Origin of the sequence: Maribacter polysaccharolyticus (assembly GCF_028882255.1) — a bacterium.
Taxonomy (GTDB): Bacteria; Bacteroidota; Bacteroidia; order Flavobacteriales; family Flavobacteriaceae; genus Maribacter_A; species Maribacter_A polysaccharolyticus.
On sequence record NZ_JARBUY010000004.1, the window covers coordinates 659,701 to 711,357 of the forward strand.

Annotated in this window: 50 protein-coding genes (1 of these 50 only partly in view); 17 read left to right on the plus strand and 33 right to left on the minus strand. The window is 39.4% G+C overall.

Going from position 1 to position 51,657, the window contains the following annotated elements; translation table 11 throughout:
* Window positions 1–1,192, minus strand: partial view of a glycoside hydrolase family 97 protein gene (locus PHU20_RS15445; protein WP_420828681.1) — the 5' portion only. The gene continues 944 nt to the left of window position 1, outside the view; 1,192 of the gene's 2,136 nt are visible here — the first part of the coding sequence; it begins with the start codon at window positions 1,190–1,192; the stop codon falls past the left edge of the window.
* A gap of 246 nt (window positions 1,193–1,438) precedes the next feature.
* Here PHU20_RS15445 and PHU20_RS15450 point away from each other — a divergent pair, with 246 nt between their 5' ends.
* From PHU20_RS15450 to PHU20_RS15460, 3 genes are all read left to right on the plus strand, one after another.
* The gene (locus PHU20_RS15450) at window positions 1,439–2,476 is read left to right on the plus strand and encodes a sensor histidine kinase (RefSeq protein ID WP_274826290.1); all 1,038 of its coding nucleotides are present in this window, start codon (window positions 1,439–1,441) and stop codon (window positions 2,474–2,476) included.
* Window positions 2,473–3,162: a LytR/AlgR family response regulator transcription factor gene (locus tag PHU20_RS15455; protein ID WP_274826291.1), complete on the plus strand. Its 690-nt coding sequence runs from the start codon at window positions 2,473–2,475 to the stop codon at window positions 3,160–3,162. Before PHU20_RS15450 ends, PHU20_RS15455 begins: the two co-directional genes overlap by 4 nt.
* A 103-nt stretch (window positions 3,163–3,265) precedes the next feature.
* Window positions 3,266–4,723 carry a DUF3500 domain-containing protein gene (locus PHU20_RS15460; protein WP_274826292.1) on the plus strand — a complete coding sequence of 486 codons (1,458 nt, stop codon included), beginning with the start codon at window positions 3,266–3,268 and terminating at the stop codon, window positions 4,721–4,723.
* A gap of 58 nt (window positions 4,724–4,781) precedes the next feature.
* Here the strand turns inward: PHU20_RS15460 and PHU20_RS15465 are convergent, their stop codons facing one another.
* Window positions 4,782–4,967 carry a hypothetical protein gene (locus PHU20_RS15465; protein WP_274826293.1) on the minus strand — a complete coding sequence of 62 codons (186 nt, stop codon included), beginning with the start codon at window positions 4,965–4,967 and terminating at the stop codon, window positions 4,782–4,784.
* Between the two features lie 266 nt (window positions 4,968–5,233).
* On the opposite strand from PHU20_RS15465, the gene PHU20_RS15470 reads away from it, so the two are divergent.
* Window positions 5,234–5,986 carry a Type 1 glutamine amidotransferase-like domain-containing protein gene (locus PHU20_RS15470; RefSeq protein ID WP_274826294.1) on the plus strand — a complete coding sequence of 251 codons (753 nt, stop codon included), beginning with the start codon at window positions 5,234–5,236 and terminating at the stop codon, window positions 5,984–5,986.
* A gap of 180 nt (window positions 5,987–6,166) precedes the next feature.
* Here PHU20_RS15470 and PHU20_RS15475 read toward each other — a convergent pair whose 3' ends face one another.
* From PHU20_RS15475 to PHU20_RS15585, 23 genes are all read right to left on the minus strand, one after another.
* Window positions 6,167–8,779, minus strand: coding sequence for a M14 family zinc carboxypeptidase (locus PHU20_RS15475; protein ID WP_274826295.1), 2,613 nt, complete (start codon window positions 8,777–8,779; stop codon window positions 6,167–6,169).
* 355 nt (window positions 8,780–9,134) lie between these two features.
* A complete protein-coding gene (locus tag PHU20_RS15480; RefSeq protein WP_274826296.1) occupies window positions 9,135–11,186 on the minus strand; it encodes a hypothetical protein in 2,052 nt (683 codons plus the stop codon).
* Between the two features lie 133 nt (window positions 11,187–11,319).
* Window positions 11,320–12,066, minus strand: a complete 747-nt coding sequence (locus PHU20_RS15485; RefSeq protein ID WP_274826297.1) for an SDR family NAD(P)-dependent oxidoreductase — start codon at window positions 12,064–12,066, stop codon at window positions 11,320–11,322.
* Between the two features lie 72 nt (window positions 12,067–12,138).
* A complete protein-coding gene (locus PHU20_RS15490) occupies window positions 12,139–12,702 on the minus strand; it encodes a TetR/AcrR family transcriptional regulator (protein WP_274826298.1) in 564 nt (187 codons plus the stop codon).
* A gap of 322 nt (window positions 12,703–13,024) precedes the next feature.
* Complete coding sequence (locus PHU20_RS15495) at window positions 13,025–13,705, minus strand: hypothetical protein (RefSeq protein ID WP_274826299.1); 681 nt, start codon at window positions 13,703–13,705, stop codon at window positions 13,025–13,027.
* 116 nt (window positions 13,706–13,821) lie between these two features.
* Window positions 13,822–14,202: a VOC family protein gene (locus PHU20_RS15500; RefSeq protein WP_274826300.1), complete on the minus strand. Its 381-nt coding sequence runs from the start codon at window positions 14,200–14,202 to the stop codon at window positions 13,822–13,824.
* 243 nt (window positions 14,203–14,445) lie between these two features.
* Complete coding sequence (locus PHU20_RS15505) at window positions 14,446–14,985, minus strand: hypothetical protein (protein ID WP_274826301.1); 540 nt, start codon at window positions 14,983–14,985, stop codon at window positions 14,446–14,448.
* Window positions 14,986–15,233: 248 nt separating this feature from the next.
* Window positions 15,234–16,160, minus strand: a complete 927-nt coding sequence (locus PHU20_RS15510; protein ID WP_274826302.1) for a family 43 glycosylhydrolase — start codon at window positions 16,158–16,160, stop codon at window positions 15,234–15,236.
* Between the two features lie 211 nt (window positions 16,161–16,371).
* Complete coding sequence (locus PHU20_RS15515; RefSeq protein ID WP_274826303.1) at window positions 16,372–17,163, minus strand: GNAT family N-acetyltransferase; 792 nt, start codon at window positions 17,161–17,163, stop codon at window positions 16,372–16,374.
* Window positions 17,160–17,702: a TetR/AcrR family transcriptional regulator gene (locus PHU20_RS15520; protein ID WP_274826304.1), complete on the minus strand. Its 543-nt coding sequence runs from the start codon at window positions 17,700–17,702 to the stop codon at window positions 17,160–17,162. The genes PHU20_RS15515 and PHU20_RS15520 overlap by 4 nt, the downstream gene beginning before the upstream one ends.
* A 450-nt stretch (window positions 17,703–18,152) precedes the next feature.
* Window positions 18,153–18,923, minus strand: a complete 771-nt coding sequence (locus PHU20_RS15525) for a C-type lectin-like domain-containing protein (RefSeq protein ID WP_274826305.1) — start codon at window positions 18,921–18,923, stop codon at window positions 18,153–18,155.
* A gap of 253 nt (window positions 18,924–19,176) precedes the next feature.
* Complete coding sequence (locus PHU20_RS15530; protein ID WP_274826306.1) at window positions 19,177–19,695, minus strand: hypothetical protein; 519 nt, start codon at window positions 19,693–19,695, stop codon at window positions 19,177–19,179.
* Between the two features lie 149 nt (window positions 19,696–19,844).
* The gene (locus tag PHU20_RS15535; protein ID WP_274826307.1) at window positions 19,845–20,360 is read right to left on the minus strand and encodes a hypothetical protein; all 516 of its coding nucleotides are present in this window, start codon (window positions 20,358–20,360) and stop codon (window positions 19,845–19,847) included.
* Window positions 20,361–20,543: 183 nt separating this feature from the next.
* Complete coding sequence (locus tag PHU20_RS15540; protein ID WP_274826308.1) at window positions 20,544–20,915, minus strand: nuclear transport factor 2 family protein; 372 nt, start codon at window positions 20,913–20,915, stop codon at window positions 20,544–20,546.
* Window positions 20,916–21,132: 217 nt separating this feature from the next.
* Entirely contained in the window at window positions 21,133–22,269 is a 1,137-nt protein-coding gene (locus PHU20_RS15545; protein ID WP_274826309.1) for an amidohydrolase, read from the minus strand.
* 211 nt (window positions 22,270–22,480) lie between these two features.
* On the minus strand, window positions 22,481–23,308 hold the full coding sequence (locus PHU20_RS15550) for a hypothetical protein (protein WP_274826310.1): 828 nt from the start codon (window positions 23,306–23,308) through the stop codon (window positions 22,481–22,483).
* 171 nt (window positions 23,309–23,479) lie between these two features.
* Entirely contained in the window at window positions 23,480–23,758 is a 279-nt protein-coding gene (locus PHU20_RS15555; RefSeq protein ID WP_274826311.1) for a hypothetical protein, read from the minus strand.
* A 101-nt stretch (window positions 23,759–23,859) separates the two neighbouring features.
* Entirely contained in the window at window positions 23,860–24,849 is a 990-nt protein-coding gene (locus PHU20_RS15560) for a toll/interleukin-1 receptor domain-containing protein (protein ID WP_274826312.1), read from the minus strand.
* 214 nt (window positions 24,850–25,063) lie between these two features.
* Entirely contained in the window at window positions 25,064–25,579 is a 516-nt protein-coding gene (locus PHU20_RS15565) for a hypothetical protein (RefSeq protein ID WP_274826313.1), read from the minus strand.
* Window positions 25,580–25,770: 191 nt separating this feature from the next.
* Window positions 25,771–28,416, minus strand: a complete 2,646-nt coding sequence (locus tag PHU20_RS15570; RefSeq protein WP_274826314.1) for a tetratricopeptide repeat protein — start codon at window positions 28,414–28,416, stop codon at window positions 25,771–25,773.
* Window positions 28,417–28,840: 424 nt separating this feature from the next.
* Window positions 28,841–30,001, minus strand: a complete 1,161-nt coding sequence (locus tag PHU20_RS15575; RefSeq protein WP_274826315.1) for a PepSY-associated TM helix domain-containing protein — start codon at window positions 29,999–30,001, stop codon at window positions 28,841–28,843.
* A 6-nt stretch (window positions 30,002–30,007) separates the two neighbouring features.
* Window positions 30,008–31,066, minus strand: a complete 1,059-nt coding sequence (locus PHU20_RS15580) for an alpha/beta hydrolase (RefSeq protein ID WP_274826316.1) — start codon at window positions 31,064–31,066, stop codon at window positions 30,008–30,010.
* A gap of 79 nt (window positions 31,067–31,145) precedes the next feature.
* Window positions 31,146–33,521: a TonB-dependent receptor gene (locus PHU20_RS15585; RefSeq protein WP_274826317.1), complete on the minus strand. Its 2,376-nt coding sequence runs from the start codon at window positions 33,519–33,521 to the stop codon at window positions 31,146–31,148.
* 114 nt (window positions 33,522–33,635) lie between these two features.
* Between PHU20_RS15585 and PHU20_RS15590 the strand changes: the two genes are divergently transcribed.
* Window positions 33,636–34,622, plus strand: coding sequence for a helix-turn-helix domain-containing protein (locus tag PHU20_RS15590; RefSeq protein ID WP_274826318.1), 987 nt, complete (start codon window positions 33,636–33,638; stop codon window positions 34,620–34,622).
* A 104-nt stretch (window positions 34,623–34,726) separates the two neighbouring features.
* Here PHU20_RS15590 and PHU20_RS15595 read toward each other — a convergent pair whose 3' ends face one another.
* The 5 genes from PHU20_RS15595 to PHU20_RS15615 form a co-directional block, all read right to left on the minus strand.
* Complete coding sequence (locus tag PHU20_RS15595) at window positions 34,727–35,095, minus strand: nuclear transport factor 2 family protein (protein ID WP_274826319.1); 369 nt, start codon at window positions 35,093–35,095, stop codon at window positions 34,727–34,729.
* A 5-nt stretch (window positions 35,096–35,100) separates the two neighbouring features.
* Window positions 35,101–35,469: a VOC family protein gene (locus PHU20_RS15600; RefSeq protein WP_274826320.1), complete on the minus strand. Its 369-nt coding sequence runs from the start codon at window positions 35,467–35,469 to the stop codon at window positions 35,101–35,103.
* A gap of 141 nt (window positions 35,470–35,610) precedes the next feature.
* On the minus strand, window positions 35,611–36,084 hold the full coding sequence (locus tag PHU20_RS15605) for a c-type cytochrome (RefSeq protein WP_274826321.1): 474 nt from the start codon (window positions 36,082–36,084) through the stop codon (window positions 35,611–35,613).
* A gap of 312 nt (window positions 36,085–36,396) precedes the next feature.
* Entirely contained in the window at window positions 36,397–36,864 is a 468-nt protein-coding gene (locus tag PHU20_RS15610) for a DinB family protein (RefSeq protein ID WP_274826322.1), read from the minus strand.
* A 158-nt stretch (window positions 36,865–37,022) separates the two neighbouring features.
* On the minus strand, window positions 37,023–39,434 hold the full coding sequence (locus tag PHU20_RS15615) for a S9 family peptidase (protein ID WP_274826323.1): 2,412 nt from the start codon (window positions 39,432–39,434) through the stop codon (window positions 37,023–37,025).
* Between the two features lie 385 nt (window positions 39,435–39,819).
* On the opposite strand from PHU20_RS15615, the gene PHU20_RS15620 reads away from it, so the two are divergent.
* A complete protein-coding gene (locus tag PHU20_RS15620; RefSeq protein WP_274826324.1) occupies window positions 39,820–40,545 on the plus strand; it encodes an energy transducer TonB in 726 nt (241 codons plus the stop codon).
* Window positions 40,546–40,580: 35 nt separating this feature from the next.
* Here the strand turns inward: PHU20_RS15620 and PHU20_RS15625 are convergent, their stop codons facing one another.
* Complete coding sequence (locus PHU20_RS15625) at window positions 40,581–41,147, minus strand: 2'-5' RNA ligase family protein (RefSeq protein WP_274826325.1); 567 nt, start codon at window positions 41,145–41,147, stop codon at window positions 40,581–40,583.
* Between the two features lie 112 nt (window positions 41,148–41,259).
* On the opposite strand from PHU20_RS15625, the gene PHU20_RS15630 reads away from it, so the two are divergent.
* Window positions 41,260–41,394 (plus strand): hypothetical protein, encoded by a 135-nt coding sequence (locus tag PHU20_RS15630; protein WP_274826326.1) that lies wholly within the window; start codon window positions 41,260–41,262, stop codon window positions 41,392–41,394.
* A gap of 835 nt (window positions 41,395–42,229) precedes the next feature.
* On the opposite strand, the gene PHU20_RS15635 is transcribed toward PHU20_RS15630, so the two are convergent.
* A complete protein-coding gene (locus PHU20_RS15635) occupies window positions 42,230–43,225 on the minus strand; it encodes a potassium channel beta subunit family protein (RefSeq protein ID WP_274826327.1) in 996 nt (331 codons plus the stop codon).
* A gap of 208 nt (window positions 43,226–43,433) precedes the next feature.
* Here PHU20_RS15635 and PHU20_RS15640 point away from each other — a divergent pair, with 208 nt between their 5' ends.
* Window positions 43,434–43,910, plus strand: a complete 477-nt coding sequence (locus PHU20_RS15640) for a cupin domain-containing protein (RefSeq protein ID WP_274826328.1) — start codon at window positions 43,434–43,436, stop codon at window positions 43,908–43,910.
* Between the two features lie 88 nt (window positions 43,911–43,998).
* Window positions 43,999–44,283 carry a hypothetical protein gene (locus PHU20_RS15645; protein ID WP_274826329.1) on the plus strand — a complete coding sequence of 95 codons (285 nt, stop codon included), beginning with the start codon at window positions 43,999–44,001 and terminating at the stop codon, window positions 44,281–44,283.
* Window positions 44,284–44,434: 151 nt separating this feature from the next.
* Here the strand turns inward: PHU20_RS15645 and PHU20_RS15650 are convergent, their stop codons facing one another.
* On the minus strand, window positions 44,435–45,073 hold the full coding sequence (locus PHU20_RS15650) for a hypothetical protein (protein ID WP_274826330.1): 639 nt from the start codon (window positions 45,071–45,073) through the stop codon (window positions 44,435–44,437).
* A 364-nt stretch (window positions 45,074–45,437) separates the two neighbouring features.
* On the opposite strand from PHU20_RS15650, the gene PHU20_RS15655 reads away from it, so the two are divergent.
* From PHU20_RS15655 to PHU20_RS15690, 8 genes are all read left to right on the plus strand, one after another.
* Entirely contained in the window at window positions 45,438–45,566 is a 129-nt protein-coding gene (locus tag PHU20_RS15655; protein ID WP_274826331.1) for a hypothetical protein, read from the plus strand.
* Between the two features lie 297 nt (window positions 45,567–45,863).
* On the plus strand, window positions 45,864–47,525 hold the full coding sequence (locus PHU20_RS15660) for a M20/M25/M40 family metallo-hydrolase (protein ID WP_274826332.1): 1,662 nt from the start codon (window positions 45,864–45,866) through the stop codon (window positions 47,523–47,525).
* Between the two features lie 188 nt (window positions 47,526–47,713).
* Window positions 47,714–48,007, plus strand: coding sequence for a hypothetical protein (locus PHU20_RS15665; RefSeq protein ID WP_274826333.1), 294 nt, complete (start codon window positions 47,714–47,716; stop codon window positions 48,005–48,007).
* Window positions 48,000–48,413, plus strand: coding sequence for a hypothetical protein (locus PHU20_RS15670; protein ID WP_274826334.1), 414 nt, complete (start codon window positions 48,000–48,002; stop codon window positions 48,411–48,413). The genes PHU20_RS15665 and PHU20_RS15670 overlap by 8 nt, the downstream gene beginning before the upstream one ends.
* A 408-nt stretch (window positions 48,414–48,821) precedes the next feature.
* A complete protein-coding gene (locus PHU20_RS15675) occupies window positions 48,822–49,523 on the plus strand; it encodes a hypothetical protein (protein WP_274826335.1) in 702 nt (233 codons plus the stop codon).
* Window positions 49,524–49,730: 207 nt separating this feature from the next.
* On the plus strand, window positions 49,731–50,114 hold the full coding sequence (locus PHU20_RS15680; protein ID WP_274826336.1) for a hypothetical protein: 384 nt from the start codon (window positions 49,731–49,733) through the stop codon (window positions 50,112–50,114).
* Window positions 50,115–50,823: 709 nt separating this feature from the next.
* Window positions 50,824–51,276, plus strand: a complete 453-nt coding sequence (locus PHU20_RS15685; protein WP_274826337.1) for a YybH family protein — start codon at window positions 50,824–50,826, stop codon at window positions 51,274–51,276.
* A gap of 49 nt (window positions 51,277–51,325) precedes the next feature.
* Window positions 51,326–51,562: a bacteriocin immunity protein gene (locus PHU20_RS15690; RefSeq protein ID WP_274826338.1), complete on the plus strand. Its 237-nt coding sequence runs from the start codon at window positions 51,326–51,328 to the stop codon at window positions 51,560–51,562.
* The last annotated feature ends 95 nt before the right edge of the window (window positions 51,563–51,657 follow it).

Consider the following 51,657-nt stretch of genomic DNA (forward strand, 5'->3'; position numbering starts at 1 on the left):
AATCGGCGTAAGGGGTCATAAAATCGAATACCCCTTCACGATCCTCGGTATTTATCCATTTGTCCCAGCCCGTATTCCAACCTTCCACGAGCAATCCCTTAATCCCGTTTTCCGAAGCGAAATCTATGTATTTCTTGGCGTTTTCGGTAGTGGCCCCATGTCTGGAAGAGCCTCTTTTCCCCGTAGTAAAGGTGTTCATGTCCTGGCTCCCTTCAAGGTCCCAGGTAGATTTGCCGATGTGCATTTCCCACCAGATACCCACATATTTCATGGGCGTAAAATAGCTGACGTCCCCAATGGCATTGGGCTCGTTCAGATTCAGGATCAACTTGGATTCAATGAGGTCACCCGCTTTTTCCGCGATCTGTATGGTTCGCCAAGGGGTCTCGAACGGCAACGTTATCTTTGCCTTGGCCTTTAAAATATCGGACCCTACCAATTCGCTGGTCATCAAAAGGTCTTCTTTATGTACCTTTAAGGTCATCCCGGAATAATCGGTTAGGTCCGCTTCATGGAAACTCAGGTATAGGCCATCGTCCGTTTTCATGGTTACCGGTGTGTTTACCGCATTTTCCGGAATATACGTGGCATTGAGGTTTTCATGGCCACTAAGACCCAGAGCGTCGATATCGGTGAACAAGGTTTCGTTATACAGGTGTTCGTAAATATCCCAATCGCCGGGAATCCACCAAACTTTATGGTTTCCGGTTAAATTGAATTGGGTGTTTTCATCGGTGATCACGAGTTCCTTTATGCCTTCCTGTTCGGGAAACGCATACCGAAATCCGATACCATCATCATAGGTCTTGAAAATTATGTCCCATTTCCGGTTTGGGGCCACTTCCTCTTCCAAACTGATCTTTAATGCGTTATACCGGTTTTGTACTTCGAGCTGTTCCCCCCAGGGCATCTGCCATGTTTCATCATGGTCTGTCAATGTCGTGGCCACGATTTTGAAATTGTCCTTAAAAGCCTTTCCGTTTTTAAATTCAAATCCTACATAGGAAGTATCGATAACCGTTTTATCATTATAAAACACCCTATAAAAAGGTCTTCCGGACCCATTTACGTCAAATTCCATTTTTACCTTCCCATCGGGGGAAGAAACACTTTGATCATGTACGACCGTTGAATTACAGGACATTAGAAATAGCCCAAAGACTACCGCTAAAAAATTCATATTCGATTTCATCTTATATATGGTATTGGTTTCCTAACCTATGGTTTTGACTAACTAAGATACTATAATCTCCCCATCTTGCTTTAAAACGCATGGATAAAGAAGTGTTACACGGCAAAACAATAGGCATTTTCCGCATTACCCGCCCTAAAAGAATATCGACGACCATGCTGCCTATGCTTCCCTATCCCCGATTATACCATAGCAAATCCTCATACATTCATTATATTGTCCACTTAAAGCCAAATGAATTTTAAATTGAAAAACAAAAATAAAATCATCCATGGGCTAATGGCCTTATTTATTCTCAGTGTCCCTATTTTCAGTTCTCCGGATTTTGACAAAGGGGTTGCCCTGTTCTTGATACCGCCGTTTTTGATCAATTTTTCTTCCTATGTTTTGATGACGGGGTTCTTTTTTCTCCACCATTACCTACTGTTCCCTAAATTATACCATAAGAAAAAATGGTGGTCGTATATTTTAACGGTCCTAGTTTGTTGCTACCTTACCTTTTCCCTGCCGCAACTCGTGCCTTTAATGGGTGGGGCAACTGCCGACCCATCTTTTCCCCAGCCTGTAATGGAGCCATACCAAAAGGGTTATTTTTTTAGGATGATCTTCTTCAATAATGGCATTGTATTCCAGTTTATCGCTATTTGGTTGGTATCTTTATTCATAAGTCTACGCGATTGTTTACGGGTTGCCGAAAATGAGAAATTAATGGCCGAGGTCAATTTCCTAAAAGCCAAAATACACCCCCATTTTTTGTTCAATACCCTGAACAATATCTATTCTTTGGCACTCACCAATTCCCAAGAAACACCGAACTCCATATTAAGGTTATCCCATTTAATGAGGTATATTGTAACCGAAAGTGCCAATAAAAAGGTGTTGTTGTCAAAAGAAATCGAACATATACAAAATTTCGTGTCGCTCCAAAAGTTGCGGATGAATGACAACAACACCTTGGATCTAAAAATAAACGGCCGTCCCAAGGACCAAATGATCGCCCCCATTATCTTGATCAATTATATCGAGAATGCCTTTAAATATGGTATAAATCCGGAGCTGAACTCGAAAATTGATATAGCGATGGATATTGATGATGCCCTACTGACCTTAACCGTTAAAAACGACATCGTGGTAAACCGGGAGCAACTAAAAAAACAGGGGACCAAGGAAGGGATGAAGAACAATCTAAAACGATTGGACATTTTATATCCGAACAAATACACCCTCGATATCGTGGATACCCAAACTACGTATTCCTGCACACTTAAATTAAATTTATCATGATCAGGGCGGTAGCATTGGATGATGAGCCCTTGGCCCTTGAGGTAATAAGAAAATATTGCCGGGATATCGCCTATATCGATCTGGTGCAAACCTTTACCTCACAGGATACGGCGATTGCCTATTTGGACCATTCCCCCGTGGATTTGATTTTCCTGGATATCCAAATGCCCCAAAAAAACGGCATTGAACTGTATACCTCCCTCACCCATCGCACCAAGGTCATCTTTACTACTGCCTTTAGCGAATATGCCGTTGACGGATTCAACCTTAACGCGACCGATTACTTACTAAAGCCGTATTCTTTCGACCGTTTTTTAACGGCCATTGAAAAAGCCGGTAAGGCGCTTGCCCTTGAACATCAAACAAAAACCGACCAGGGGAACCTCAGCATCCGAGCTGATTATAAATTGCACCATATCCCTTATCAGGACATTCTCTTTATAGAAGCCTTGGATGATTATATCAAAATACATCTTGACAATCAACAGAAAATAGTGGCACGCCATACGATGAAAGGCATTCTTAAAAAATTGCCCCCACTTCTGTTCAAAAGGGTGCATCGATCCTATATCGTTTCACTCAAAAAAATAAATGCCCTGAATAAAGACCGTATTGCCATACAGGGCTACACCATCCCCATGAGCAATACCTATAAAAAGGATGTTTTGAAAGATTTCAACAATTAGAACCACTTTACCTCAAAATCAAGGGCACTTACCTCAATTATTGATCTTCATAGGCCATTCTGTTTATTTTGCCCCTTTTTTGTGTTCAGCTAAAAAATAACAAATGATGAAAAAAAGCAGTTTACATAAGGTTTTGATTGCCAGTGCATCCCTATTGGCCTTCTCGTGTGGCGGCAGTGATGATAGTGATTCAAGTTCCGATTGTACCGAAAGTACGTGGTACCAAGATGCCGATGGGGACGGCTTGGGGAACAGTTCCGTTTCCGTAACCGCTTGCGAGCAACCCGAGGGTTACGTTTCCAATGATTCCGATTCCGATGATACCGACGATGGAAGCACTTCGACAACGGCTTGCAATACTACAGGGGAAGAAAGTCAATCCACGAATACCGAAATAGAGACGATGCGTGAAGCCATGGTCAGTTTCAGGAGTTCTTTATCAACGACCTTATTGGATGAAGCTTCGGTGTGTTTGGATGACGAGCGTTTCTACCTTTGGCATAATACCCCGGCCAATAATGACAATAGGGACGGCATTACCTACGGCGACCTATCGGACTCCCAGTTAACGGCTTTCAAAGATATCCTACAATTATTTTTAAGTTCGCAAGGGTATCAGAAGGTATATGAAATCACCGAACTATCGGAAGGATGGTTGAACAATGTAATGAGCAATACGTGGGATCCCGACTTTTATTCGATCGATATGTTCGGAGACCCTGAAACCAGTGGTTCTTGGGGTTTTCAATTGGATGGCCACCATTGTGTCGTGAACTTTCTGGTACATGGCGACAATGTTTCCATAGTACCGGCCTTTTTAGGGGGCGAACCCGCTGCCGATACTTGGAATGGGGAAGATTTTGATATTTTTTCCGATGAAAGGGACCTGGCCCTTACGCTGTACAATAGCCTTGATGCCACCGAACTTGCTTCCGCTTCCACAACATCCACTTCCCACGCTTTGGAAGTCGGGCCTGCCGACCAAAACGGTGATCCCGATCCCTATCGTGGCACCTATGATTATTCGGGTTTTGCAACCGGACTGAAATATTCCGAGATGTCGACCACGGCCCAGGCCAATCTGCTATTGGTGATGAAAGAATATGTTTACAATTTAACCGATAGCTTTGCCGATGTTTGGTGGACCGATATTATGGACAATATCGACGACACCTATTTCGTATGGATAAATGATACGGGTACCACGCCCACGGCAACCTCGGAATTCTATTATCGGATTTACAATCCCTATTTATGGGCCGAATTCAACACCGAAGGTTCTACCGGCGCCAATGCAGCTACAATTGCCGATTATAACCATGTGCATACCATTACCCGGATCCCGAATAACCCGACTACCGATAATGGCGGGGATTATGGCATTTTTGCTTATTTGATCAACCAAGATGGCCCAAAAACACTTTTGGAGCATTACGCCTTAGCGGATCATCATAAACAAAGTACCTTCAAATTTGATTATACGATAAAGACAACATCCTTATTGGATGCGGACCATGGCCATTCGCATGGCCCTTCCGGTGCACACCATCACGAAGGGTGATCAAAAACCATGACTTTTTTATAGCAAGGCCTCCTTATCCAAAAATAAGGAGGCCTTTTTACCGTATCCCGTTTATTCGATACCCCTTGGTTCCGGTTTTACCGAACATCCGAAAGTCATCAACGGCCATACCCATCTCATGATCGATGTGTTCGGGGAAAGGGGAAACACTCCAGATCCGCCCTGGGCATGGGGTCTTTAGCTGGAATTTCGCCTGGGAGGTGGAAGCCATCGTGAAGGTCATCGAATGGGGATTCGATCCTTAGGGGCCCTGGGCCGAACCTCAGCACAGGGTATTCAGGCGTTAGGTTGATCCCCATCGGTTGCTTACTTAATGCTTCAGGGATAAAGGTAACCCCATCGCTTTGTACGAAAATGGCACTCCCCTTACCGCCCCCTTTCTATAGTTGTTGCCTTCCGAAAGCCATTAGGTTTCGTTTTATTTCCTAAATTAGGGCTTTACATCACCACCGAACTTTAGTTTAACCTTTTATACCCATCAAAAAACCAATGAAAAAAATCCTCCTTTTACTTCTTGTATCCTTTTATTTTACCGGAAATACCCTGGCTCAAGACCAATATATCTTCCCATATGGTAGCGGACCCAGCAAATCGTTCATTAAGGAAATCATCAAACTGACCGGCAAGGAACGGCCCAAGATCTGCTATTTGCCCACCGCCTCGGGGGATAGTGAACGCAGTATCATACGATGGTACGAACTGGTGCACGACCTTTCGGTAGAACCCTCGGTACAGCGGGTTTGGATCAGCTCGTACAACCAAAAGGTTTCTTTCGAGGAAACCCTGCTGGGTATGGATGCCATTGTCGTAGGCGGAGGCAATACCCTTAACATGATCGCCATTTGGAAAGCACAAGGTATTGATACGGTGCTTAAAAAAGCCTTGGAAAAAGGGATCGTTTTGGCCGGAGGAAGTGCCGGATCGCTATGCTGGTTCGAAAACGGCACCACCGATTCGCGCCCCAAAGCACTCAGTGTCGTGGAAGGGTTGGGCTTTCTTCCCTTTAGCCATTGCCCCCATTATGATAGTGAGGAATATCGCAGACCGTTATACCACAAGAATATCGAAAACGGCATCTTTAAGCCCGGGTATGCCATGGACAACCATGCCGGCATCATTTTTAAGAATGGGGAACCGTTTAAGGTGGTATCGATGGATGAAAAACACAACAGCTATTTTGTTTCCCTGAAAGACGGTAAAATCGTAGAGGAAAAACTCGAATCGGTTATCTTAAAAGAGTAGTCGGTCTTCCTCAAGGTAGGTCTATAGCCTTCAACCCTGCACCAAAACAAGTTGCTTGGGCGGGGCATGCCCAAGATACACCTATTCACCTTTACACTTTCATACAATCAAAAAGAGAAGCCCTGGGGCTTCTCTTTTTGTTCTATTTACATACGATCCTATCGTTTGGACCCAGACTTCCTAATCGGATGCCCCTTCATAGATCGTATTGAAGATCAGCTTGTAAGTGGCCCTGGGTTGTGCCCTGAACTGTGGCCTGAAAGCGAACAATACCACGGCACCTTGCCCGTATTTGGCCTTGACCATAGCCGGTTTTTTGGCGATGTATTTATCTTCGCCCATGGCCCAACCACTCATCAGCAGGTCCTTTTCCGCATAATTGGCAATGACCTCAACCTCGGGAGCGGGTGCATCTTCGATCTCTTCGGTACCCCCTTCTCCTTTTTTCGCTTGTTTGTCTATCACAAAAGCACGGCTTTTATTAAAGGAAACCGCCACGGTATCCTGCATACCGAACGCCAACGGATGGGTCGTATCGAACCCGGTTTTGATCAAGGAGCCCGGAATAAAGAACTTTTTGCTATCGACCCCTTCGGTGGCATCTTTCAGCGGTAATCCGAATTGTTCGATCACAAAATCACTGGCTTCGTCGAAAGCCATTAACGTTCCCCCGTTTTCAACATAGTCGCTTAAGGCCACGGAACCTTTAAGCCCTATACCTCCCGTAAATTTTTCGGGCATTTTCAAAGTGGAGTGCCCGTGTAAGATCGATTTCGCCTTTTGGGAAGGAAGTATCACCACGTCGTATTTTGAAAGGTCTACGGTTTGGATATCCCTATCGTGCAAGGTATCGGTTTCAAAGGCATATTCATCCATGATAAAGCGGGTCCACCCCTCATCCATGTTCGATACCCAAGACTTGTACAGTCCTACTTTAGGCCGGTGTACTTTGGTCATTTCCACTTTGGGGTCCGAAGATAAACCGGTAACCCCAAGTCCGTATGCCTTGGCTAACGAATCGATGGAAACACTGCCTCCCGAAACGATATAAGAACCGGCAGGAAGGGTTGTTTTTCCCGATTTAAAAGCTGCTTTGGTCTTGAATGCGGTACCGCCCGCCTTCAATATTTTGTTGGTAACGATCACGGAGGCATTGGAATTTACACTCAACGCATACCCGAAGGAAGCTTTACCACGGACATCGCCTTCGTAATAATCGACCAATCCGGAAACTTTCTCGGTGGCGACATCAAAAGATTCGGCCACTTTATCCACGGTGATCCCCATTTGTAGGGGAAGCGTCCACCCGGCCAAATCGTAAGGGGTATCCGGTGGGCCACCCGGGTATTGGAAACGGGTGGGGTACTCCTGTTTTTCCAACAGGTCCATCAAATAAGGCCGAAACGCCTGGGCGGTATAGATCACATAGGAACCGGCGGCATACTTTTTACCGTTGGCCTCAAAGGCCTTGGTGGCTTTTTCTATTTCAATACCCCCGCGCAGCAATACATTTACCAGGTTCACCGACTCAAAAGCATCCCATTGCTCCTTTCCGATGATATAGGCAAACGGACCTTCGGTTTTGGACTCTTCAATGGCCGAAGCCCCCATTTTGTAGATGTTGTATAAATAGTTGCTCTTGCGGTCCGCCGCCAGGTCCAAGGTGGCCCAAGTGGCGGTAAGCATATAATCCACGGCATCCCTGAAATGCGATTCCCCCCCTTTCCATGGGTCTGGGTACATGATATCGGTACCATCGGTAGGGGTACCCCCGGCAACCGTTTTGGGTAGTTTTTCCGGATCATAGAATCTTGGTGTAGGGGTGGTGTGCCCGGTCTCGGTCAAGATACCGATCATATTGTGGTAATAGGGAACGGTACGGCCGCCGCCGTTCCAGAACATGGTATAGAAATTATCGGCAATGGCCCCCGGCATATCCTCCAATGAAAATCTTTTGGTCATGGCCGAACCCACTTCACTTACGCCGGCCGTAATGGCAGGATGTATTTTTGGGTTAACGGGATCCGCATAAGGGGGAAGGGAAATCTTTGTCCATGGTGGGGAAGATTGGTGGTGGTTGTATACGATCTGCGGGTACCATTCATTGTAGAGTACCTTGGTAACGTTATAGGTCTCTGGCATGGTATTCATAAACCAGTCCCTATTATTATCGTGACCCATATAATAATGGTAAAGTACCGGTGGTCGGGAAGTTTCGTAGGCCGTACCCATATTCTTGCGGTACCAGTCCACTACGATGTCCAATCCATCGGGGTTCATGACCGGCATTAAGAGGGTAATGACATTTTCCCGTATTCTTTTCATTTCGGTGGTTTCGGAAGTGGCCAAGGTATAGGCCAACTCGGAAGTCATTTGGCCATGTGCCAATTCGGTAGAGTGCATGCCGCCATCGATCCATACGATCGCTTTTCCTTCCTCGGCAAGTTGTTGGGCCTCTTCATCACCGACCTGTACGCGGGCCAGTTTTGTGCTGATGTCTTTCCATTTCTCCAATTGGGACAGGTTTTCCTCGCTCGAAATGAACAAGAGGTACATTTTTCGACCTAAAACGGTGGTCCCGATTTCCACTTTTTTGACCCTGTCGGAGGCATCGTCGAGTTGACTTAGGTAATCTTCGATTTGGCCATAATCTGCCAATTTGTAATCATCGCCCACCCTAAAACCATATACATCTTTGGGGGAAGGAACATTTTGGGCCATGGACATGGGAAGGCATGACATGGCCAGTACAAAAGCCAGAATGACCTTGTACGTAGCATTTTTTGTAATCATTTTTGAATTGGTTTGAATTTTGAAGAAAATTAAGGAATAGTACAGAAGAAATTAAACGTTTTGGGCATGATCATGGCAAAACATTGTATTATTCACAAGTCTGTGATCAAAAGGACCTGATTTTATCAATTTATCGCCTTATGGCGTTTAAAAGGGGATTTCTTTGCCAAGGCTGCATTTTACTAAGGATTCCTGTGGTTGGTGAATTGGGGGAACGTAGGTTGGGGGGATTAATAGGATGCGGAGCAAGTTATATCAAAAGCAAATAAGTGGTTTACGTAAAAAATATTAAATAAATTTTAGAGAACTGGGCTAGGGCTTTTCATAGGATACGTTGTTTTACACGGTTATTATATTAATTCAACATTTTTCCATTCTCATCAAATAGTTTAAAGCTTTTATATGATGTTGATAGAAATGACTTTTCTTCTTTAGTCATTAAGTCTTCGAATTTATAACCAGGCAATTCAAAGTCTTTTGGAATTCCTAAAACCAGTAAGTTATTATTTTCCAATAAAACAAAGCGGACATATTTTCTTTTCGGAAATGACACATAAAGAGATATTGCATTTTCAAAATTCAATTCATCTACTAATTCCTTTGGCATATCTTCGGTCACTCTGTTCCTAACATTTACAAATGACCGATCTGTTGTGAATTTTATGTAAACCTTATTTTCTATATTATCATTGATAATTTGCTGTAGGAATGAATGTTCCTCAACTCGAGATTTCAATTCATTTTTTTTGTCAATAAAATTCTGAAGTGGTGTGATTTCCTCTCCGATAGCCATTATTAAGTCATAAATAATTTTTCCATCAGAGTTTTTGTCCATTAGTTCAGCTTGCCAACAGTCTCCGTCGAAACTGTAAGAATTAATGTTTGCAATTAAAGAGGATTTGATATCAAATTTATCTAACGTTTGCTTTTCACGATAAAGTAAATCGTATAATTGTTTGTTAGGGTTTTCAATTCTTGATTTTATTTCTTCCGGTAGAAATGGAATTATATTTTCAAAGTCTTTTTCTAACTGAATTTTCTTGATACTGTCTTTTACGAAGTATTGATAATTTTTGAGCGTGTTATAAAAATGAAGTTTATTGAAAGCATCGACTTTATTGTCTTTAATTATTTGGAAAGTTGTATTCTCGAAATACTCTTGTTTGTCAGAATTTAAGTTCGCATATGCTTTTGCTATTTTGCTACCGTCTGAAAAATAGTGTTTACGAATTGAATCCTTAATTCTTACGTTGGAACCCAATAATATTTTGTCAATATCCATATCCAGTTTAGCAAGCTCTTCGATATAAGTTTTTCTAGCATTAGAAGCAATATTGCTATTTGCATTTCGAGAAACATTATCATTCATAACGTTTAAGAATGACTTAATAAAAACCTCCCAGTTTTGGATTTTGGAAGCCAAACTTGCAATTCTTTTCTGTTGATTGACTGGACCATTATCAAAACTACAAGTTCCAACCTGTCTATTTTGTCTCATTAATTCCAAACCTCTTTCTTTCGAAATCAATTGTGCGGTAAAGTCCTCTAAATCTCCATTAGAAACTTTATTTTCTTCTGCATATTCTAACGCTTCAAATAAGAGATTTTTGAAATTATGGTCATTAGCATAAAGACTATCTGCAAATTTTTCTTTTTTGGATTGCCACTCATTTAATTCCTTTCGTCGGGTAATGAAGTCTTGCTCTTTTTTGTAAGGCGGCTTGTTGGTTTTTAGCTCGTAGTAATTTACTAATGAGTCAATGATAGTTCTTTTGTATGCTCTAAATCCACTCGACTCACTATCACTATCGTAAAAAACAGAAGTTTCTGGTTTAACAATTATATCTGCGTAGTTAATCCAATCTGAAAGTGTTTTTGGAAGGTTAATTGATTTAAATTCATTATTCAAATAAAAGCCACGAATTGTGGTTATGCTATCCCTTTTGCTTGTATAACTAGAGTGAAAATGTTTTAAATTATTTTGGTTCAGGGAATCATTAAATGATAGTTTAATGCCGTGGTTCTGGTTGTTCGCAATTTCAAAAGATTTTATTTCTAATTTCTTTTCATTTTTATAATCAGAATAAACGTTTTTTATTACCAATAAATCATTGTCAACTTGTAGTCCTTTGAATTTATTTTGTAGTTGTTTTAGGTCCTCTGATTTTTTTAATTCAGCAAGAAAATTTTTTGGGTCTTTTGTAATGATTTCGAAATAACTGGCTGATGTCTGGGGTAGTGAGTAAAAATTAGGTGTTTCACTTTGACTGTATTCCTTTTCCAAGTGTTTTATGATGGAATCAAGTTTTGGAATATCACTTTCGCTAATTATTGAATTTTGACAGAAAATATTTCCTGAAATTAATAATGATAGTAATATGTAGAATGGTTGTTCGTTAAGATACATGGTTTAGTATAAAAGCAGTAGCGGATTAAAAGCTACAACATTTCGAATAGCAACAAGATACTTAATTTAAATAAATAGCGGTTTGAGATTACTCCCAAACCGCTATTGCTTTTATACATTGTTTTGTGCTTTTTTAATTTCTTCCAGCCATAATTCCTCCGTCAGTATCCCAGATTGCCCCAGTAACCCAAGAAGCTTTATCTGATAGTAAGAAAAGAATACTATTAGCAATATCATTTGGCTCACCAATTCTGCCAATTGGATGGAAGCCATTGAAACCAACTAAGGCTTCTTTAGCTTCTTCTTTTCCACCAAATACTCCGTGATATACTGGAGTGTTTACAACAGCGGGAGATACAGCATTAACTCTGATGTTATCATCTGCTAATTCCATTGCTAAATGCTGTGTTAAAGAATGTAGACCCGCTTTTTGCATAGAGTATGCGGAAGAAGGAGTCGCTTTAACAGCTTGTTTAGCCCACATAGAGCCCACATTTACAATTGAACCACCATGGGTAGCTTTCATTTTTTTAGCGGCACTTTGTGTAATAAAAAAGAAACCTCTGTTTAAATCTAGATACGAATTGTAATCTTCCATGGTGTGGTCAAGAAATGGTTTTGGACCAAAAATACCCGAAGCATTTACTAAATAGTCTAAGTTATCTAATCGATCAATTTTTGAGATTAAAGAAGAAACTTCTTCTGTGTTAGAAATATCTGCAGTGTGCTTAATAAGATTTGGTGCATCTTCTATTTTGTCCACATTTCTTCCTACAATATGTACAGTAGCACCTTCTTTTAATAAGGCATTTGTTGTTGCATTACCAATTCCGCTTGTACCTCCAATTACTATGGCGACTTTGTTGTTTAAATTTTTCATTTTTTACTTACTTATGATTATTAATATTTAATTTATAGACAGACAAGTCTGTCTATTTTTGTGTAAATTTTTTTAAGTTATTAATGAGGAACACAAATTCTTTGTTTCCTGTATAGGCCATTTTTTTTGATGTAAATGACTTTCACTTACAGCACTTTCGTACAGTAAATAAATTTTTCTTGAAAGTGAACTTATTTCTTCCGTTTTTATTTCTTCTAAATTATTCGCTATGAGTTTTGAAATAAGTTGAATGAAACTATTTTTCTGTTTTTGTATTTCATTTCTAATTACTTCGTTATCACTTGGTATTTCCGAAACGGTTTTAATACACCAACAACCATTAAAATCTTTAGTTTGAAAGAATAATTCAAGGAAATCAAAGATAGCAAGTATCTGTGCTTTTCCTTTAGGTTTAGAAGTTACAAAAGCTTCAATATCCTTAATAAATGATGCATCTTTAAAACGCAGATAGGCAATACAAATATCTTCTTTAGATTTAAAGTGACTGTAAAGTGTTGCTTTTGCTATGCCCGCCTGAGAAATAATTTCATTTATTCCAGTAGAATTATATCCATTCTTATAAAATAAGGATGATGCCGTTTCTATGATTCTATTTTTTATTTCGGAATGTTTCACAATGCAAATGTATACAAATATTTTAAAAACAGACAAGTCTGTCTATTTTTTTTTGAATTGCACATAACTTGTGTATATACGTGTAAAACATCACGTTTACCTGCCCCATAGGCCTATAACCGTTTCAACTGCAACTTATTGCCTTTTGAGCGATAATCCTTACAGATATCTGTAAAACGGGCACTTTTTTTCGGCATTGGCAGCAACCCCAATGAAAATATCGGTTTTAGCCTTTGGTCTGGCGATAGGGTGGTGTACCTGAAATTCGATTAAAAGCGGTTATAAAAGTCCGTGTTTTAGGAATTAAAGGCTTGTGCAACAGTTACCGGTGTTGTGCGTTCGTTTTTTGATTCCGATCGATTCGACTGAAATTGATTCCTATCAATAAAAACACAAAAGGAGCAATTACGGCATATCCAATAATTCCGATATTTCTAATTTGCATATCGTTAAAAGGAACTCCAAGTATTCCAATAAGACTTAAGACTCCTGAAATTAACAATAGGGCTCTTATCGTTTTCTCCATTTTTCCATTATTGAATATTGGAGCGGCGAATAAAAATGAAAGTGAAAAGAACCAATCCCATGCGAGAATATCCAATATGTATACAACAGATGGCCATTTAAATGAAATGAGTAAAGTCAAATCGTCTATTGTTGTAGTTTCAAGTTGATTACCCATAGTGAGTACTACAAAATGAACACTTGAGGTAATTGCCGCCATAACAAACATTGAACACAGAGCAAAAAGACTTTGTAATTTATATTTTGCCGAAGCATGATAATGAACTGCGATCATACTTATCGCCATTAATAGGGCAATTATGATGGCAAGCAATTCCATTAGTGTAAAGTATGGGTCTCCGATTGGCTCTTCAGGAGAGCTCAAAGATAGAAAACCAAGAAATGTAATACATACATATACAAGTCCGAACAAGAAGGTAATCCAGCAAGTAATCTTACCTATATGGATGTAATCTTTATTTGCATTTTCAATCAGCATAGCTTTAAAGTTTTGATTGTCAAATGACGCACTTCGGTTTGGCTATGAAGCGTTGCTGTCTTAGAGGGCAGCAATGATTTTATAGCTTTTGTTGTATGTAGGCTTTCTATTTTTCATTATGCCCATGGATCGTATGAACCAAAATTCCATATATACCCTTCCGGATCTTGACAACTGTATCCACGACCACCATAGTCCTCGTCTTTAATATCCAATATTATTCTTGCTCCAGCTGCAACTGCCCTACTATAATGGGCATCGATTTCTTCAACAATGACATACGGGGTTTGCGTATTAATCCCATTTAGGTCTTTTGGCGTCTTGACGAATTGACCAAATTCATTTTCATTTTCAGACCCTAGCATGATCATAGCATTGCCGAAATTTAACTGTGCATGGGCGATAGTTTCATTCTCACCTCGGACAACCAAATGCTTTTCAAATCCGAAAGCACCACATAGCCACTCAATTGCTGCCGGAGCATCTTTGTATCTCATGGTTGGAATTATAATAGATCCATTTTGTTTCATTTAACTTCTATTTTATTATTTATTTGTGGCTTACACACACAACCTGTGTATACACGTATAAAACACAAGGTTTACCGGCCCCATAGGCTTTTAACCGTGCCACTGCAACGTATTGCCTTTTGAGCGATAATCGTTACGGATAACTATAAAACGGGCACTTTTTTCCGGATTAAAGGCTTGTGCAACGGTTACCGGTGTTGACAACTGGCTTTACCATTTTATGGTTATATAATATTCCAATATTCTTAAACCAATAAAAATTCCAAAAGCACTTAAAAGTTTAATGAATAATTTCATTTTCGGTTGCTCAATCTTATTCGACTCTAATAATACTTTTATACCTCTGATCAGTTTTTCCTTATTCAGCCACAAAATAATTAAAATCAATATTTGATATAGAATAGCAGCTTTCAATGCTCCTAAATTAACTCCAAAATAGATGTCTTGAAAAATTACATTTACCAATATAGTTGATGTAAATAAGCAACCGATAATTCGGGTTTTTTTGATAAGAATAAGAATTCCGCCAATTATTTCAAAAATACCTAAAGTCATGGCAAATGATTTTGAATAACCATAAAAAGCCCACATTAATTCCATTCCAGTCAATTCCGAAACAGTTTTGTCAATTTCAGCGGCTCCATCAAATTGAATTAATTTAGCTCCTCCATAAATAAACATTGCCAAAACAACAATCCAACTGATTGCATTTTCAAATATTTCCAATTTATCTTTTTTATTCAAATTCATTTCTTTTTGAGTTCTGATTTTTGCTTGTTGCCAACTTGTTTATAGTACTGTACAATACAAGGTTTACCTGCCCCATAGGCCTATAACCGTTTCAACTGCAACGTATTGCCTTTTGAGCGATAATCCGCACAGATAGCTGTAAAGCGGGCATTTTTTTTCGGATTAAAGGCTTGTGCACTGGTTACCGGTGTTAGGCAAAGTACTTATTAGAGTTCCAGTATTTTTCTTAAATTATGTTTCTTCTCTATTTAGTTTTTGTCCAGGGTGTAAACAATGGGCTCTATTGTACCATCTTCACGGAAACTTATTTTTTCAAAACAGGCCGATCGACGGTGTTGAGACCCATCATTAACATCTCCTCGATGATAAAAGAAATACCACTCCCCGTTAAATTCAATTACCGAAGCATGATTAGGTGAATCTGGAGAGTTTGGTGCCAAAACCCCTTCATAGTTTGCAAACTGTGGCAGTGGCGTATCGGCCATCCAATACTTGGTAACAGGACCTACTCTGGCATGGAAGTAATATATTCCATTACGTTTAAAAACATGTACCGCTTCAGATACGGTTTCTTCTGTTAATCGTATCCATGAACCATCCAACTCCACCATATTATCTTTTAATTTTACTCCCATAATATGCTTTCCTGGAATATCTAAATCTACCTGCTTTAAATCATTTCCATACATATAAACTTGACCATCATCATCTACAAATACTGTAGGGTCAAATATTTCCGTGATTTCCTGTTTGTGAAACTCTTCCCATGGGCCAATGGGGGTTTTGCTTCTAACCACTCCAATTTTCCATCTAAAAAAAGGGAAATAATAATAGTACCAACCATCTTTAAATGCTGCGTCAGGAGCATTCATCTGTCCGTAACTCCAGTCAAACCCACGTGGTTTCAATACCACTCCATGATTAGTCCATGTTTTCATATCAGGTGAAGATAGTATTGCATAGTCTTGCATGGTTTTATACGATGTCGCTCCTTCGACATCTCTGGAACAATACACATAAACAGTGTCGTTATAAACCTCTGCAGCAGGATCGGCAGCATAAATAAAACCCGTATCTTCTTTATGTAAAATTGGATTTTGAGCTTTGCCGGTACTACTGAACATCAATAAAACAAGAACTACATTTATTTTGGACATTCTTATTTTATAAATCATTTTTTAATATAACTGGTTGATATTAATTTCTGAATTCAAAGTTATAGTGTCACAAACTGTATTTTGCCTAACGATAAATTGTATGGGTAGGGGCAGAATGCATGGCACTTTCCTGTCAAACCGCTACGCAGTTTGAGCGGGCTACAAACCTTGAAATTTAGCACTTGCCCCCCTATTACTTATACAAAAATGTAGTGCTTGGTACTTCTTGTTAAATATCGTCTTTAAAATTAATATCAAAAATTATATTCGAACAATAGAAACCTGATTTTTCAATTGCTTTTCTCGAAGCGATATTATCCAATGTTGTTGAACAAATAGGTTTTCTACCTGTTTTCAACACCCTGTTTACTTGCATTTTCATTATTTGTGTTGCAAGTCCTCTACCTTGAAAGTTGCGATTTACTATAATTCCCAAATCTGCAATTTCCGGTTGAGAATCGCTCATTCTGCATTCACTTGTTGCTACGATTGTTTCAGCTTCCTTAAGCATAAAAATCTCATTTCTTGATACCAGGTTCTCCGTATAACCAAAAGTGTCGTCCATACCAACTTGTTCTTTAAAAAATGATTTGACTAAAGGAATGTCGTCAGTTGTTACCAATTCGATATTTAGGTCGGTGTTAACCGCTACTTCTTTATTTAAATGCTGAAAACAAAAGGTGTTTGTCTTAACTGATTTTGAATGGAACATACAAGCATTAAATGCAATAGGTTCATTGGTACTCAGACTTGATGTTTTAATTAATTCGTTTGAGATTAACTCTTTAATCACTTTATCCATCAATGATAGATAGTTTTTAGTTAGGAATATTTGCGTCAAACATCCTTCATCATTAATGCAGCAATACCCTAAAGTTTCTTTGTCTTCAATAAGATAATGCTGGGATGTACCTATGTAAAGCTGTTCCCACATTGCATCAATGGGAGCTTTTAATGATTTGTATAACTGTGACCTAAAATCATTAATTGTTTCCGTAATATCCGTTTTTATGAAATTCATTGCAATACGTATTTTTTAATTATCTGTTTTTTAACTTGTTGTAAAGGGAAATCTTCATAAATCCCTAAATAATTTAAAGCTATTCCGTCCAATTCAGCAATGAACATATGGCTCAAGACCAATGAATTCTCCATATCTATTTTATCAAAAATCTCCTTAGTTTTTTTCAATATAAAAGATGACCTTTCTTGAATTAAGTCATCCAAGACCTTTCTGGTGTTTGGTTGAATCATGACATTCATATTAAACTGGAAGAATAGCTTATCCGATTCCAGTTGCGAAAAGAAGGATTCCAATAATTCAGCGAGTTGTTTGTTTGGAGTTTTATTTTCATTATCAACGCTGTTTATTTCAGCAATCAATTGCGTTGTCTTCCGAAAAATTTCCCTTAATAATCCATCTTTCGACTTAAAATGATGGGAAATTAACCCTTTGGAGACATTTGCCTTTTCGCATACCACCGACAGTGGCGTATTCTCGTAGCCTCTCTCTGAGAATAGTTTAGTAGCTATTTCTATTAATTGTTCTCTCTTATCCATAAAATAAATTGGCCTAAAATTGACTGACTGCACGTGCGGTCAATACAAATGTAAAAACTTTTTATTTGTTGGCAAGCAATTTCATTTATTATGGAGTTTTAATGGGTTCGGGGAGTCTTAATGGTATTAAGCACAATTTGTTTATAGCACTGTAAAATACAAGGTTTACCGGCCCCCATAGGCTTATGACCGTGCAACTGCAACGTATTGACTTTTGAGCGATAATTTTTATGGATAGCTGTAAAGCGGGCACTTTTTTTGGGCATTGGCCACCAACCCCTATGAAAATATCGGTTTTATCCTTTGGCCTGGCGTTAGGGAAAAGTACCTCAAAACCACTCAAAAAGCGGTTATAAAAGTCTGTTTTATATGAATTTAAAGCTTGTGCAACGATTACGGGTGTTGTATGCAGTTTTTTTATGAATTAAAGTTTAATTTTTTCAATTACTATCACAAAGAGGGTTTTTTGATGTATTCTATTATAAAAGCATATCTTTTTCCACCTGTACGCTCCATTCCATAAGTACCCGCATCATCTGAAAAATCGCCCCAAGTTGACACAGGTTGGTTCAACTCCCCAAAACCAATGGTTCTTTGACTATGTTGTTCTCCAGAATTATTTGGTTGTGTGTTATCTCTCGGGTCTTTATCCAGTACTCCATCATCTAAGTTTTGTGCCCAATTTGTATATTCCCATTTTTCGCCACTTAACCATTCCCATCCCTCAATTGGTTTTACAGATGCATCGTGTTTAAAACCTCCTAACATTGGTCCAATCATTATTTCATAATGATTCCCTTTGCTCTTTCCTTCAATGTATTTTGGAAATTTCCAGAAATACTTATTATCATCTATCAAATTAAATAAAAATTCATTTTCTTCTTTAGTAGTAACTGAAGCCAAATAACCTCCAGCATCATCAGCCAAATAAGCGGCTTGATACCAATTAACTGTTCCTGTTGGCATATAAATGACTTCATAATAATGTGTTTCGCCATTTGGATTGGTGTATTCCACTATTGGTTCCCTTATTATGTCTAAATCTTTGGGTAATTTATCCCAAGTAAAGAAATGATATTGGTCATTAACATCAAATTCTATATTGTTTATTGTTACTTTTTGTCTTCCGGATTCGACATTGTTTTTCGAATTATTTTGTTTGCAAGCTATAAACAAAGTACTCATGGTTATAAGTGCTAAAAATACTTTTATGAATTTCATTTTTCTTTTTTCAAATTAGTCCATAAATTAGACTATAATCACATCAAAGGGTTTAAACTTCCCCACTCAAAATTGCATACAACTTGTTTACCGCACTGTAAAATACAAGGTTTTCCTATCCCATAGGCTTATGACCGTGCAACTGCAACGTATTGACTTTTGAGCGATAATTTTTATGGATAGCTGTAAAGCGCGCACTTTTTTTCGGATCAAAGGCTTGTGCAAGGGTTACGGGTGTTGTGTGTCGTAATTTTTATATCGGTGAAACTCCGCTCGACATAAAGTATTGATTCTTGTTTCCATTTTTATCAATTATGAAAAATATTCCTGTCACTTGTGGGTCTCCAACCGTTATAAAATACCACTGTTCCCGTTCAAATTCCATTGGACAAGTCGGTAACCTTTCCAATCCAATGCTGAATGGAAGTCGTTTTTTCCCATCAACGGTTTCTCTCCATAAACCTTTGTGCACATACTGAATATCAGATTCCTTTTCAATCCACCAATAGTTCCCTTTTTCGTTGAATACAATTTTGTCGGGTGGTTCAGGTGATCTTCCTTTCGGATGGTCGATATTACAGCTTGTCCAATAATCTACGGTGTATTTTGCCGGTAAACCATTTCTACCAATTGAGTCAACGGAAATTTTTTCAATTGTAACTCCGTTGATAAACTCTCTGTTTGTCGAAATATGATTTTCTGTTATTTCAATTTTTGGTGGTTGAAGTGAAGTCAGGAATCGATACATTAGAAATCCTGCACCAAGAACCAAAATGAGGATAATTGAACTAATAATTAGAAATATTTTTTTTCCAACGTTTCAATTTGGTCTTATTACCAGCAACGCCTCCATTATGAAGCGTATTTTTTGTGTTGCGCCTACGGCAAAAAACAATCTTTATGAGCCATTGTTTTGTATGATTATTTTTTTAGTCCAGTTTTTAAGTCCAATAATTTCAATTCTTTGTGGTAGTTCTCAATTCTTGATTGTGCATTTCCGTCAATTAATAAAATGACAATTAACATTGAAATGGTTGTAACACAAATCGCTCTCCAGGTGGGTGTTTGAATACATAGCATTACTAATGCTGCTACGATAACTACTATTGGAACTACTTTAAATACAACTATAAATTGCTTTATAGTGCTTTCAGAACGTTCAATTTCGGACTTATAAAAGGCAGTTTCATCGGTATTAAAATCCTTTTCAAATTGTTTAACTCTTTGAATATTGGTGTAGTTGGTTCCGCTGCCAATTATTAATAGTAATATACCTGCTACTAACGTTGGAATGATATAAGCCTTTGCTAAATCTGTTTTTCCCAATTGCCAAAATCCAGCACTTGCGATTAAAAAGCCAATCGCGAAGAAAATAAAGAAACGTGTCGAGAATACTTCGGCTTTTGCCCATTCGATTGCTAGTTTTAATACGTCCATAGTTTCATTTTTTAATTAATGCCAACCGTTTCGCATAAGAATGGTTTCGGGTTTGCGTGCGCGGATTTTCCGACTTGTGACGCCGTTTGGCGTTAAGGAAAATCAGACGTAGCAAACCCGTAACGACCTTTGATCAAGCACTAAGCCGCAATTATTTTCATACATTGATGTACGCAGGCTTTTTTATAGCTGTTCCACTAATTTTCTGGCGGTAACGGTATCATAAATGATTTTCAGTTTACTGATCTTATTTTGATTATCGAATTCAATAATGTCAACTACATCAAATTCCACTTTTCGATTATTTTTCAAAGTCCATTTATAGGTAAAATAAAGCGCTAAATTGTTTGAGTCATTTTCTTCAAAAATTCCTTTTAAGCGAAGTTCGGAATTTGATGTATCACTATTTAATTCACGATAAAATTCATCCGCTGTTTTTATTCCGTATAGTGGTGAATCAACCATTCCATTTTGATTGAACAATGCAACTACTTGTCCAACATTTCCATTTTCAAGATGCATTATATATTGCCTTGCTATTTCCTTTTTATTCATTATTCCATCAATTTTAAATTTCAGGGTTGGTTTCTCAGCTTGCGTACAACTTATGTATATACGTGTAAAACACAACGTTTACCGGCCCCATAAGCTTATGACCGTGCCACTGCAAGGTATTGCCTTTTGAGCGATAATTTTTATGGATAGCTGTAAAGCGGGCACTTTTTTTCGGATTAAAGGCTTGTGCAACGGTTACCGGTGTTGTAAGCAGTTGTTATTCTTTCATGATATTTGAAATTATGGATTTAAACATTGTAATTCCTGTTTCTATTATTTCATCAGGAAAATCGTAGTCAGCGTTGTGTAGGGCAGGCGTATCAATACCAGCACCTAATCCGAACATTGCTGTTTTGTACTCTCGTGAAAACCAACCAAAATCTTCTCCAAATTTAAAAGGGTAAGGCCTTTCTGTAATTTTGTAATTGTTTTCTTTGGCCGCTCTTATGATATAATTATTGCTTTCAATATTATTCGTAGAAGCAGGAAAATATTCGAGCCATTCTATTTCGTGCTTTAATTTATGTATTTGACATATTTTCTGAACACGAGTTTTTATAAGGGTTTTTAAAGCAGTAGTATTTTCTTCGCTCCATGTTCTCATCGTATAATGTAGCTCGGCATTTTCTGGGGAAATACCGTAAGCAACTTGTCCCATATTAATATGCACTGGTGTTATCAAAGTAAAATTTTCATCTTCAGGTTTTGACACCTCTAATTTAGATAGTGCTGTAATAATATTAGAAAGAGCTAAAGCTGGATTTTTTCCGTGTTCAGGTTCAGATGCATGCGATTTTTTTCCTTTAATTCTTACGATAAAACTTTGAACCTCAGCTGAAAATCCTTTTTTTATTATAATGATATCATGAAGTGGGTTCTTAGGTATATTGTGAAGCGCAAAAATATAATCGGTTTTTAGTTCTTTAAATTTTTTGTCTTTTACTACATTATATGCACCTTTTCCATTTTCCTCAGCAGGTTGAAATAATAAAATAATTTCTCCTGAAATGAATGATTGATTTTTTATCCATAAAACTAACCCTGAAACAATGGCCATATGGCCGTCATGCCCGCATTTATGGGATATTCCGTCTTTTTTTGATTTATGGTTAAATTGATTTTCTTCCTGAATCGGTAATGCATCCAATTCACATCTAATTGTAATGGATTTACCTTTTTTAGGAAACTTATAAATGACAACTAAACCGGTTCCACCAACATTCCCAAGAATTTGAGTTGGGTTATGTTTATTTATGAATCTTTGAATTCTTTTAGCTGTTTCATATTCAAACCCGGATAATTCTGGGTTTTCATGAAGTTCTTTTCTTAATTTTAGTATTTCAGTATTAGTCAATCTATTATTTCTATTAGCAATATTGATAAATTGGTTACAACTTATGTATATACGTGTAAAACACCACGTTTACCGGCCCATAGGCCCAAAACCATTACAACTGCAACGTATTGCCTTTTGAGCGATAATCCACACAGATAGCTGTAAAGCGGGCACTTTTTTTCGGATTAAAGGCTTGTGCAACGGTTATCGGTGTTGTACAACGTATTTTTTATTCATGATATTCTATTTGCCTTTCGTAAACCATATTCAATTCTCCATCGGCACTTCTTTTATTTGTTATCCAATTTCCATAATCATCATACAGATATTCAAATGATGTTTGCCGCCTAAGTTTACCGTGTTTATCGAACGTATTTTCAATTATCAAATTATTCATCGTATCATATTCGTAAACTTTCTTTACAAATTCGCCGTCTGGATAGAATTTGATAACTGTATTTTCATTTCCATGCTTATCATACGAGTACATTCTCCTATCTTTTAAACTACCATCCGGTTTAAAGCTTAATTCCTCTATTTTTTTATTATCGGAATTGTATTTGTATACATACCTCCAACCCTTTTCGCTTTCAGGACTTTTTAGTAGTATCTCTATAATATTTCCATTTTCATCGTTTTTATTGGATTGTATTTCGGTCAGATTGTTTTCTGCATCGTACGTTTTAACCTCAATCAAATTTTCTTTGGAATCGCACTCGTATATCCAATAGCTTATTATTTCGCCCGATGCGTTTTTCGTTATGCCTTTTTGTGCATCTCCTTTTTCATTTCTTTCGTAGGTTGTTTTTTCGTAAACAGCACCATCGGTTTTGTACTGAACATATTCTATTATTTCTTCGTTTTTATCATAAATGATGTACGTTGTAAGTTTAGATCCAAAAAGATCAGCTCTATTTTTTAGTTCTCCATGCTCAACCCTATATAAGACTTCCTTGACCATTTTCATTTTTGGTTTAAGACTGTCTTTGGTCGATTGGGCTGCAAGGTTCGTTCCTGAAAAAGCTATCAGAAACCCGAGTACTACTGCGTATTTCATAGGTTTACCCATATGTTGCACAATGGTTTTGTGTATGATTAGTGGCGTGTTTAAGCACCTAATTCAGCAAATAATTACTGAATAGAAAATCCGAGAGGATCTTCGTAAGTAGGCGAGAACCAGCCATTAATTATACACGGTGTCGGTATTTCGTTGTTTTTATCCAAATTATTAATTCTTGCCTTGTTTTTTGTTTTCTCTTATTGTCAAGACCATTGATATTATAATTAATACACTAGATAAAGTTGTCAACCAAAATCCACGGTCAAATTCTTCGGAAAATATAAAATTCGCTATTATTAAAATTGCGCTTACAATGATTAATATTAAAGGTGTGTGTTTTTTCATAAATTCAGTTTTTTGTTTTTGAGTGAATTCAGTCAGACTTGAGTCATTCGCATATTTTTCAACTTCCGATTTAATGTCTTTTAAATTACTCTTAATTGTCATTTTTAACGGTTCTGCTCAATGAATGCCAACTTGTCTATAGCACTGTAAAACACAAGGTTTACCTGCCAATTAAGGCCAATAACCGTTGTTAACCACTGGATTTATTCGTATACAGGTTTTACATAGTCAATAACTGCTATTCTTCCTTTTATTGTTCTAAATATTAAGTTCATAATTACTCCATCGCTGTCCTCAACTTGGATGGGTTCGTTTAAGGAAAACGAAACAGGTTGTTGCTTTCCGCCATCAATTGCTATGTTATCAGCGTAGAAGTATGTTCTATTTGAAGAATCTAGAATTGGATTTAAACGTCCTTTAAGACCTGGGATGTGACAAGTGGAATGTGAAACTATCGAGCCAATATTTCCCACTTTGTTTAGATTAATCTTTAAATCTTCATTTGAATCAAACTTCTCAGAGAAGGCAGATGGATAATCAGGATGGCAAGCTAACACTGTATAGGATCGTCTAGTTTTAACTTCAAATTTTACCTTTCCTTCTACATTAGTGATTCCTTTGATTGTAGTTCCATTATCAGCTAGTAAAACCACTTCTGCATTTTGAATTGGATTGTCAGATTCAGAAATCATCACACAAATTTCTTTTGGGTCAACTTTGGGTATAACTGTTATTGTAGATAATGCTTTCCTTAGGTTTTCACTTGGAATAGTTTCTCCTGAATAGATCAGTTTTTTTTCGATTATATCGACAAATTCTTCTGGTGCTTTGTTGTCCAAACCTATATAACCAATAGTTGGTAAAACTCCGGGGATTTCAGTGTCGTCAAAACGGGCAGGTAAAATATACTCCGAACTTTCTTGGAATGCTCTTGCCTGCATAGCTTGTCTTTCATGATTAGTCCAAAGTTTATTTGCGTAATCTCTCGATATAAACATTATTGTATAACGAGCTTGATTTGAATATATATCAGATAAGTAATCGTAAAGGTTTTTTTCCCACAAATTCGCCTCTTCAAAGATGTCGTAGAAGGTCGAAATGCCTTTTTGTTTCAATAAGTTGGCTACTTGATCAACATATTCTCTTTGTTCCCCAGCAAATGATAATGCTATGTCAAAATTCGTATTTCTCATTTTTTCTACTTGTGGCTATCGGTTGGGCTAAGCGTAATGCGGAGGCAAGGAAACTTTTCGTTTCCGTCTGCGCACTTAGCCAAAGCTTTTTGTTTTGTTTTTTCTTTTTTTTCTGTTAATGCGAAATCCCAAAGATTTCGTGATCTCATAAAAATACTCAAACCTTTCGTTTAAGCCCAAAGCCCGTATTGTTTATAGGTTTTGTTGTAAACAGTTATTTTACATAGCTTCTATTTTCTATGCTTTCAGAATTCCATTGAATATCAATAATCCATTTTCCAAATTTTGAGCATTCTAGATAAATTTCATCTCCAATGTTTACTTTTTCAAAAGTATTTTTACTAACCGCATAAGTAGTTAAAAACTCATTGTCATTAAAATATATTACATACCCCGAAATAAAATACGAACCAGCTTTTTTAGTCAACTTTTTATTTTCAATTTTAAGTTTAGTTATTATTTTCTTCTTTTGATTAAGATCTCTTATCAGGCTGTTAGGACTAAAAAATAATCCTAAGAGATTTAATAGACCCATAAAAAGAAAAAATCCAAGAATTATTAAAAACATCAATGTACCTATTTGAAAGGGTTTGGAATGACTATCATAAACGAGGTAAAAAATGAAAGAGAATATAATACCAAAAAAAAGCATTCCAAATATTGAACTAATCCATTTATTATAGATTTTTTTCAATTCTTTTTGATTCATTTTTACTTCTTTAAAACTCATTTAATGATAATTGTTTACAACTAGTTTATATCACTGTAAAACACAACGGTTAGAGGCCCATAGGCCTCTAACCGTTGCAACTGCAACGTATTACCTTTTGAGCGATAATCCACACAGTTAGCTCTAAAACGGGCACTTTTTTTCGGATTAAAGGCTTGTGCAACGGTTACCGGTGTTGGGCACAGTATTTTTTAAATTTGTTTTATGTTAATTGCACAAATTCCAGTATTGTTTTCTCCAAGTTCATAGGAAACTAATTGGCCATCCTGTAATGATTTCCATTCCACCCAATTTGCAATATCTAAAAAATCATATCTATGAGCGAATATTTTCTCATTTCCAGTTTCTATAAAAACGAAGTTATTTGGTTTATAGGTTTTAGAAACATTACCTATTTTCTTTTCATTTTTATTGTCTACATCAATTAAATGGTCAAGTGAATTGTCCTTGAATTTTTCTTGGTATTTGAGAATGATTTTTTTCTTAAGGTCAATTGTTAAATCAATATAACTATTTGTTTTTAATATTAATTCTTTGATGTATTCTTTATTTTCCTCAATAGTTACTACAGGTGTCATTCTTACAAAATGTAGTAAACCTACACTAAAGTTTTTTGCCATTTTGTAATCAACAAGGGTACTATCAATACAATCTTCAAATAACTCGAATGCCTTTTTAAAATGACTAATTCCGATTTCAATATCAGTTTGAATTGTTAATGCACTTTTTCCTCTTTCAACATAATATGATATGAGTTCTGTATTGGCTATTCTCAAATTTTTTGAATCTAGTTCAACATTTTCAATTAAGTTTCTTACAACTTGAATAGCTTTACCGAAATCTTGTGCACTATTTAAACATCTTGCAATTAGAAATGCGGTATATGGATGATTTGGTTTTTGTTCATAAACCCTTTTTGCATATGCAAGTGCACCATCGACATCCTCTAACTTAAACATTAAAAATTGAGCATAATAAAATAAAAGTCTAGGGTTTTCTGGTGCAATTTCTAAACCTAATTGATAATCTTCATCTGCACTTAATAAATCACCTTGAGATGCTTTAATAAATGCTCCAACTCTATAAACCTCGAAGTAATTTGGATCTATATTTTTCGCCTCTTTAACTTTTAATAATGCGTTATCAAAATCACCATTTTTAGAATGAAATAGTGCTTCTTGTAAAAACTTGGCACTAATCATTTGATTTTGATTATCATAAACTAGAGCGTTTAATGCAAACTCGTTATATTTTTGGACTTTATTAATTTGTCTAATTCCAATATTTAATTCTTTAGACTTTTTGATGTTATTTTTGATATAAGATTCTTCGATAGGATACTTCTTTGATAGAAAATCTTTTGCGAAATCAGATATGTAATAGATAACTTCCTCATAATTATTCCCATCTTCAATTTGCCTTGAGATAAGAGTTGTTTTGAAAAGTTCGATTAAGTATTTCCGAGTTTCTAATGGTTTATAATTAGATAAATAAATAATTTCAGCATTAGTCACTTTTTTTCTTGAAGCTCTTATTGTCTTTAAGATTGATATTGCTCCTTCGCTTAATTTTTCATAGACATTTGTTAAACAAAAATCAAGTAGATTTTCTTTATTATTAATCACTTCGTGAGGTGGAATCCCAGTTTCAACCGTACTCACAAACCATTTAATTGCTAATGGATTAAAATATAGTTTACTGGATATATCTACTAAAGTTTGTTGCGGAAGTTTTAATAATGTATCGCTGTTTCGAATTCTTGCAATCTCCCTAATTAATTTAGCTGATTCGGTTTCTGACAACCCATTTAACTTTCTTGGATATTCTAATTCACCAAGTCCAATTCTAGAAGTTATTAAAATGTTACATTTTGTTTGAGCCTCACGTATAAAATCTCTAACCTCCTGGCTTTGTATTGTCTCTAGGTTATCAATTATGAGTAGAGTTTTAAAATAGTCCAAATATTCTAGGATTTCATCAAGCCTATTTTCAGTACCTATTGAATCACTTATTTCAGAAATTAATCCAGTATAATCAGTAATTGTAGTGTATATATCTTCTATACCTTTTGAAGTTAGCATTGTGGTTTTTGCTGATGTCCATATGATTAATTCAAATGGACAATCTTCATTCATATCAACAATATCATACGCAACTTTCAGGGCTAATGCTGTTTTTCCAATGCCACCATCTCCCAAAACTGAAACCACTCTATTAGATAATACTAATTTTGTTAAGGCATCAATATCTTGACTACGACCTATAAATCCTGTTTCATCAAAGTCAGGAACAGGTAAGTTGTGACTAACTTTTGATAATTCTTCATCTAAATGATTAGTTGGAAATTTTAAAGTCAGTACATATGAAGGGTCATTATCTATTTTCTCTCTCGTGTCTATTGTAACCGTCCATTCTATTGGGTCAGATTTCTTAAGAGTTGAGACAAAATCATATGTAAAAGAAAAATCACCACCAAGTAGAGGCCGAGTGTGCATTACTCTATTTCTAATTGGTGTTAAATCAGATAATGTTTTGAAATTAGTCTTTATGTATTGGGCTGTTTCCTTTTTTAAGAATTCCTTATTTTGATTTAAGATTGTAAACGTATCTTGGAAATCCAAAAACTCAATTACTTCATCAAGATTTTCTAAATGATTTACACCTGGATTGTCTTTTTCAAATCTTTCAATAACTTTTCTTTCTAATTCAGCATTTTTAAAAAACGCCAAATTCTCAAAGTAAGGTGTTATATTCCTTTTAATTGTATTTTTTAAATCCAGTTCAACTCCATAAATCAGAGCTGCGAGTGTTAATCTAGTTTCTGTAATTTTCGACATTTACTGTTCTTTTTTCATATTGTGCCCAACTTGTATATATCACTGTAAAACACAACGTTTACCGGCCCAAAAAGGCCCCTAACCGTTGCAACTGCAACTTATTACCTTTTGAGCGATAATCCTTACAGATATCTGTAAAACGCGCACTTTTTTTTCGGCATGGGGCACCAACCCTATGCACCTATCGGTTTTGGCCTTGGTCATGCCTAAGGCCTGTGCGTAAAATCGCATTCTAAAATAGGGCAAAACCAACTTTTGGGAAAGATGGGGCCGGGGGAAGTTATCAACCGTGGCCCCCTATTTATCAACCTTATACGTAATGTTCGTGGTGTGCGTGGCGTACGGTATGTTGCTGCGCCTTAGCGGTGATCGGGGGCGTTGCCCCTTACCGTACTTTGTGGAATTACCTTAAAGCAGCTCGCCCCTACCTTTTCTTTTTCATTTTGTTGATCCAGATCAAGGTGCCCGTTATGGGTAAGGTCGTGGCGATCAAACAGCAGATAAAATAAATGATCTTGGTGGCCATCCCCGCAAAGTCCCCCACATGGATCCCCCGGATCAAACCGGCGATTTTCGATCCCACCGACCCGTCTTTAAAGTAGGTAGCGGAAACCAACGCATTGGTATGGGGGTTAAAGTGCAGCTTATCGGCGGCATTGTAGGCCAAAAACCCGCTACCGATCTTACGGATCATGATACTTTGATCATTGGCCATGGGCAGGGTAACCCTCGTGGCAAAATTGGCATAGGGTAAGATACTGTCGGTTTTATGGAGTAGGGTATCAAAATCCAAGACGGCCCTTTCCCGGGGCGTGTTTTCGGAAGCAATGGAAATGGTCTTCTCGAACCGCGATTTCCCCAATTGGTCGCCCAAAACCTTTTCCAAACCGTCGTAATACCACGTAAACGACCACAACAGTCCCGTTAACCCCATGAGCAATAGGGGGAGCAGGGCATAAAAACCGAAGGTATTGTGAAAATCATAATTCACCCGTTTCCAGCTTGCCTTGGTCTTAATGGTAAACCCCTGTTTCCAAGCTTTCCAATTACGGAATTTCTTCAGTTTTTTGGGAAACCACAAAATCAATCCGGATAGGCACATGAACACGAAAATGATGGTACAGACCCCTACTATGGGCCTCCCGATTTTGCGATCCAATAAAAGGTAGCGATGCAACTGCTCCACGGTGTGCATAAACGCCTTTGTTTTGCCCGTGGCCTGTACCCGTTGCCCGGAATAGGGGTCTATGCTCACTGTAGTGCCCCTTACGGGTTTACCGTTACTGTTTTCGATTTGCTCCTTGGTAAGCAAGGTAAACCGGTGGTTTCTGTTTTCCGCTCCATAAAAAATGAATTCCTTGACCAGGGTATCGTTCCCCTGCAGCGTATGGATCAGCCGATCAAAAGGCACCCGTTCGCCCTGCTTTTCGGAATAATGGTCTTCCCTATCGAAGAACGAAACGAGTTCTGTCTCAAAAGCGAGTATCGTGCCCGTAAGACAGACGACGAACAAAACAATGCCACTACCGATCCCCAACCATAGGTGCAGATCGTTGATCAATTTTCTGAAGGTGAATTTTTTCATTTTAATTTAGTGCTTGGTTGATGCTGATTTCTCTTTTAGGTATTGGTTCTCCGGGTAGAGCTCCCTATTGATCCGATGCAGGATTACGGCATTGGCCTGCTGCCCCCTTGCCCTGGCCAGATCGACCACCCGATCAAGATAGGCCCCTTGGGGTTTAAGCTCATAACCCAAGGTTTCGGAAACGTCCCGGTAGTGTTCTTGCAATAAAGACGGGTTTTTAATGAGGTCTTTTACATTGATCCTAAACCCCTTGAATACAAAACGGAAGGCATCGATCATGGCGGGCAGAACCACACTTCCGTGATCTTCTTCGGGATAGGCCTTGATCTTCAGGTTCAGGTTTTCGGGAACCATGGCATGCATTTTCGTTAGGGCCGCTTCCTTTGCCTCAAAATGGGCAAGGTCTTGTTTTCCCGCTTTTTTGGGGTAACCCAACGAATTGGCATTGGCCAGGAACAGCGTTTTCCCTTTAAAGTCCGTCCCCCGTAACTTGCCTTCCAGTTCGTTGACGAACAGGGCGTCATCCCACCATAAACTGGGGTCTATGGCCACATAGGCATTGAAATCGCCAGTATTTTCGAACAGGGTGTTCATGGTAAAAAGCCCCCCAAAGGAATGCCCTACCAGGATCTTGAAATCCAAGGTGCGATAGGTCTCATCGATTTTGGGCATCAACTCCTTTATGATAAAGGACCTGAACTTATCGGCCCCACCACTTTGGTATCCCAGCTCGGTCACGGGGGTCGGTGTCAGGTCCCTTGACCGATCGGTGTTTTTGATGGCGACCACAATGCATTCGGGCATTACGGGATAGTACCCACTTGAAAACGTGTTTACGATCCCCGAGATCACATGAAAATACGTTTCACCATCCAACACATAAATCACGGGATACCGCTGCGCTTTGAAGTTATCATCGGCATAGTGCTCCGGTACATATACCCAGTACTCCCTTTCTTCGTTGACCTGGGAAGAAGGTAGGGTTGCCCGGGTACCGATCGTGATGTCCTGGGCATGGGAAAACAGGGCGGTGAAAAATAAAAGGGTTGCGGTGAAAAGCTTCATTCCGGTTGTGGTTTTGCGAAAACTGAAAAAGAGGACATTTTTTGAATCATGTCCCCTTCTTCTTCTTCATAGTCAGATGTCAAAAAACATCGTAGGTTAGACTTACTCTGAAGTTAAACGGTTTCTGGGGTATGCCGTACCCATTGTAATATTCCTTATCGAAAATATTATCGGCCTTAAGACCGATCTTATAATTGTCTTTCTTATAGAAAACCGTACCGTCGAAGGTGGTATAGGCCTCAGAACCGAAATTGTTGGCAGTACTGTTGTATATCTCACTGATATGATTCGCTCCGAACCCAAAGCCCAGACCGCTGGCCTTTCCTTTGAGCACATGGTAACTCAACCAAAAGTTCCAAACCGTTTCCGGGGTATAGGTTAAACTGTTCCCTACCGTATTTTCGCTACCGTAGCTCACTTTTTCCAAGGTGGCCTTGTTCTTCGTATATCCGGCAACGACATTCAACCCCGGAAAAGGATTGGCGATAAGGTCTATCTCGACACCCCTACTCAAGGTTTCCCCTTCCTGTACACTCACCCCATTCTCATCGGTAATGATATCATTATCGATATTGATGTTGTAATAGCTAATGGTACTTTTCAATTTTCCGTTGAAGAAGTTCAATTTGGTACCTACTTCAAATTGTTTGGCCCTCTCGGCATCCCAGGTAATGATTTCCCCGGTACCATCGTCAGACGGGGCATTGTTGGTCAACCCATCCATATAATTCACAAAGACCGAAGCCTTGTCGTTGAAGGGGTTGTAGGCCAGTCCCAATTTTGTGCTCAGGGCATTTTGGGAGTAGCCGTTACTCAATTCCGCACCGTTATATACGGTATTCTTACCCATATACCGATCAAAACGCAACCCTGCGGCAAGGGTGATCTGTTCATTTAAGGTAAGGGCATCAAAGGCGTAAACCCCTAAGGTCTCAAACTTTGAAATGGTTTTGTTCTTGGCCTGATCCGCGATGGAAGCTTCGAACTGTTCGTTGGTCATACCTTCTATGACCGGATCGGTAACATCCACGGCATCGACCGCATTCCAAACCCCGGTACGTTGGGTATCGTCGTAATTGTTGAGGTAACCGGCCCCGACAACCAGTTTGTTATCGAGCTTTTCCCCGTCAAGGACATTCAAAAAATCTTGTTGGATGTGGGTGTTGCCCGATTCCCTGGGATCCAATTGCAGGTAATACCGGCTTACGGTATTCACATCGGACATGACAAGGCGCAGGTAATTGGCATCGGTCAAAACGGAGGCGTTGGTAAAGGTCGTTTTGGAGGTCCAGGTGTCCGACAGTTCATAATTCAACATCACCTGCAATACGGTCGAAGCAAAATAACCGGCCATTCCATTGGAACCATAGCTCGTATCAAAATCCCAGTTCAGATCGTCCCAACTGTCGACGCTATCGGAAATAAGCGAAGCACTTACCCCACTTGCGAAATATAAATTACGCTTGCTCTGGTTGTACTCCAAATTGAAGGTAGTGGTAAGTCGGTCAGAGAGGTTAAACGTCAAGGACGGAGCCAACATAAACTCCCTGATGATCCCCTGGTCCTGAAAACTGTTCTCCGAGTTATAGGCCCCATTGAACCTGAAGAAAACCTTCTCATCCTTATCCAAAACGGTATTGAAATCGGCGGTAACCCTATTTTGTTCCCATCTTCCCGTGGTATAGCCGAGTTCCAATTTTTTACCGTTATAGGCTTGCTTTGTTACCTTGTTCACAATGCCACCGTAATTGGCGATATTATCGACATTGGCCCCATAAAACAAGGATCCCGGCCCTTTCACCAGCTCTATACGTTCTATATTTTGGGGATCCAACGGTGCCTTTACCCAGGCGATTCCCCCGTTTCTCAGGTGTACATCGGACCGAAACCCCCTTAAATATACACTTACGTTCCCATCGTTCGACTGTACGTAACCCCCTCCGGTAATGCTCTTAAAGGCCGATGGCAGATCGGTGGTGACCTGCTCGGTCAACAATGCCCCCGTAACGATGGAATAGGATTGTGGGTTATTGATGTTTTCCAAAGGAACCTTGGCTACATACTCCGATTCTTTCTGTGCAAATTGATTCAGGCGTTCCGCTATGATGATCACTTCGTCCAAGGCTTCATGGTCCTCGTTCAGGACGATATCCCCAACGGAAACTTCGGGGGCATTTACCTGTACCTCGACGGATTTGGTCTGCATGCCGATCAATGAAAACTCCAAGGTGTAATTGCCATACGGAATGTTGGCCAATTTATACACCCCATCCAGATTCGTCGTGGTACCCTTGTTGGTCGATTTCAGGATTACATTGATATACTCGGCGGGGACATTATCGGAGGTCAATACCTTCCCGTTGATCGATCCCTTGGATTGTTGGGCATAACCGAAGCCCGTAGAAACCAAAATAAGAAGCCCAAGAAAAGTCTTGGCCATTTTTGATGAACTCATACTATATTTTATTAATTTTATTTAGATTTAATATAAATAATGATTGCAAAAGTATTTAATAATTGATAGTTTTACCTACGCATATAGTATTAATAAAGCCGTGAAAAGTATTCCATGAAATCGATCTTAAAGAGTTCTTCATTTGCGGAAAAAACCATTGTCAGAAAATTTCCAAAAGGGTTCAAAACCCCGGTATTACGGGAAGAAACCATTGTTAGCAGCAGTGCTTTGGTGAAAGGGGAAACGAAGGAGATTTTATTCGACGGCATCAAAATCAGCATCAGAAACGGCCTGATAACCTCCCCTGTGGACATTGATGTGGAGCATGATTTCCCTTTTTTGAAAATGCATTTTGAAATAGAGGGAAGCAGCCAATACACCCCGAAAAATGATAAAAGTATCGCGGTGAACATTCCCCATGGGCATTATAATTTCTTTTACCTGCCGCAGGTAAAAGGAAAATTGCGGTATGATTGTACCAAAAGGAAAACCTTGGAAATTCTTTTTACAAAAGCGTATTTTATGCGGGTATTCGGCCATTCCTTCAGGGAGGTAAGTGCGGGATTCGGGGAGGCGCTAGACCAGGGGAGGCCATTTTTGATGTGGCAACAAAGCAAACCGATCAGTTCCCGATTACACCTCATCATCGAGGAAATCATCAATTGTAACTATGAGGGCGGCATCAAGAAAGCCTATCTGGAATCGAAAATCAACGAAATATTGACGATGTTCTTTGATGGATTGAAAAACAAAAAAACCCCTCGGGAGCAAGAACTGACCAAGGATGATTATTCAAGAATACTGCATGCGGAATGCCTGGTAAAAAAGAACCTCAAGGATCCCCCGACCATATCGGAGTTATCGCAACTTACGGGGATCAACCAATTTAAGCTCAAACAGCACTTCAAATTGGTTTTCGGGATGCCCATTTTCTCCTACCTGACCGAATTGCGGATGGCCAAAGCGAAGAAATTGATCGTTGAGGATGGCTTTACCGTTGCCGAAGCGGCCTATGAGATCGGGTATAAAAACCCACAGCATTTTACGGCCGCCTTTAAGAGAAGGTACCACTATTTGCCCAGTGCGTTGAAAAAGGCATAGGTCATGCCTTCCCATTTGGGTTATGCCCCTATCGGTATCTTTTAAAAAACCCTTTCGCAAGGCCCTGCACAACGGTTACGAATGTTTGGCGGTAGCACGGTGGGTCAGCTTTCTTGGATCCCCTTAAGTTTCCGATCTTCCCGTATATCCCCGATATGGTAATAGGCGATTATTTCGGCTATTAGTCCATCATCCAAATGGTACCACTCGGTCACCTCCAAAGAAAAATCCTTTCCCTGTTTTGCGCTATAGCGCACACAGGCCCTTTGGTTTTCGTATATGCCTTCATGGATTATAAAAGTGTATCCCAAGAATTTGTCCTTGTTTTTTTCCACCACATCCAAATAGGCCTTTTTACCTTGGATCGTTCCAAACGGACTGCTGTGTTTGAAGTCCTCCGAAATCGGTAACCCCTTAAAATCGCCCTTCTCCCACAAATCGAACCAATGCTTTACGACTTTCTTGGTATCCATCGGTATTACTTTACGCTTTTATCTGCTTGCCATAGGCCATGGATATTGCCATCGGGGTCGTTAAAAAAAGCCAACCACCCCATGGAGGGAATGGCCGTTTTGGGTACTTTGATCTGTCCGCCATGTTTTTTTATAAGGGTTATCGCTTCATCGATATCCCCCACCGATATGGCATTGGTAATGGGCTGGTTGGGGTGTCTTCGTTTACTAATGGCCCCATTGATCCCCGGCCCCTCTGTACCCGTTTTTGCAAACCAATATTCTTGATCTCCGAATCGCTGGAACGTCCAGTGGAATACTTTTTCAAAAAAATCCATGGTCTTTTCAGGGGCATCACATGGAATTTCAAAATAATTAACCCTTGCTTCTTTCATGACGCTTGTTTTTAAATGTTACTGAAACCTATGTTGGTGAGGCCGGTAATTCAAGAGCGGGAAACCTGTAATGCGTTTGAAAAGTCAATTCTGCGCCCTTACCCCCTTGGGGGCCATGGCTTGGTTGCACCCTACCGCATATCAATAGTGATAGGGATAGTAGTGCGTTGGTGGCCTTTCTATATGGTATTCCGATTGCAGAAAAGTTACCAGATCCACGAGTTCCTGAACGGTCATGACATCATTGTAATTCACCATCTTTGAACCTCCCCCTTGGGCAGCGGCTATTTCCTTATAGCTCCAGGCGATTTTGTGGGAAGGATTGATTACCGAGGTGACTAACTCCCCATAGGACTTCTGGGTCTTGGTTTCCCCTCCAAGGGGTATTTTAAGGGTATCACTGCCCCCTTTCCATGCGATACCTGAAATCGTATGGCATTCGTTACAGGACAAACTCCGATAGGTGGCTTTTCCTTTTTCAATATCGCCTTCGGGCAATGCAAATCCGCGCGCTTGCTGATTGCAACTGCTTATGGATAGCCCACCACATACCATGAGCAACACCCAAAGGAAATTCGGTAGGCCGTACAGGGTTTTAAATGTATTTACAGACATAGTTGGTTTATTTAAATGATTATTGATGCTATGGAAATAAGGTAGGGATTAAGAAAAAAAATGGAAATGACTTAAATCATTCCTGCCATTGAGCTATGCCGAGCCCGTGCCCAGCCCTGTTGGGGAGGCATGACCATAAACACGTCAAGGGCGCATTGCCCCCTGCCAACCCCCAAGGGGAAGTTGTATTCGGCAGTCTACTGCCCGTTTGCCCGTGGCAACCTGTGGTTTGAAAGATGAATCGTTTTTATGGGCTTTAAAGTACCGGCCCTTGGCATTCGATCGGGGGCTGTGGGCCTTAGGCCCGTATTTTCAGTCCCATATACCGGGGCGATCGATTTCCATCGCCCTTAAATACGATAAAAACTGCCCTGCATGAACCGCTTCGTGGTATCCGATCCTCAATAAATATTTCCCGAGCGTTTTCTTCTCCCCATTTCCAGGATGGATGATTTTGGTTTCGCTTAAATCAGCCGCTGAAAATCGACCTACACTTTCCAGAAACTTTTCCCGATAGGGGGCCGCAAATTCAAGTTCGTCATGAACACTGATGCAGGGGCGGTTTTCCCAAGGTGTCCGGTAATTTGTCATGTCCCCTTGGTTGATGATGATATTCCACCCGTAATCGGCCTCCAACACATGTCTGATCATTTGGATGGCGGTCATGGCACTTTCATCAGGTTTCCAATGGTAATGGCTTTCGGGAAGTCCTTTCCAAAGCCGGATGCTTTTGCTGCGTATCGCTTCAAAATTCAAAACGAGGAGTTCGGTCTGGGTCATTTGCTGTCGATTCGGAAATGGTGTCTTACAGTACGGTCAACAGAGGGGAATCGACCATGATCCCTGGTCCATATTCCCCTTATCGATCCACCTCCCCTTTGCACGGCATGGTTGGCCGGCATACGGAGGATATGATGGTATTTATGCTATTCGTAAACCTATTTGTTTTTTACATATTTTTCGAGCCATTGGTCTTGTTCCCACAATAAATGCAGCACACTTTCCTTAGCCCTATAGCCATGGCTTTCTTTGGGCAAGATCACAAGGCGTACCGTAGCCCCCAACCCTTTTAAGGCATTGAAATAACGTTCGCTCTGCATGGGGTAGGTCCCTGAATTATTATCGGCCTCCCCATGGACCAATAAGAGGGGTTGGTTCATTTTTTCGGCATGCATAAAGGGAGACATCTTGTAATACACTTCCGGGGCTTCCCAATAATTGCGCTCTTCCCTTTGAAACCCGAATGGGGTCAATGTTCTGTTATACGCACCACTTCGTGCAATCCCTGCGGCAAAAAGATCGGAATGGGAAAGTAAGTTCGCCACCATGAATGCCCCATAACTGTGCCCGCCTACGGCAACCCTTTCCCTATCTATATAGCCAAGGGCATCAACGGCATCAATGGCCGCTTTGGCATTGGCGACCAACTGCTGCCTAAAAGAGTCGTTGGGTTCCTTATCGCCTTCCCCCACGATAGGGAAAGACGCATCGTCAAGTACCACATACCCCCTGGTTACCCAATAGATCATGGAGCCATAATAGGGATAGGTGAATTCGTTCGGGTTCTTGGTATTCTGTCCGGCGCTTGATTTATCCTTGTATTCGGTAGGATAGGCCCATAAGATCATGGGCATTTTTTCTTTACTGTCTTTATCGTAGCCTACAGGTAAATACAAGGTGCCCGAAAGATCCAAACCATCCCCACGCTTGTAATTGATGACTTCTTTATGCACGTCTTGCAGGCTTTTGAACGGATTCTCAAAAGAAGTTATTTGCGTCAATGCATCGTTCTTTAGGTTTCTGAAATAGTAATTGGGGTATTCCTGGGGAGATTCGATACTTACCAATAACCGCTTTTTCTTGGGGTCGTAATTCCTAAGGTTTTCTACCTTATCGGTATAGCTCGATCGGTATATGCGACGCTTGTTCGTTGTCTTTAGGTTAACTTGGTCCACGAAGGGGAACTGTCCGTTTTCGGTAAAACCGTCCCCGATCAAAAAGGCATTGTTATTTGAAAGCAACAACACCTCTTTTCCCATGGAATTGCGTTGGGTCACAAAATAACCGGGATCGTTATAGATGTCCTGATAATTGCGGTCTGAAAGTATGACGGGTTTTTGGGAGGCGTTTGAAGGATTGAACACATAGGTTTTCGTGTTCCTGGTATTGAACCAATAGTCATGGGCTATGGCTACGGAATTAGTTCCCCATTCGATACCCGATAGGCGGTTGATCGTTTTTAAGATACTTTTCCCTTCCTCTTTAAAAGGGGCTTCCATTTCAAATACCTCATCCCTATAAGGCACTTCGTTTTCGGGGTCACCTCCATCCAGGGCTTTGGCAAAAACCAGGGTCGAGGGTTTATCGTTCCTCCATTTAAAATTCCTTTTGCCCGTTCTAACGGCCATAAACCCTTTGGGAAGGTCTTCGATCAAGGGAACCTCGTTAACGGTGGAAACGGCATTGCCCTGTTGATCATAAACGGTCGTTTTGAAAGGAAACCGGTAATAGGGTACCAAATATGAAAATGGCTTTGCTATGGTTTCGATCAAGACATAATTCCCATCGGGCGAAAAATTGACCCCGGTATAAAGATCGCTTTCCAACCATTGCTCTTGGGACCCATCCAAGGAGACCTTAACGATTTCGGATAAAGCCAACTGTTCAAAATTATGCTCATCATTTTTGTTTTTCAAAAGGTCTTGATAGGTCCTGTTCTGTGCTTTCTTACCGTCATTGGTTGAAATGGTCGGCCCTATGGGTACTGCGGTGGTCGTATTAATGAGCTCTTCTTTGGTGTCCGATATCATTTTGACCAGTAAAGACCGGCCGTCTTTAAACCAGTTGATCACATCCCCAAGATTGGCATTCACCTTGGCATCGGTGATTTTCGTTGCCGATGCGGTAGCCAGATCAAGGACCCAGACCTCCACCCCGTTTTGGACGGTATGGGTAAACGCCATTTTACTTTGGTCGGGAGACCAACTGAAGTTCGCCAATTTAGGATTGCCGGGCAGCCCATTTACCTGAATGATCCCATCGTCCTTATCGTTTATCTTTTTGATCTTTAGATTATTGTAATAGGTAACCCTACTTCCGATATTGGTCTTGGGGTTTATGCGCAAGCCTCCCAATCGCAGTTCTTCTTGGGATAACTCCTCAATGGATTTATACGGATCCCTGTAGCGTAAGACCATGGTTTCCTCCTTATCGTCCAATAACACACTAGGTGCCCTTGGCACATCTACCAAATCAAGGATTTCTTTAGGGGGTTTTTGATAGGTCGCACTTTCCTGTGCATGCATGTGTAACGTTAACAGTAAAAAAACCAAGGAAAAAAGTTGTTTCATTTTGTATGGGTATTTATCGGTTTGGAATGGTTCTGAACTCCTATTTGTATTCTTGGATGAAGATAATGATTTTAACTTATAGCACATACAAACCAGGTCGTATCGTTTTAGGGACATTTGAAAGGGTTAAGTTCTAAAATTAGGGCATTGGTGTCAACATCGTTTGGGTTGCCGATCCCATTCCCATCGATAAGACTGCATTGGGGAACAAAGGTTTAAAAAAACCTTGGTGTAAAATGCTGGTCAAACCGCTATCGGAACTTTCCTTACGCTGCCGATACCGGATCATTGGAGGACGAAAAACAGGAAAGGCCGCAAACTGACCTAGGTCATGGTGAATAATTTGGAGTTTCCTTATTTTCAATGGATTACAAATCCAGAAGTCATGAAACCCAAGAAAAATCCAAAAGTCGATTTGAACCGGAAGAGCGGACTCTTCTTTGTCATTGGGCTTACGTTAGTACTTATGCTAACGTGGTGGGCACTGGAATATAAAAGTTATGATTCCCCCACCCAGGAGATCATTATCTCCTATATCGCCGATCCCGATTTACAGGAAGAGGTACCGATGACAGAGATGATTAAGTTGCCGCCTCCTCCCGAGCCCCCCATAGCACCCGTCATTATTGAAGTTGTGGAGGATGTCGAAGAAATCGAGGAGACGGTGATACAAAGCTCCGAAACAGATCAGGAAAAGGAAATAATTGAACCCATCATTGCCGTGGAGGATGTTGAAGTCGATGAGGTTGAGGAAGAGATCATCGTGCCTTTCGCCGTTATTGAGAATGTTCCTATTTTTCCCGGTTGTGAAGAAGGGACCAAAGAAGAACAACGCAGCTGTTTTCAGCAAAAAGTACAGGAACATGTCTCAAAGAACTTCAAATATCCTGAAATCGCCGTTGAAATGGGGATACAGGGTAAGGTATATGTTCAATTCATCATAGATGCCGATGGCTCCATTATCGAAATCAAAACGAGGGGCCCCGACAGACTTTTAGAACAGGAGGCGGAGCGCATCATCACCTCCTTGCCCAAGTTGATTCCCGGAAAGCAAAGGGGACGACCGGTGAAAGTACCGTATTCGATACCCATTACCTTTAAATTGAGGTAACCCGCAACACATCAGTTACCCTAAAGGGGTAAGGGCTAGGTCTTAAACCTGAATTCCCGGTGAATTTCCCAGGATTTCCCGTTGTGTTTTAACAGGAACAGGCTATTGGCCAGAAAAGAAGCTTCGAATTCCCTTTTTTCAAATTCGCCCCAGGCCTTATGAAAGGCCTCAACACTTAAATCCCTATTGGCAATGGTCATATGGGGGTGGAAATTTTGGGATAGGGCTTTTCTATTTAATCCCAGTTTGTCCGTCAACACTTTTTGCAGTTGGGTGTGTAGGCTACCAATGGGCTCCTGGTCAAGGACCTTTACAAAAATGACCCTGGGCGCAAAACAATCAAACCCCGATAATCTTACCGAAAACGGCTTTTGGTTTTCCGCAATCGCCTGTAGGGTATCCAGAAGGTAAGGTTCCTCGTCCACACGTCTTTTAAATGGCATTTGCAGCGTAATATGTGCCGGTGAATTTAAGGCTTTGGCCGTATTGAACCGCGCTTTCATTTCCATTTTCAACGCCTTTACCCGCTCCCGAAGTTTGTAGGTTGGGACAAGGGCGATAAAATAGAGATCTGTTTGATGGTCTGGACTAGGGTTTCCCATAATACATTTTGTGAAGATCCTTTAATTGGACGGTCCATTTTGATTTGTTTGTTCGGGATGGTGTCCTGCCCCTCCCCAAAATCAAAATCGATGCTTTGCTACATTAAAGGTAATGAAATCTACTTTTAGAATGTCCGTTCCAAAAGGAAAGGGGACCTTTGGGGAAGTTTTTGTTTTAAGGCGTTACCTACTGAATCTGAGCGGCAATATCGGTAAGGAAAACCCCAGTGCTTTGATTCCGAAATAGCTACGATTGGATCGATCCTTAGGTTTTTCGGTACCATTAGGAGGGTGACCCTTTATTGAAACCATTGCACCCTACCCAGGCTTTTTATATGGGCCGTTCGTGGTCTATGGGCAATCTGTAATCGGGGTTCATTCCAGTCCACCCAACTTCTTGGCAGCAAGATAGTGTTGAAAGATAATGGGTTTACCTTAATGATCAAGTGTACCTTAAGGTGTGGTCTGTGCCATGTAGGTCTTTTCCCATTAACCGAACTGTTCATTGCCCACTGATCACTGACTACTGCCGAATGACTACTGCCCACTGCCTACTGGAATTTGGAATTTGGAATTTGGAATTTGGAATTTAGAATTTGGAATTTAGCGTCAACATTAAACCATGAACCACCATTGGGTTTTGTTAATTGTTAATTGTTCACTGTCCACTGTCCATTGTCCACTGACTACTGCCTACTGCCTACTGACTACTGCCTACTGCCTACTGACTACTGCCTACTGCCCACTGACTAATGGAATTTGGAATTTAGCGTCAACATTTTACCATGAACCACCATTGGGTTTTGCTAATTGTTAATTGTTAATTGTCCACTGTTCACTGTCCACTGTTCACTGTCCACTGTTCACTGTCCATTGTCCACTGACTACTGCCTACTGCCCACTACCCACTGACTACTGCCCACTACCCACTGCCCACTGCCCACTGACTACTGGAATTTGGAATTTAGCGTCAACATTAAACCATGAACCACCATTGGGTTATGCTAATTGTTAATTGTTAATTGTTAATTGTTCACTGTTCACTGTCCACTGTCCACTGTTCACTGTCCACTGTCCACTGTTCATTGCCCAAAGCGTTCTGGGGCAGCAGGTTTATTGTCGACGATCGCTTCAATTTCATCCATCACTTGGGGGGTTAGTTTGGGGATCACCTCCAGGGATTTTAAATTATCCTTTAACTGACTTAAACGCGATGCCCCTAAAATGACGGTCGAAACATTGGGGTTCTTTAAACACCATGCAATGGACATATGTGTCAGGCTAATACCCAATTCTTTCGATAGCTGGGTCAGCTTACGGACTTTTTCAAGTTTTTGTTTTCCTTCCTCCCCAGACCACAAATCCCTTAGCCATTCATAGTCCGGCAGGTTCAACCGGCTGTCCGAAGGTATTCCTTCGTTGTATTTTCCGGTGAGGATACCACTGGCCAGCGGAGACCAAATGGTGGTTCCCAGTCCGTAGTTTTCATACAAAGGCGAAAATTCAGCTTCGACCTTATCCCTATGCAAAAGATTATATTGGGGTTGTTCCATCACGGGAGGGGTAAGTCCGTAGGCTTGGGCGACGGCATGGGCTTGTGTGATTTCCCTGGCCGACCATTCACTGGTACCCCAATAGATGATTTTACCCTGAAGGATGAGGTTGTGCATGGCGCGCACGGTTTCTTCGATAGGGGTATCTATATCGGGCCGATGGCAAAAGTAAAGATCCAGGTAATCTACTTGAAGTCGCTTAAGGGCCAAATCACAGGCATCACGTACATGCTTGGCACTCAGTCCCAGCTGCATTTTTTGTTTGCCGCCCCAGAATACCTTCGAGGAAACCGCAAAGGTGTCTCTGGGCAGGCCGAGGCTTTTGATGGCCTCACCCATGATTTTCTCGGATTCCCCGGCCTCATAGCCTTCCGCATTGTCAAAGAAATTCATTCCGGCATCGTAAGCTGTTTTCAACAGGGTCGTCGCATCTTTTATGGCCACTTGTTTTCCAAAAGTCACCCAAGATCCCAGTGACAGGGCGGAGACTTTCAATCCGGATTTGCCTAAGCGTCTATATTCCATTGTTCCGTTTCTTTTTACGATTAATTTACCACTAAGATACAAATAGCATTCCTACCCATTACGGTGTTTTAGGGTATAACCTTCCGCTTTTTTCGGTACGGTCCAAAATCAGGGATCGCCAATGATATCACGGTTCAGATCAGGGATTCTCCGTTGGGGCCTTTACGGTATTGCAAAACTTAACTATCTTTAGGAAAACGGTAAGACCATGAAAACCCTGATTATTGCCTTATGCGTACTTTCCCCATTTTATTTCCATGCACAAAAAGGGGAATATTCCGTAGTGTCGTATTTGGAAAAAGGTACCAAAGCCCCGAATACCCATTATATCGGTGAAGCTTGGTTAAATCCTTTGATCCATGACGATAAGGACCTGGGGTATCATATGACCAAAGCTACCTTTAGGGCCAACTCAACATTGGATTGGCATAAACATACCAGCGAGCAGGTATTGATCATTGTGGAAGGCGAAGCCTATTATCAAGAAAGGGGTAAAGAACCGGTTATTCTAAAAGTTGGCGATGTCATTACATGTAAAAAGGAAACCGAGCATTGGCATTCCTCCACGAAAGAAAGCATGGTGACCTATTTAGCTTTATACAAAGGGGAACAGCCGACAATTTGGACCGAGGTGTTAAGCCAAGAATATTATGATTCGGTAGCTGTGAAACTGAGTGATCATTAAAACCATGAAGGTTGGGGCATTAAGGGCAACCCACATGAATGCCTAAAAGGTTTGTTGTACGCAATATAAAAAGGATTCCAATGGAATTATGGGTGGAGAAGGTAGTATGGCCAGTGCCATTTTGAGCTTAAAACAAAACAGGGCACTTTTGAAAAAGCGTCCTATTCGGGAGCTGAAGGATCTTATTTACCAAAAGTCCGGTAAAACGGAATTGGAATTTAGAAAAATAAGTCCACAGGAATTGGAAAAAATAAAGGACGAAATACGTAAGGAAGCCCAAGTACATGCCCGTAACCAAGTGATCCTTTACGTACTATCAGCTATTCTGACAGGGGCAATCATCTATTTGATCTATTTGTTGTTTTCGGCCTGATTATGGCCAACGTCCAAATAGACGACCCCAAAAAATGGACTTTGTGGCAGTCCGGAAAAGTCCAGAAAAAAGGGGGGATATGCTATAGGGGGGTTAGATAACAAGGGCGTTTGCCCCTGCCCAACCCAATAATCCTGGAATGTTAGCGACCCTAGGGGTACGAGGGTACCGGTTCATTAGGGGTAATGATCAAGTCAACGGATAAGTTGTAAAAAGCCCCGTTCTCCCGGAAAGGAAGATTTCTTATATGTTTCGCAGTGCTTAAATAACCCCTACCTTCCCTTTCGTCGGTAAAGGATAAATTGTAATGATATATCCAATCAGGTGTTTCGCTGGAAATCAAGCTTCCGTATTCCGGAAAGGCTCTGGCATTTACGCCAATGCGATCATCATCGTCACCTAGGTCATTTTTTAACCTACGCAAACCAAACTCCAGAAGATCATTGGCCGTAGGTACTCTACCGGAATCAAATATAGCTTGGGATTTACTCCTTATATCTTCAAAGAAAAGATTTCGGTCATCTTTCCTATTACCCCTTGAATTGTCTAACTCTATGGCCCGAACAACAATCCCGAAATAGGGATTTTCCGGGGTTGGGACACTTCTACCCGATCTTATTGAACCCCAATGAAGGACTTTGCCCCTTCTTAGACGTTTACCTGTATGGTGATCATGAACGATAACCTGCCCGTCCTTGATCGTAATTAGGGCAAATTGTAGTTGAGGATGATCATTTCTTTCGTTTTCCTCACGCACTTGCATAGACCAAGTTAAATGTATCCAGTTCATAATTATATTTTTAACTATTTACCTGTAAATTAGGTATTTATATGAATGTATGGACGAAAAATGTGCAGATGGTCAAGTTTGAAGCTTAAATGGTATTGCCATGAACGCTAACGAACATACAGAAATCGTCAACTGACTTTATAGGGGGGTTATGATGTAACCTTCCGTTTCTTTATACGGTTCATGGTTCCAAATCATTATCTTTATAAAAGTTCGAATGAAGGATATACATGTTATAAACAATTATTGCATCTTGCCCTTGGCATATTTAAGCGCACCTCGTTTAGGACGGCAATTGATACGCCCTTTTGTAACATCCTGAATGTGGGTGTGCTTTAATGAATATCCTAATTTTCATACGTATATGAAAGAAGAAGTAATTGGAACCAGGGAAGTCTTTAAAAGTTGTTTTGCCATTGGTTGTTTGGCCGTTATCATCTTTATTGCATTGACTGTTGGCATATTCTTATGGCCGTATTCAATTGAAGGTTAACTAGTAATCTCAAGTATTGATAAGGTCCGATTTCGGAGGCTTTCCCGCCAAAACAGCATTGAATCAACGTTCGAATAAAGGATTTGTTCAACTTAAAAAAACCAAACCTACAAAGTAACGCGCCATCCGAAAACCATTCCATTGCTAAATTCATAAACCACCCTGTTTCTTCGGGCTTCTTAGTCCCATTATTTGATAATCCCGAAGGAACATCGTCATCCGATTTCGTGCCGAAAAGCCTTATCAATTAAAGATTAAAACTGTACTTTTATAGGGTTATTATTCAAGACATACCTAATGATCTTTACTTCAAGATTTCCGATCTTCTTTGTCCTTCTAATTGTTTTCACGGGTTGTATAAATGAAAACAATGCTTTGCATGCTGAGAACACCATTAATTCAACTGATTATGAAAAACATTTAATAACCCTTTCTTCCGATGAATTCCAGGGAAGGAAACCTTTCACCATAGGGGAAGAAAAATCAGTGGATTATATTGCCAATGAATTCAAGAAAATGGGGATCAAAGGTGCCTATGGGGATAGTTATTTCCAGAATGTCCCTTTAGTGGAACTGAATTTCACCCCGGATGATAAAATCCCCGTAACCACAAAAGGCGGGGAAGTTGTTTTGGAAAAAACCACGGATTACATTGCCAAAACACCCCACCTTGATGATACGGTGGATATTAAGGATTCCGAAATTATCTTTGCGGGTTACGGCATTGTTGCGCCTGAATATAATTGGAACGATTATGAAGGTATTGATGTAAAAGGGAAAACTGTTTTAGTACTGGTGAACGATCCCGGTTTCGCCACCCAAAACCCAGAATTATTCAAAGGAAATTCAATGACCTATTACGGTCGTTGGGCATACAAATACGAAGAAGCTGCAAGGCAGGGGGCAACAGGGATTATGGTGATCCACTCCACGAAACCTGCAGGTTACGGTTGGCAGGTTTTAACGAATACGTCCAGCTCAGGCATTTCTCTACAAGCTAAAGACAAGAACCACTCCAAATGTGCTTTGGAAGGCTGGATTACGGATACTGCCTGTAAAAATTTATTCGAAAAATCGGGGTTAAACTTCGATGAGTTGGCAGAACAGGCCCTATCAAACGACTTCAAGGCAGTCAGTTTAAACTGTGATCTAAACCTCACGATCAAAACCGAATTGAAATTCCAAAACAGCAGGAATGTCGTTGGAATCATAGAAGGTACCGAAAGAGCCGATGAATGTATCGTTTACAGTGCGCATTGGGATCATTTCGGCATTGGTCCAAAACATGACGGAGACTCCATTTACAATGGCGCCATGGACAACGGAACCGCATTGGCTGCCATGCTTGAAACGGCCAAAGCCTTTGCCAATTTAAAAGAGAAACCCAAAAGATCGGTTGTTTTTCTATCGGTTACGGCCGAAGAAACCGGTATGACAGGATCTGCCTACTATGCCCAAAACGGTCTCTTCCCTCCTGAAAAAACAATCGCCAATTTAAATTACGAATTGCTATTGCCCATGGGTAAAATGAAAGATGTGACCATTACCGGTTTTGGGCAATCCGAATTGGATGATTATGTTGCTGAAAGCGCAAAAGAACAAGACCGATATATCATTGAAGAGGCGTTTCCTGAAAATGGAATGTATTACCGCTCCGATCATTTCAGCTTCGCCAAGGTCGGTATCCCTTCCTTATTCATAAAAGGTTGGCAAGACAGTAGGGAACATGGTAAGGATTGGGCCAAGCAACAGGTTAAAAACTATTGGGCCACGGCCTACCATAAACCGGCTGATGAGTACCACCCGGAAACATCGGATTTAGAAGGTTGCATTGAAGATGCCAAGCTGTTTTTTAAAATCGGTTATACATTGGCCAATGAGGATAGCTACCCCAATTGGAATGAAAAATCCGAATTCAAAGCGATTAGGGACAGATCACTTTCAAACCTTAAAAAGTAAGTGGTTCTTGTAGTGCCCCATTTTTATAATCATTCAAAGCTTTCAACCTTATAAAAGTTCAAATAAAGGATTGTATCTATTTATAAGAAATAAACGTCATTATGGTACGTTTATACAATTGTTGTACAACATTTCTCTATAGTATCCAAATTACTTATTAAATTGAATTAACGAAATTTATTCAAAAAATGAATAGGAAATGTAATTTTAGACCAGGCCAAGGGGGAATAAAGCATCTTACCTGTGAAAAATGGACTGTTTCGGAAAAAAAAGTAGTGAATTTAAAAGAAAGTATAGGTACCCATGAAAAAATAACAATTCAAAGATGTTTTAAATGTGGGGAATTTTGGAAAATATATGAAGAGTACGACAGTCATCATGGATACTACAGGTTTTGTGTTTCTTTAGGTGAGGAAATTAATGACTACGGCATCATTCTTTCCCTGAAAAAAAACGAGATAATAGATTTGTTAGATGAATAAAGCAACTACTTCAAGTGCAAAAGAAAAAATAGTTAACCTATCCCTAATATTATTTATTAGCTCTCCGATTTGGGTTTTATTATTTTTTCATTTTCTCCCGGACAAAATATCAGCAAACAAGCTTTATGAGGAAGGTGTAAAAACAAATGCCAAAGTTGAGTTTTATAGTATAGAAAAAGAAGCCGGAAGTGGAAAATTAGGTGGTTTGAATACACATGATATTACTATGGTCAATTACTTTTATTATGATAAAGAAAAAGATATATATAAAGGAAAAGTAAAATCTAGTGAAGTCAAAATTTCAAAAGATAGCATTATACAGATATTGTATTTAGAGCATAATCCAAACCGTCATTTGGTAATAACTCTTGGAAGAAAAGGAAAATTAGGTCAAACGAGATTTTAAAAACGTTGCATACCTAGGTATAGTCACATTTACGGCAATTCTATTACGCTTCGACTGCGTTTAGGACAGGCTTATAAATCCTTTCGGAATTATAGAAAGTAAGGCTTAAGGGGAAGAATTAATAATGTAAGCTCCCCTTAAAACCGAACTGTTTAAAAGTAGAATTGATTAACTTTAATTCTAGGAAGGGAATAGATTAAGGATGAGAAAGGACACTTTCTCGGCAAACCATAATAGAATTAAAAGTTCAATTAAACGATTATTAACTTAGACACATAAGCAGGATATCATCAATGATGCTATCCAATGGTTGTAAACAATTTTAAAATCAAAACGAATAACATGACCAAACAATTATATTTAGGTTTATTTTTTCTCGTTACAATGATTCAATGTTAACAACCAAATATGATAAAAGAAGAATTAAGAAAATCTATAAATGAATTAGAAGCAAAAGGGACAATTTCTGCCAATAAACCTATTTTCGCTGAATTTAATGATTACGCAAGAGATTTAGAATTAGATGTTGCATTTTCAACTTTTAAGGAAAGTAAAATCTCCCATGCTGCAGTGCAAATTGAAGAAGGAAAACATAAGCGTGTTTCTACAATCTCAATCTTCTTAAATACCACAGAAAATCTTAAAAAGAACAAAATTGACCCTCTTAACAGTAATTGGAATTCAAAATATAAACATACACAAGATTTAGTTTTAAAATGGAACGAGTTATTAGACAAATACTCTTATCCAATAGATTACAAATCTGACCCTATGTATATATTCATATATTCCTTGGAATCAGCGGCTGTTGTTAGGTTGGTGTACCTCTGTCGAGACAATATTTTAGAATGGATAGAAAAAGAAAATTTGAATCCAAAACCTGCATATCTTTTTTGCAGTAGCGAACCTGCATTTAATATAGTTTATAGCAATAAAGAGGACTTCGAAGAATCTAAAGAAACATCACAAAAAATATTGAAGAATTACATCAATCAGTTATTGGAAAATGGTGATTATTTGAATTATTACGAGAAAGGCAAGGTTAAATTTAGAATGCTTCATAAAGAAATGGAAGGAATAAATTTATATGGATTATCAAGACAAGACTAAAAAACAGTTTATAACAAAGTGTCATATTTAATGCGGGTTTCAGCGGTTTTTGTGGCTGCGGCTCGTTGTTGCAACACCGCCAATTCGTCTTTGACGATTGGCTAATAATTTGAAATATTGAATAAACGAATTGGCCCCCTGCGTTCTTGAAAGTTTTGTACTTTTAATCCCGCACTACACATACACAAACCGTTAGCCGTAATTTAAATGGACATAGTAACAGTAAATAATTTTTGGAAAAGAAGAGGGTTCGAGTCCTTCTTTAAAACTAGACCTATTGCTGAACTTAAATTTCCTTTTGTACCAAAAAATGGGTATGACGACAAACCCCCATTTATTTTCATTCAAAATGACCTTTTTATGGAAATATGGGATATTAGAGCCTACACAGATTATCAACATACTTGGGAAACAGGTCTCTATCATTTTACTTATACTATCAAAGAACTATTAAACGGAAAAGAGTTGAAAATAATAGAAAGTAGTAATCCTAAAAAAGAAAAAATATTTAAATCCGCCACTGACTTTGAAAACGAATGGATTAATGACCATCCTGAATATAAATCATTAATAAAAGAATTTTTAAAATGATTTATTATGTTTCCACAATTGAAATCATACTTGCTTCGGTATTTTCACTTTATTTCTTACGATACTATAGATTTAGATACAAATCGGTAAAAACGGAAGGTATAATAAAAGAATTGACTTACAGTAAACCCTTTAGACGTGCATCAACTGAGTTGGTTTTTGGTGAAGGAAAAGATGTTTTGGTAAAATGTTCTTTCCTGTTAAATGACTCAAATTATAATTGCATTTCAAAACACAAAGAAATTAAGTATCCAGATAGCAAAAAATACAAAGTAGGGAATAGCTTAAACGTATTTGCCCTAAAAAGCAACCCTAGTATAAACACAAGTATTGGACATAAAAGTCGCTTTCAAGCGGTAATTGTATTACTTATAATTTTGTTGTTTTGGTCTATTTTATTTGTGTTTGTCATAGTAAAAAACTATAGCTAATGACTAAGCATTCGTGCGGTCGGTACGACCCAGCATGAATGCCCCGAACCTTCGGGGTTGAACTACACCGGGTCTGTGTCCGCAGGGTTTCCTATGGGGATTGCCATAGTCTATTTGCCGCCTTACCCTTTTTTCGTTCAACCTAAAATTCGAAATCATTACCTTTAAGTCTAGATGGCCAAAAAATGAGATAGGACACTTTCTCGGCGAACCAGAATAGAATTGAAAGTTCAAATAAAGGATTGCTTAACTTAGAGAATGAAAAATATAGTTAGATCATGAAAAATAAGTTCCTTTTTATCCTTTTAACTTTTATGGCCATTCCATTGTTATATCCTCAGGACACTAATAGTAACAATGAACTAATACAAGGAATTTATGCCCTGGTCGATACCTACGCCCAAGCTAGGGAAACGAAAGACACCATAATGCTCGAAAGTATTCTAGCGACCGATGTAGATCAATTGGTTTCTTCGGGGAAGTGGAGAAAGGGCAAAAAGGAATCTATGAAAGGGATGCTGGAAAGTTCAGCGAACAACCCGGGAACAAGAACGCTCAAAATTGAAAAAATACGCTTTCTTGATCCGGGGTACGCCATAGCAGATGCGAGATATCAAATACAGAATGCTGATGGTACGGTAAAGAAAATGTGGAGTACTTTTATCGTTGTTTATGAGCAGGATAGGTGGAAAATTACAGCAATAAGAAATATGTTGCCCACAAGGCCATAATACACTCGCGGTAAGGTGATTGTTTCAAAGTTCAAATAAAGGATAGGAAATGACAAGGAAAGAATTGATCAGTCTTGGACGCAAAATTGTTGAGGCCAAAGGAACGGAAAGTGAACTTAATTCACTGATTGTCTTGTTCAACAGTAATGTTCCTCATCCCAATGGGTCAAATCTCTTTTACTATCCGGAAAATTATAATGCAAGAAGAGATGACATTTCAAAATACAATCCAACCGTCGAAGAAATAGTTGATAAGTGTTTATCTTATAAAGCAATTCAGCTTTAGAATGTGCTAAAGTTCAATTAAAGGATAGTTGTTTAGTTTAAATTTTATTCATAAATTGAACCATTATTATTAATATTGGTTCATTATGGCGGTAA

Bases quoted from the DNA above. Each gene is read 5' to 3' on its own strand.
- PHU20_RS15455 (WP_274826291.1), top strand. From the start codon at position 2,473: ATGATCAGGGCGGTAGCATTGGATGATGAGCCCTTGGCCCTTGAGGTA.
- PHU20_RS15460 (WP_274826292.1), top strand. From the start codon at position 3,266: ATGATGAAAAAAAGCAGTTTACATAAGGTTTTGATTGCCAGTGCATCC.
- PHU20_RS15465 (WP_274826293.1), bottom strand. From the start codon at position 4,967: ATGACCTTCACGATGGCTTCCACCTCCCAGGCGAAATTCCAGCTAAAG.
- PHU20_RS15470 (WP_274826294.1), top strand. From the start codon at position 5,234: ATGAAAAAAATCCTCCTTTTACTTCTTGTATCCTTTTATTTTACCGGA.
- PHU20_RS15475 (WP_274826295.1), bottom strand. From the start codon at position 8,779: ATGATTACAAAAAATGCTACGTACAAGGTCATTCTGGCTTTTGTACTG.
- PHU20_RS15480 (WP_274826296.1), bottom strand. From the start codon at position 11,186: ATGTATCTTAACGAACAACCATTCTACATATTACTATCATTATTAATT.
- PHU20_RS15485 (WP_274826297.1), bottom strand. From the start codon at position 12,066: ATGAAAAATTTAAACAACAAAGTCGCCATAGTAATTGGAGGTACAAGC.
- PHU20_RS15495 (WP_274826299.1), bottom strand. From the start codon at position 13,705: ATGCTGATTGAAAATGCAAATAAAGATTACATCCATATAGGTAAGATT.
- PHU20_RS15500 (WP_274826300.1), bottom strand. From the start codon at position 14,202: ATGAGATACAAAGATGCTCCGGCAGCAATTGAGTGGCTATGTGGTGCT.
- PHU20_RS15505 (WP_274826301.1), bottom strand. From the start codon at position 14,985: ATGAATTTGAATAAAAAAGATAAATTGGAAATATTTGAAAATGCAATC.
- PHU20_RS15510 (WP_274826302.1), bottom strand. From the start codon at position 16,160: ATGATTTATAAAATAAGAATGTCCAAAATAAATGTAGTTCTTGTTTTA.
- PHU20_RS15515 (WP_274826303.1), bottom strand. From the start codon at position 17,163: ATGAATTTCATAAAAACGGATATTACGGAAACAATTAATGATTTTAGG.
- PHU20_RS15520 (WP_274826304.1), bottom strand. From the start codon at position 17,702: ATGGATAAGAGAGAACAATTAATAGAAATAGCTACTAAACTATTCTCA.
- PHU20_RS15525 (WP_274826305.1), bottom strand. From the start codon at position 18,923: ATGAAATTCATAAAAGTATTTTTAGCACTTATAACCATGAGTACTTTG.
- PHU20_RS15535 (WP_274826307.1), bottom strand. From the start codon at position 20,360: ATGGACGTATTAAAACTAGCAATCGAATGGGCAAAAGCCGAAGTATTC.
- PHU20_RS15540 (WP_274826308.1), bottom strand. From the start codon at position 20,915: ATGAATAAAAAGGAAATAGCAAGGCAATATATAATGCATCTTGAAAAT.
- PHU20_RS15550 (WP_274826310.1), bottom strand. From the start codon at position 23,308: ATGAAATACGCAGTAGTACTCGGGTTTCTGATAGCTTTTTCAGGAACG.
- PHU20_RS15555 (WP_274826311.1), bottom strand. From the start codon at position 23,758: ATGACAATTAAGAGTAATTTAAAAGACATTAAATCGGAAGTTGAAAAA.
- PHU20_RS15560 (WP_274826312.1), bottom strand. From the start codon at position 24,849: ATGAGAAATACGAATTTTGACATAGCATTATCATTTGCTGGGGAACAA.
- PHU20_RS15565 (WP_274826313.1), bottom strand. From the start codon at position 25,579: ATGAGTTTTAAAGAAGTAAAAATGAATCAAAAAGAATTGAAAAAAATC.
- PHU20_RS15570 (WP_274826314.1), bottom strand. From the start codon at position 28,416: ATGTCGAAAATTACAGAAACTAGATTAACACTCGCAGCTCTGATTTAT.
- PHU20_RS15575 (WP_274826315.1), bottom strand. From the start codon at position 30,001: ATGAAAAAATTCACCTTCAGAAAATTGATCAACGATCTGCACCTATGG.
- PHU20_RS15580 (WP_274826316.1), bottom strand. From the start codon at position 31,066: ATGAAGCTTTTCACCGCAACCCTTTTATTTTTCACCGCCCTGTTTTCC.
- PHU20_RS15585 (WP_274826317.1), bottom strand. From the start codon at position 33,521: ATGAGTTCATCAAAAATGGCCAAGACTTTTCTTGGGCTTCTTATTTTG.
- PHU20_RS15590 (WP_274826318.1), top strand. From the start codon at position 33,636: ATGAAATCGATCTTAAAGAGTTCTTCATTTGCGGAAAAAACCATTGTC.
- PHU20_RS15595 (WP_274826319.1), bottom strand. From the start codon at position 35,095: ATGGATACCAAGAAAGTCGTAAAGCATTGGTTCGATTTGTGGGAGAAG.
- PHU20_RS15600 (WP_274826320.1), bottom strand. From the start codon at position 35,469: ATGAAAGAAGCAAGGGTTAATTATTTTGAAATTCCATGTGATGCCCCT.
- PHU20_RS15605 (WP_274826321.1), bottom strand. From the start codon at position 36,084: ATGTCTGTAAATACATTTAAAACCCTGTACGGCCTACCGAATTTCCTT.
- PHU20_RS15610 (WP_274826322.1), bottom strand. From the start codon at position 36,864: ATGACCCAGACCGAACTCCTCGTTTTGAATTTTGAAGCGATACGCAGC.
- PHU20_RS15615 (WP_274826323.1), bottom strand. From the start codon at position 39,434: ATGAAACAACTTTTTTCCTTGGTTTTTTTACTGTTAACGTTACACATG.
- PHU20_RS15620 (WP_274826324.1), top strand. From the start codon at position 39,820: ATGAAACCCAAGAAAAATCCAAAAGTCGATTTGAACCGGAAGAGCGGA.
- PHU20_RS15625 (WP_274826325.1), bottom strand. From the start codon at position 41,147: ATGGGAAACCCTAGTCCAGACCATCAAACAGATCTCTATTTTATCGCC.
- PHU20_RS15630 (WP_274826326.1), top strand. From the start codon at position 41,260: ATGAAATCTACTTTTAGAATGTCCGTTCCAAAAGGAAAGGGGACCTTT.
- PHU20_RS15635 (WP_274826327.1), bottom strand. From the start codon at position 43,225: ATGGAATATAGACGCTTAGGCAAATCCGGATTGAAAGTCTCCGCCCTG.
- PHU20_RS15640 (WP_274826328.1), top strand. From the start codon at position 43,434: ATGAAAACCCTGATTATTGCCTTATGCGTACTTTCCCCATTTTATTTC.
- PHU20_RS15645 (WP_274826329.1), top strand. From the start codon at position 43,999: ATGGGTGGAGAAGGTAGTATGGCCAGTGCCATTTTGAGCTTAAAACAA.
- PHU20_RS15650 (WP_274826330.1), bottom strand. From the start codon at position 45,073: ATGAACTGGATACATTTAACTTGGTCTATGCAAGTGCGTGAGGAAAAC.
- PHU20_RS15655 (WP_274826331.1), top strand. From the start codon at position 45,438: ATGAAAGAAGAAGTAATTGGAACCAGGGAAGTCTTTAAAAGTTGTTTT.
- PHU20_RS15660 (WP_274826332.1), top strand. From the start codon at position 45,864: ATGATCTTTACTTCAAGATTTCCGATCTTCTTTGTCCTTCTAATTGTT.
- PHU20_RS15665 (WP_274826333.1), top strand. From the start codon at position 47,714: ATGAATAGGAAATGTAATTTTAGACCAGGCCAAGGGGGAATAAAGCAT.
- PHU20_RS15670 (WP_274826334.1), top strand. From the start codon at position 48,000: ATGAATAAAGCAACTACTTCAAGTGCAAAAGAAAAAATAGTTAACCTA.
- PHU20_RS15675 (WP_274826335.1), top strand. From the start codon at position 48,822: ATGATAAAAGAAGAATTAAGAAAATCTATAAATGAATTAGAAGCAAAA.
- PHU20_RS15680 (WP_274826336.1), top strand. From the start codon at position 49,731: ATGGACATAGTAACAGTAAATAATTTTTGGAAAAGAAGAGGGTTCGAG.
- PHU20_RS15685 (WP_274826337.1), top strand. From the start codon at position 50,824: ATGAAAAATAAGTTCCTTTTTATCCTTTTAACTTTTATGGCCATTCCA.
- PHU20_RS15690 (WP_274826338.1), top strand. From the start codon at position 51,326: ATGACAAGGAAAGAATTGATCAGTCTTGGACGCAAAATTGTTGAGGCC.